The sequence below is a fragment of the Synechococcus sp. R60.1 genome, assembly GCF_047461835.1.
Classification (GTDB): Bacteria; Cyanobacteriota; Cyanobacteriia; order Thermostichales; family Thermostichaceae; genus Thermostichus.
In genome coordinates this window covers 1-41,919 of record NZ_JANSIA010000012.1, presented here as the reverse complement: position 1 = coordinate 41,919, position 41,919 = coordinate 1, and the positions used below count along the sequence as shown (strand labels likewise).

Here is a 41,919-nt window from a genome sequence, read left to right as displayed (position 1 = left end):
CCTGGCTCTCCGTTCTGCCATTCCTTGCCGGCAATACAGCGACCGGCCATTTTTCTGGAGTTGGCGAAACAGACAATCGTCTTGACGTAAGACATACAGGCTTCTGGGGCAAGGGCAAAGGCTCAATAGGAGTAATTTTCGGCTTCTTGAAAGTCCAGTAGTCAAATCCGTTCTTCAGGGCGAAAGGGGATCAAAAGGGCGCGGGGCGCTTTGGCATGGCGAGAGACCAAAATCAACGCCACAATACTGAGCAGATAGGGCAACATTAAGAAAAACTGATAGGGGATCCGGCTACCCCAAAGCTGCTGAAGGCGCAATTGCAAAGCATCAAACCCGGCAAACAGCAACGCTCCTCCTAAGGCTCGCCACGGATCCCAAGCGGCAAAAACCACCAGAGCAATGCAAATCCACCCCCGCCCATTGACGATATTGAAGAAAAACGCATCGAACGCAGAGAGGGTTAAAAAAGCACCGGCCACGGCCATAAGAGCGCTGCCCACCATCACCGCTCCGGTACGAACGGCATAGACCGGGATCCCCTGGGAAGCGGCAGCCTGGGGATTTTCTCCAACCATGCGCACGGCCAGGCCCAGCGGAGTTCGGTAGAGGATGTAGGCCATGAGGGGCACCAGGAGAAGGCTGAGGTAGGTGAGGGGCGGCTGGGTAAACAGGGTTTCTCCCAGAAAGGGCAGGCTGGAGAGACCCGGGATCGGCCAAGGACTGAAGGGGACGATTTTGGGGGGAGAGGTGACCTGGGGCAGGGCCATGCGATAAACAAAATAAGCAGCATTAATGGTCAAGAGGGTAATGCCGATGCCGGTGACGTGCTGGGAAACTCCAAGGCGGACGGTCAACAGGCTATGAATCAAGCCCACGCCGGCACCGAGGACGGCAGCAAAGGCTACGCCCCACCACAATCCGGATCCCTGATAGACCACCAGCCAACCGGTCATGGCCCCCAGGGTCATGATCCCTTCGATGCCCAAATTGAGAACGCCGGCCCGCTCACAGAGGACTTCGCCCAAAGTGCCCAAGAGTAAGGGAGTGGCAATGCGCAGGGTGGCCACCCAAAAGCTGGTGGTGCTGATTAAGCTGATTAAGCTCAGGAGTGCAGACATGGGTGCTCAGTCCCAGCGCAGACGATAACGGGCCAACCCCATGCAGACCAACATCCACAGCAGGGCAGCAGCAACAATGACATCGGCAAGATAGGTGGGAACGCCCAAGCTACGCCCCATGGTATCCGCCCCTACATAAACTCCGGCGATGAAGACCGCCGCCCCCACCACCCCCAAGGGATGCAGTTGGGCCAACAGGGCAACGACGATGCCGGTGTAGCCAAAGCCAGGGGATAAATCCAAGGTGAGATAGCCCTTGAGCCCGAGGAGTTCACAAGCTCCCGCCAAGCCTGCCAGCCCACCTCCCAACAATGAGGTATATAAAATAACTCTCCGGACTGGGATGCCGAGGAACCTGGCCGCTTCTGGGTTGGCGCCTACGGCTCGCATTTCTAAGCCCCAAACGGTGAACTGCTCCAGCCCCCACACCCCCAAGGCAGCAAGCAGGGCGATGATTAAACCAGCGTGGAGACGACTGCGGGGAATCAGCCGCGGCAGAAGAGCACTCTCCGCCAGGGCACGACCTTGGGGCCAACCCAGAGCCAGAGGATCTTTGAGGGGGCCTTCCAGGAGATAGCTGATCCCAAGAAGAATGACAAAATTGAGCAGCAAGGTGGTCACCACTTCGTCCACCTGGAACTGGGTTTTGAGCCAGGCCGGGATCCACAGCAACAGCCCTCCGGCAATCCAGCCCGCCAGCAGCAGCACCAGCACCAACCACGGGCGCGGCAGCGAAAGCCCAGCGGTGCCCAAGAGGCTGGCAGCCAGAGCCCCACCATAAAACTGGCCTTCTGCACCGATGTTCCACAACTTGGCCCGAAAACACACCGCCACCGCCAATCCCGTCAGGATCAGGGGAACGGCCCGAGTCAAGGTCTCGCTTAGGGCAAAGGGGGATCCCACCGCTCCCCGCAGCAAAGCTCCATAGGCTGCCAAAACTGGGGATCCCGTCCACAGGATCAGCAGGCTACAGGAGAGGAAAGCCAGGACAATGGCTGCCATCGGCGCACTCAGGATCAGCCAAAGGGGCACAGTGGAACGAGGTTCAACACGCATCGGCCACCTCCTGCCCGGCCATACGCAACCCCAAGGCGGTCACCGTTGTGGTTTGGGTCGGGACTGCCGAGGAAAGCCGACCGCGATAGAGCACCGCCACCCGATCGGCCAAACTCAGCAATTCATCCAAGTCTTCAGAAATGAGCAGGATCCCGGCTCCAGCCCGGGCTGCTGCCAGCAGTTGGGCATGCACGTAAGCCACAGCCCCCAGATCCAGTCCCCGCGTCGGTTGGTGAGCCACAATCACCTGGGGATCCCGACACAGCTCCCGCGAGAGGATCACTTTTTGCATGTTTCCGCCGGACAGCAGTTGCACCGGCATCTGGAGCGCCCGCCAGGGATCCCCCCTCTGGAGCCCCCGCACATCGTAGGTCTGTAGCCAGGTGTGGGCCTGCTGATAGATTTGGCGGTGACGCAGGATCCCCCACCGCGAGAATTCGGGATCCCGATAGCGCTCGATCACCCAATTCTCCCACAGGCTAAGGGAACCGATCAGTCCGGTCTTGTGGCGGTCTTCCGGGATCCGAGCCATGCCTTGCCGCACCATCTCAGCAGGAGAGATCAGCCGCAGGACTCGGCCATACAGATGCAGATGACCTTGGTGGGGCCGGATCACCCCGCAGATCAGATCTGCCAGGACGGATTGCCCATTGCCCGCCACCCCAGCAATACCCACGATTTCGTGACGCCGCACCGTCAAAGAAACCTGCTCCAGATGCTGCTGCCCCACCCGACAGGAGACCTGCTGCAACTCTAAGACCGTCTCCCCCGGAGACAAAGGGGCTTTGACCACCGCCGCCAACCGCTGCCCCACCATCGCTTCCGCCAGAGCTGTGGGATGGATCTCAGCCGTCTTGCCCGCCATCACCACCCGCCCTGAGCGCAGCACCATCACCCGGTCACTGATGCGCATCACCTCCTGGAGCTTGTGGGAAATCAGCAGGATCCCCAGTCCGCGACCGGCCATCTGCCGTAGGGTGTGAAAAAACGGCTCAATTTCCGGTGGGGTTAACACCGCCGTAGGCTCATCCAAAATCAGGATCTGCGCCCCTCGATACAGCACCTTGAGGATCTCCACCCGCTGCCGCTCCCCCAAGGTCAGGGATCCCACCAGGGCATCGGGATCCACGGCCAACCCCAATTCCTCAGCTAGCTTTTGGATGCGCTGCCGTCCCTCTCGCCGCCGAGACCATAGGTGCCACAGGGGCTGAGTGCCCAGCAGAATGTTGTCCAGCACCGACAGATTATCGGCCAAGACCACATGCTGATGCACCATGCCTATCCCCGCCGCCAGGGCAGCCGCCGGGGATCCCAGCTTGAGGGGCCGACCAAACACCCACACCTGACCCTGATCGGGAACATAGTGCCCAAACAGGATGTTCATCAGTGTCGTTTTGCCCGCCCCATTTTCCCCCAAGATGGCCAGAATCTCCCCGGCCCGCAGCTCAAGATCAATCTGGTCGTTGGCCAGCAGAGCGCCAAAGCGCTTGGTGATGCCCACCACCTTCAGAGCCAAAGGCGCGTCAGAGGGTGGACTTGGGTTCGCTGTCATCGATGGCTACAACAAAAGACCCTGCCAGAATCTCTGCCTGCCTCTGCATCACCTTAGCTTTCAGTTCAGCCGGAACCTTGTCGGCGAAGGTTCCCCAGTCGGAGAGGCTGGATCCCCCATATTTCATCATGCTGTAGATCCCGTAGTCCTCTGCCTTAAACTCTCCGGCCTTCACCGCGGCAATGGCTCTGTCGATGGTGGGTTCCATGTGCCACAGGGCGCTGACCACCACCGTTTCTGGGTAGTCCGGCTGGGTATCAATCACATTGCCAATGGCCAACATCTTCCGCTCCTTAGCAGCATCAGAGACCCCAAAGCGCTCCGCATAGAGAATATCCGCCCCGGCATCAATTTGGGCAAAAGCCGCCTCTTTGGCTTTGGGGGGATCAAACCAACTGCCGATAAAGGTGACCAAAAACTTCACCTCCGGCTGCAGTTCCCTCGCCCCTGCCATAAAAGCATTCATGAGGCGGTTCACCTCTGGAATGGGATAGCCCCCCACCATGCCGATAATTTTGGAGCGCGTCAGCCCCCCGGCCACCATTCCCGTCAGATAGGAAGGCTCGTGGATGTAGTTGTCAAACACGGCAAAATTGCTCAGGGCAGGATCCGGCTTGAGGCTGGATCCCATCAAAAAGCTGACCCTAGGATAGTCTTTGGCCACCTCCCGCGCTTCCCGCTCCACCCCAAAGACCTCACCCACCAGCAGTTGGACGCCGCTCTCGGCATACTGACGCAGCACCCGTGGGTAGTCGGTGTTGGAAACTGACTCTGACCAGGTATAGTCAATATCCCCCCGCTTCTGGGCGGTCATCAAGGCTTTATGGATCCGGCTCACCCACTGCTGCTCAATGGGAACCGTATAAACCCCGGCCACCTTCAGCTTGGTTCCTTGAGCCACCGCGGCATCGCGAACCAACCAGCGGCTCCCCATCAAGCCAGCCACGAAAGCCCCAGAACGCAGGCAGAAGTCCCGCCGGGAGAGTTCTAAACGTGCCATAGTCGCTTCTGTTGAAGTTACTTCGAGATCGGGTTACTGCTCGGCTTATCCTAAGGGGGGGATCCCTGAAAATATGTATCCTGAAATACAATTTTTTGAGAAGGAGCTTGTTTGTAATGGACAACGAAGTTTCGCTGACGGTTGGAATGGATGTAAGGGCCAAGTCCTCTCAAATCAGCTCTCGATAGATTATCCCTCTGACTACTTGGTTGATATCTTGCACAACCGGATGCTGTTGGGGACTACAGCCCTCTTTTATAAAGTGAGCAATAACCCAATCAACTGGTTTCCTAAATTCGGGCTTTGAGGTAATTTAAGACATCTTTATCTGATTTGGCCTATCATTCAGTCAACTGTAGTTGCTTCTTTCCATCCTAAGTTCAAACAAATAGCCACAACATATGGATCTCATTTTGCGCCGGGCCAATTTGCCGGATGGCCGCAAGGGAATCGATATCGGTATCCAGGGGGATCGCATTGTGGCTCTGGAAAGCAACTTACAAGCCACTGCCCCCCAAGAAATTGATGTCAGCAACCGCTTGGTGTCGCCCCCCTTCGTGGATGCCCACTTTCACATGGATGCCACCCTCACCTATGGGATCCCGCGCATCAACCAGTCGGGCACCTTGCTAGAAGGGATCGCCCTCTGGGGGGAGTTGAAGCCGCTGTTGACCCCCGAGGCGGTGATGGAGCGGGCCTTGACCTATTGCGACTGGGCGGTGGCGCGTGGGATCCTGGCCATCCGCACCCATGTGGATGTGTGCGATCCCAAGCTGTTGGCGGTGCGGGCGCTGCTGGAAGTCAAGCAAAAAGTGGCTCCCTACTTGGATTTGCAACTGGTGGCTTTTCCCCAGGATGGCTACTATCGCTCGCCAGGGGCGGTGCAGCTTCTGGAGAAGGCTCTGGATTTGGGGGTGGAGGTGGTGGGCGGGATCCCCCACTTCGAGCGGACGATGGCCGAGGGAGCAGCTTCGGTGCGGGCCCTGTGCGAGATTGCTGCGGCGCGCGGCCTGCGGGTGGATCTGCACTGCGACGAGACGGACGATCCGCTTTCGCGCCATGTGGAAACCTTGGCCTACGAAACGCTGCGGCTGGGCTTGCAGGGGCGGGTAGCCGGATCCCATCTAACTTCCATGCACTCGATGGACAACTACTACGTCAGCAAACTGATCCCCCTGATGGCCGAGGCAGAGCTGGGGGTGATCGCCAACCCGCTGGTAAACCTAGTGCTGCAGGGGCGCCACGACACCTACCCCAAGCGGCGGGGGCTGACCCGGGTGCCCGAGCTGATGGCCGCAGGCTTGACGGTAGCCTTTGGCCAGGATTGCGTGATGGATCCCTGGTACCCTTTGGGCAGCGGCAACATGCTGGAGGTGGCCCACATGGCCATCCACGCCGCCCACCTGACAGGCTATGAGCAGATGCGCCAGTGTTTCTTGGCGGTTACGGAGAATCCGGCCCGCATTCTGGGGTTGGAAGGCTACGGCCTAGAACCCGGTTGCTATGCCGATCTGGTGGTGCTCCAGGCTGCTGATGCCGTCGAAGCCATTCGCCTGAAACCGGCTTGCCTGTATGTCTTCCGCCGGGGCCGGCTGATCGCCCAAACCCCGCCTGTGGTTGCCCAGCTCCATTTGCCTGAGCGCCCCACCCAGGTGGAGTTCAGCCGCCAGCTTTGGACCTCATCGGCGCACGGTACCGCTGAAGCCGCTGGCCTTGAATTGCTCCAGGGTGAGGGGCAGGGGGCTGGTTATGGGCACCGAGATGCGAATTGAAAAAGGGCTCTCGCCGGGAGGAACTTCTGCAATGGCCCCCAGGCGGGTACGCTCCGGCAGAACCTCGTTGCCGTTGGCATCGTAAAGCCGACCGAAGACATCCGCGTTCAGCAGGGTATTTTTGGAGCGGTTGACCACTGTGCCTTCGACGAACAGGCACCTGGCCGGTATGGGGTTGCCGTTGCTGGTCACCAGGTTGGTGTATTCGGGGGTATCGGGACAGGGGGTGACGTGGAGATCCTTCAGTTGCAGGGGGATCGCCCCAAAGCCCATCAAGAGCACCGCCAATGCCACACAGCCAAAGCTCATGCAGACAAGACGCAGCTTTTGGGTTAGCCACTGCGCCGGCTTCCAAACTTGGCTCATCGTTTTTCCTCCAAGGCCCACCCTCTTTAGTCTAGGGGATCCCCGTCTCGTAGAACCTCTCCTCGGTTTGGATCCCATCCAGGCGCTGATCCCAAGGATCCTGAGGTAGAGGCTGCTCCAGTAGGCAGGCTTGGGGGACAATGCCCCACTTGGGCACACTGGGATCCGGCAAAGCGGCCAAAAAGCGGTCGTAATAGCCGCCGCCATAGCCCAAACGCCTTCCCCAACGATCGCAGGCCAGGGCAGGCACCAGGATCAAATCCGCCTTGCCAGGGTCGATAACTGTGCTGCCGGGAGAAGGCTCCAGCAAGCCCCAGCAGTTGGGGACAAGCTCAGCCGGCTGGTAGCGGTGCCACTGCATTTGCCGCCGCGGCAGACAACGGGGGATCCCCCACTGCTTCTCTGGAAAAATGGCAAACAGGGATCCCAAGTCCACCTCGGAGCCGAAGGCCACATAGGCCAGGATGGTTTTGGCGGCCAAAAGTTGGGGGCAAGAGGCCAAATGAGCCACGATCTTCTGGCTGATAAGGGATCTGTCCAACCTCTGCCGTAGCTGGCGAAAGTGCTGGCGCAGGCGAGCTTTTTCTAGGGCAGGATCTGCTGCCAGAGAACTGGGCCGCCAAGAAGAAGACAGTTCCGGGGAAGGGAGTTCCTGCACAAGCCCAATGCCGCTTGGATATTCGGTCTCTGCAAGATCTGAATCTACTGGATGGCCAGGAGCTCCACTTCAAAATCCAAGGTGGCGTTGGGGGGGATCACGCCGCCGGCGCCGCGGCTGCCATAGGCCAACTCCGGCGGAATGCGCAAGTAGCGCTTGCCCCCCACTCGCATGGTGGCCAGCCCTTCCTCCCAACCGCGGATGACTTGGCCTACTCCGTAGGTGAAGATAAAAGACTGATTGCGCCTGTAGGAGCTATCGAAGATGGTGCCATCCTGTAGTTTGCCCACGTAGTTCACCACCACCGTTTGCCCCGGCTGAGGCGAAGGCCCACTGCCTTGAGTGATGTCGTAGTATTGCAATCCCGACTCGGTGGTGATGAAGTCCTTGGCTGGGGATTGCACGCTCACCACCGGATTGTCTTTGGCCCGCGACAGAGCCACGGCCGGCTGGCCGCCCCACACCCCGAGCCACAGCAAACACAGCACCAACAGCAGCACCCGTTTCATCCGTTGGCGTCTCCCCACCGCCGACTTTTGGCTTTCCTTTAACAATCTTAGGGGATCCCGCTAGCCTTTCAGTTCGGCAAATTCGATGATCTGACCCTGGTGATCCCGCACCCAAAAGACAAAGGGTTTCTCGGAGCGAATGCTGTTGCGGATCCCTTGTTTGTTGATTCGCTTCAGAAGGGCCTTAAGGGACTCCCGCTCATAGCTGACATGGCGATAGCGAACGCCGCTGCTGCGGCCCGCTGCCGGTACAGTCCCGTAAGCAGAAGCAGATGAGGAGCTAGGCCTAGAGGCGTTGCCGTAGGAACCGGACCCCGCATAGGGATCTGTAGAGCCAGGGATCACGTGCAATTGAACATTGTCGGAGAGTTGGTACCAAAGTCCGGGGGTATCCAATTGGGTGGGCCCAGAGGTGGGACGGGCTTTGGCATCGAAGCGGGGACTGAGGCCAATATCCCCTGGAAAGTAAGCGGATCCTAGGCTGTAGCCGACCATGCTTTGCTCGTAGCCGTAGTAGTACTGCAGGGGCAGCTCCGCTTCCGGCAGTTTCAACACCTTCTCGTAAAACCCTCTGGCCTGCTCCAAGTCCGGCACGATGATGGTGTGGACACGGGGAGCGCCGCTTAAGAATGTCCACATGGCCCCCCCATAGGCCGATAGCAGCAAAAACATCAGCCCCTTCGTGGAGAGCAAAACCTCCAGGGGGATTAGGGGCAGCATCAGTCCAGGTGGGATGACCATCGGCACTTGTCCCTTCGCGGGTGGCTCTATGTCCAGTATAGGATCCGGGGAGAATCCTGGCCTTGGCCCACGCTCGATGAAGCTTGCTCTGTTTGCCCCCAGCCCGCGCGCCCGCTGGTTGGCCGACTCCCTGATCCCCCTCCTAGGCAAGGAGGTCATCTGCTGGAGCAAAGCTGAACCGCAGGGGCTGCCCTCCCCCTGGCAGGCTTACGGGGATCCCAAGGATCCCACAGCGCCAGGCTCCCTAGCAGAAGCCGTTGCCCAAACCTGGCCCCAGGTGCAGGGCTGTCTCTTCATCTTGGCCGCAGGGTCGGTGGTGCGGCTCATTGCCCCCCTCTTGCAGGACAAGCAGCGGGATCCGGCGGTGGTGGTGGTGGACGAAGCCGGTCGCTGGGCTATTAGCCTGTGCGGGGGACATGTGGGGGGGGCCGATGCCCTGGCGCGGCAGGTGGCCGCTACCTTGGGAGCCCAGCCGGTTCTCACCTCTGCTTCCGAGGGGCTGGGGATCCCGCCTTTGGATTTGCTGGGGGATCCCTACGGCTGGCGGCGGGGCGCTGGAGATTGGAACGGGGTGGCAGCCGCCTTGACGCGGGGAGAGCCGGTGGCCGTTCACCAGACCTGCGGCACGCGGCTTTGGCGACAAGCTTGGCCGGCAGATCATCCCCTAGTGGCCTCCTCTCCTCCCCATCCCGTTGCCCAGATCTGGATTGGGGAATACCTCTCCCCTCCCACGGGGATCCCAACAGTGCACTGGCATCCGCGGGTGCTGTGGGTGGGGGTGGGCTGCGAGCGGGGCACCACCCGCGCTTGGCTAGAGGGATCCCTGCGCCGCCTGCTGCAGGCCCAGGGGCTGGCGTTCGAGGCCATTGCCGGCCTGGCCACCCTAGAGCTCAAGCAAGACGAGCCGGGTCTTTTGGAGCTGGCTCAGGCCCACGGCTGGCCCATTGAGTTTTTCCCGGCAGAGGCTTTGGCTGGGATCCCAGTGCCCCACCCTTCGGAGGCCGTTCGGCAGGCGGTGGGCACTCCCTCGGTAGCGGAGGCGGCTGCCCTCTTGGCAGCTCAGACTTGTCAGACTTGGGGAAGAGGTGACAAGGTTCCTGAGAGGCCATCCTGTGTTGCGGAGAAGGTAGAGCCCTTTGGGGGAGCAACCCTCCTCTGCCCCAAGCAGGTCTTCACGTCAGAAACCGAAGGGGCCTGCACCCTGGCCATTGCCCGCGCGGCGCAGGAGTATTCCCCTCGCAGTGGCCATCTGTGGCTTATTGGCACCGGCCCCGGCGATCCCGCTCAATTGACCTTGGCCGCCCGCCTGGCTTTAGCCCAAGCTGAGGTGGTGATTGGCTACCAGCTTTATCTAGACTTGGTGGCCCCCCTTTTGCACCCCGGCCAAATTTGGGAGGCCTCTCCCATTACCCAAGAGCTGCAGCGAGCCGAACGGGCGATTGCTTGGGCGCAGCAGGGGCTGAAGGTGGCGGTGATTTCTTCGGGGGATGCCGGCATTTACGGCATGGCGGGCTTGGTGCTGGAGTGCTTGGTCCGCTCTGGCTGGGATGGGATCCGCCCTTCTCTGGAGGTGCTGCCGGGGATCTCTGCCTTCCAGGCGGCTGCTGCCCGGCTGGGGGCTCCGCTGATGCACGACTTCTGCGCCATTTCCCTCTCGGATCTGCTTACCCCCTGGCCAGTGATTGCAAAACGCCTGCAGGCGGCTGCAGCTGCCGATTTTGTGGTGGCCCTCTACAACCCCCGCTCGCGGCAGCGGCTGGATCCCTTCTTCAAGGCTCTACAGATCTTTCTGCAGGCCCGACCCGCCCATACCCCCGTGGCTTTGGCCCGCAACCTCTACCGCCCCGGCGAAACCCTCCACCTCACCACCCTAGGGGAGCTGGATCCAGAGCAGGTGGACATGCTCACCCTGGTCTTTATCGGCAACTCCCAGACCTTTCGCCATGGGGAGCGGCTGATTACCCCGCGGGGCTACCGCTTGGGCGAGCCCACCTGACTCCTGGGCTCCAGACTCAAAACACCCTCAGATGCCGGGGATCCAACTGCAGCCACCAGGGGGATCCCCAAGTCTCCACCTCGCGCCAGCGCTCCCGCCACACCTCAGCTTGCAGGTGATAGTCCTGGCGGTGGGCAGGAGGGCTGCCCAGCTTAAAGAAGAGGGTCAGCCGGTGGGGGGTCTCGCTCCACTTCACCAGCCAAGCGGGAAACGTGTTGGGCAGCTTCCCGTCGGGCCGGAAGGTGAGGTGGTGGGCGCGGATGGCGATGTATTCTCCCGCTGGGGATCCCTGTACCTGCAGCTCACAGCCCCAATCCAAGGCCAGCACCCGTTGAGGGCCCAGGAGCTTGGCCCGCGAGATGTTTTTGCAACCCGTCAGTTGCGCCACACTAAGGCAGGGGGGAGCCTCAAATAGCTGACGCTTGTCCCCCTGGGCAATGATTCGCCCCTGCTCCATTACAGCCAGATCCCCGCAGAGGCGGAAGGCTTCCTCGATGTTGTGGGTTACCAAAAGCGTGACTCCCTTGTAGTCGGCTAGGATCTCCCCCATCTCCTGCTCCAGATGGCTGCGCAGGTGGGCATCCAAAGCAGAAAAAGGCTCATCCAGCAGCAAGATCTCCGGCTCAGAAGCCAAGGCTCGCGCCAAGGCCACCCGCTGCTGCTGTCCTCCGGAGAGCTCCGTGGGATAGCGGTTTTCCCAGCCCTTCAGCTTAACCAACCGCAGCTGGGCCTGGATCCGCTCTTGTTTTTCCGCTTCGCTCAAGCCCGCAGGGATCCCAAAGGCAATGTTCTGGGCAACGGTGAGGTGGGGAAACAGAGCGTAGTTTTGGAAGATCACCCCCACCCGTCGCTGAGCGGGGGGCAGCCGGATCCCCTGTTCGGCGTCGAACAGGGCCCGCTCGTTGAGCAAAATGCGCCCCCCATCCGGGGTTTCAATTCCGGCAATGCAGCGCAAAAGCAGGCTTTTGCCGGATCCAGAGGCCCCCAGCAAGCCCAGGGGTCGCCCGTCGCAGCTCAGTTGCGCCTGCAGCTCAAATTGGGGCAGCTTCTTGTCAATGTCTACCCAGAGGCGAGGGGCCGGAGTTGAGAAATCCGGATCCCTTCTGGCCAGAACCCGCAGGGGGCGAGGGGGAAGCTGCTGCAGAGGCTGTCGCTGAAACCAAAGGTTAACTGCCGTCATCACCCCCAAGGACAACCCCAAGACCAGGGCCGAGCTGATGGCCGCCCCCCGCATATCCCCCGCCTGAACGGCAAAGAAGATGGCCATGGACAGGGTTTGCGTGCGGCCTGGGATGTTGCCTGCCAGCATCAAGGTGGCGCCAAACTCCCCCAGAGCGCGAGCAAAACTGAGGGTAACCCCCGCTAGGATCCCCGGCAAGGCCAGTGGGATCAGCACCCGCGTAAAAATCTTGGCCCTACTTGCCCCCAGCGTGCGGGCTGCCGCCACCAGCGTCGGGTCGATCTGCTGGAAAGCTCCCAGGGCCGTGCGGTACATCAGGGGCAGGGCCACCACCGCTGCCGTGATCACCCCGGCATACCAGGTGAAGATGACCGACAAGTTCAGCGAGGCCAAAAGTTGTCCCAGAAGGGTTCGCCGGCCAAACAGCAGCAGCAACAGGAAGCCCACCATGGTGGGCGGCAACACCAGCGGCGCCAATAAGATGGCCTCGAGGAGAGAGCGCCACCGACCTCGGTAGTGCAACATCCCATAAGCTGCCAGCGTCCCCACCCCAAAGGTGATAGCTGTGGCTAAGCTGGCAATCCGCAACGAGATCCACAGCGGAGACAGGTCGTAGTCGCTCATCTGGGCAATTGCAGAGGGATCCCTTACAGGCGGATAAAGCCGTACTTCACAAACACCTCTGCTGCTTCTTCTGAGGTTAAAAACTCCAAGTAAGACTGTCCGGCGGGAGTATCGCGCACCAATGCCACCGGGTAGATAATTGGCGTAATGGGATCCGCCGTAGCCACTACTCGCACCCGATTTGAAAGCTGAGCATCCGAGGTAAACAGGATCCCAGCGTCAGCATTGCCCTGCTCCACCGCCGTCAAAATTTCCCGCACCGTGCTGGCAAACACCATCTTGGGCCGCAGCGTCTCAAACACCCCCGCCTCGGTGAGAATTTCCTGGGCATAGCGTCCGGCGGGCATGGCCTGCAGATCCCCAATGGACAGAACCCGGATCTCTTCCGCCACCAAGTCGGCAAAATCCTGAACCTTGGTTCTGGCATTGGCAGGCACAATTAAAGCCATGCGGTTGCTGAGAAGATCTCGCCGGGATCCCTCCACCAGCAGGTTTTGCTTGGCAAGGGCGTCCATAAAAGAGGCGGCTGCGAAAAATACCACGTCCAAAGGAGCCCCCTGCTCCACCTGTTGCTGGAGAGAGCCGGAATTGGCGAAGTTGTACTCAACCTTGATGTCGGGATAGCGGGCGGTGAACAACCGGTCGATTTCCGTTAAAGCCGGTTGCAAGCTCACCGCAGCCCCCACCAAAATGGGCTGAGATTGCGCCAAGCCGGGAGCCGACCCCCACCTCAAAGCCAGAGCGGCCAGGATCCCCAGGAATAACATTGCAGTTCTTCGTTTCATAGCCATTCTTCTTTGACCCGTGACGACTTTCAGAACAGGAAAATCCACCAATCGCTCGGTACTTTGACCATTAGAGGTTGCAGTTTGTATCTTTAAGATACATAATCTAGACTATTGGCAGCCCTTCATCCCCAGAGGCAACGATAAGCATCTGATAGTATTGAAACCGGTGTTGAATGACCATCCGGCAAGCTCCTCTCTTGTTCAGTTCGGTCAACACCCCTGTTGCTCTGCTTGTTCAACAAAGGAGAAGTCATGCAAATCAGCACTCGCAACTTTTTTAAAGGAACTGTAAAAAGCTTCCAGGTGGGCATGGTCAATGCCGAAATTGTTCTGGAAGTTGCACCGGGCATAGAAATAACAGCCATTATTTCTAAGCACTCTGCCGAACGGTTGGGTATAGCAGTTGGAAAAGAAGCGTATGCTGCCATTAAAGCCTCAGATGTGGTCATCGCCGTGGATTAGTGGTGGATTAGCAAATTGAGTGACTGGCCTAGACTTGCTGTTGCCTGGGATCCAAATACAGGGCTTTGATAAGGCGCTGGCGATCGTTTAGGCTGATCTGAAGCCGCCCATTCTCTACATCCCGCACCCAGCTCTGGCTGCGCCCCAGCCTCTGGGCCAATTCCCGCTGGCTGATTCCCTTTTGCTGGCGTGCCGCCGAGATATCCGCTCCACGCAAAGCTTTGCTTGAGGGGAAGTCTTTTGGGTTTTCGGGAGGGCCAGGGAGATCCGAGTCTGTTGCAACAGGCGCAGACTTTGCCCTACGCTGCCGCCGAGATCCCGATTCTCGGGTTGGGGATCTGGCTTCTTGAACTACTCGACGATGCCAGTCGGAGGGCAGATGAAATCGTTGAATGCGAGCCTGCATCAAGAGTCCCCACTTGCCCCGCGGCCCGGCAGCCGTCAGCAAGCCACCGTTGTTGGCATCTTCAATCCAAAAGTTCAATGCCTCGTCCGCATCCTCGGGCACAGCTTCCAGGCGAGCCCACAGGGGTTGAATGGAAGAAGGATAGGTGAGGGGATCGAACTCCGGCTTGAGGCCGTAGTGGTTGAGAACCTCCAGATCGCTTTCAAAGGTGCGCACCAGCCGTTTGCGTTCTTGGAGATTGAGATAAGCTTCCTGCAGTCGCTCTTCCCCGTAGGCCACTCGCATCAGGGTGGGCACCGTCAGACGCTGTTGCCGCCCCATCCTCACTTTGAACAACAGCCACAGCAGCAGGCGCATGGCTCCTTCATGGTGTTGCCAATGGCTCATCACGGCCTGCAGCAGGGATAGGGGCAGGCTGCTGTACTGATAAAAGGCTTGCCCCTGGCGGCACCCTTGTCGATTGAGAAAGTACCGTGTCCATTCGCCGGGCTGAATCGCCCAAGTCAGGCCCACCAGATGGTTGCAGCCCTGCTCATCTTTTTGAAAGTGGCGATGCATCTTGAGCAGCCTCCACAGAGGGCCAGCCGGTACCGAAAACCCCTTCACCCGCCCCTGATCCGGCCAATCGATGGAGACTTGAATCCGACAGAGCTGCTCTATCCAGGTCATGAACAGGTGGAGACGGGTCATCTTGCTCAGATCTTTACGTTTATCCCAGCCCAAATAGGACTCCAATTGTGAGTCGGTGAAAACAAAGGATTCCTTCCAGGGGCTATCCAACCCGGCGGCATAGGCAGCAAAAATAAGATGCAAACAGGCAGTTCGCACATCGATCGGAGCACTTTGTGGGATCCCGTCCAAACATAGAGTTAGGGTCAGAGATCCCTGGTTGTGGCCAACAGATTTCTGATAGCAAACCTGGTTATCTCCCTGCTTTTGCAGATTGAGAGATTGAAATTGAGATAGGAAATTGCAAGCTTCCCAGACCACAATTGACGAAGCAAAAGCCTGGCTATGGCCGTTCAAAAATAGAGGTGGACTGCTGCGAATGCGGGCCGTGACCGTGCGGTTGCGCCCCTTCATGGCTTCATAAGGCTGCGGGGCAGAACCGGGACACAGGCTAACGCACTGAGGTTCTGGGAAGAAACCTTCGCAGTCATTGCACAACAGAGGATTAATCCAGTATTCCCCATCCTGAACAACAATAGCTTTCGTAGGACAGCTATCTACGCAAGCGTGGCAACCGATACAATCCCCTGAGATTTGATAAGCCATAGCCCTCGAACTCCATAGCGTTTCCCTGTAGCTCTCCTTTGTTCACGCCTGCTATCGCATCTGCGCAACCCTAAACCCGGCCATGGAGACCTTCCTCGCAAAGCCGTGGCAGCCCGGCGAGAGACCTTAGTTTAAGGTCTGTTTCCTAAGCTCAATTCGTGAACTGGATTGAACGATACCTCAAAAGATCCCCGGCAGGCCAGGGAGATTTGGTCTAGGGTGAACCTTCTGGAAAGCTTTGTTTTCTCTTAACTTCTAATGTTTGCAGTGAACTTTTGAGATGGCTTTGCAGGCTACTCCTCCCCCCTTGAGAGCCTTTTAGGGATCCGAACTGCAACAAGTGTCAGGCGAAACGCTCAATAACCAAGCCGACACAAGGTCGTCCGCCCACCCAATACGTCGATTCATCGGCAAGGTTGTGGCTTGGCTCTAGATGCCAACCCAAGGGATTGGGTTCTAGCTCCAGCGCCCGCACGATTTCTTCTGGGCTTAGTCCTGTGCAGAGTTGGATGTGTTGCAACTTGGGGAAAGGCTTTTCCACAAGGCTAAGCTCTTCAGCAGCTTTAAGGATGGAGCCCAGGTGCAACAAACAGGTGTTCATGGCTTTGCTCCCAAATCAAGATAGGTTATGAAGAGATGAGCTTCCCTTACTTTGAGTGTCCCTCATTACAGGTTAAAAATTGGGTAAATAGACTACATTTTAGAAGGCTCTTGGCAAATTTAAGATTGTTTTCTTATTCGGTTCTTGGGTAGACATCAAGGCGCAACGGGGATCCATGTAAACCCAGATGGGTTTAGCTAAATGAGCAGGAAGGGAAAGTTGGCCACTGGGTAGGAGTAGGATCCACTCAGGGTGACGTTGGATAACCTGGAGATAGGTACCTGGAGTGAGACCCATTTGCTGCAATTGGGCGCAAGCAGCTTCGGATCCGCGCAGTTGGTAGATGCGACCTTCTTCTCCAACCTTCATGAGTTGGAGAGGAGATATGGTTATTGAGATCTTAGGGACGGTGGGCGGTGCCAACATATAGGGATCCCTAATTCTAGAAAAAAATAGAAAAAAGGCTGCTTAAGCCTAGCGGCAAGCAGCTGGAGAGCGGCGGTCTATCAAACCAAGTAAGCTTCCTGGTGGGTACGAATTGTACAACTGGAGCGAGGTCTGGCCACACAGAGCAGCACAAATCCTTTGGCTATTTGCTCCTCATCCAGAAAGGTTTGCTCTGATTGATCGACTTCTCCTTCTACCACTTTGGCCACGCAAGAGGAACAACTACCGGAGCGGCAGGAAGAGGGCAAATCCACATCTTGATCCTCAGCCGCTTCTAGGATGGTCGAATCTTCATCTACTGAGATATAGGTGTCGAGCCGTCGTTTTGGGTTAACCAAGTGAACTGTGTAGGTAGCCATGATGAGATCTCCAGAGAGCTGACGAGGGGTAAACAAGGGAGCTTAGGCAGGGATCCCAGGGCTGCATTCGCCCCGCTCTCCCGAAGAGCTGCAGCCGGCACAGCCGCCAACGGGATCCGGACAACCATAGTCTTGAAAGACTCGGAAGAGCTTCTCCTGCTGCGGGGTAGAAGTGAGAAAGGTTTGATACGCTTTTTCCAGCGCTTGCCGAGCTTGCTCCAATCGCTCTTCTTCGCTGCCCTGGAAACACTCCAGAGGGCCTAGATACTGAGCGAATTTGCGTAAGATATGCAGGCGATTCACGTTGACCACCCGCGGATCGTAGGGGAGCTCGAAAAAAGCGAAATAATCCTCGGCATTGACTAGGGCTTGGAAGTCTTTCCAACGGCGGTTGTGGTTCCAACTCATCGGCAGGTCTCCAGGGTTTTCAAGCGTTGTCTGAGGGTGTGCAGCCGGGCAAACAGGGCATAGGTGCGGGCTGCCAAGTCGGGGAGTCGCTCGAACCCGTCGGGTAGCCCCTCGGCCAGATCGTGCAGATCCATTTTCAGTTGGCCTGCTTTGCTGTTTAGTCGTTTGATCTCGGTGCGGAGCTGGTCGGCAGACAGGTGTTCGAAGGGCTCGAAATCCAGGCCGTTCACAACATTCTCAACGTCACTCTCATTCAACATGGGCAAGGCACTCCTAATTGCTGAAGAAAAAGAAGAAAAAATGGCTGCCGGGACGGAGACAAGCGGCTACAGTCGGCCCACCTCGGGGTAGGTTCGGGCCAGTTGGATCCCTTTGTCGATAAGGGCAGTAGCTTTTTCAGTGAGCTGTTCGAGAGACTCGAAACCGAAGCGATGGGCGTCTCGCAGGGTGTTGACCACCAACAACAACCGCCCTGAGAAGACCAGCACCCAACCAAAGCCTTCGCTGTTGAGATCCAGCACCACCTGAGCTAGGAGGCCCGTTTCCTTTTCAATCAGGGCGGCAATGGCGCGGTAGTAGATGAGAATGCGGCTCCGCACCCCGGGATCCACCTCCCCTTCGAGGGATATCTGGCGTTTTTGGGCTTTGGTGACGACAAAGGGCTTGAGCAGCAACTCATCCCTCCAGGTGCGGTAGGTGCCGTAGGGATCCGCCGCCCGCATCTGGCGAACGATCTCCTGCAGGATGGGGCTGGTCGAGGGAGAGAGAGGGGTGACGGTCATGGCTGAGCCTCCACAACTGGAGTTGAGGACTCCGGTCTGCTGACGCGCTCGGCCAAGAGCACTTTGCGCAGCCAGGGGGGAGGATTGTGCAGGGTGGTTACCAGGCGCTGCAACAAGCTCTCGATGGATTCTTCTTCCGACTGCACTTTGATGGGGGTGATGCGGCGGTTGATCAGGCGGGCGGCGGCACTGCTGCCAATGGCAGCCACGTAGATGAGGGTGACATCGGCCAAAGCCTGCAGCTTGGGCACCAGCTTGTCCTCGTTGCCGTCTGCCTCCAAGTTGCCCCCAAAGGTAAGGGTTTTGCAGAAGCGGTAGCCTTCGGGGGTGACTTCGTAGATGTCGATCTGGTTGGCCCAACCAAAGTGGGCGTTGACGTGCTTGCCGTCGCGGGTTGTAAAGGCCACTTGCATGAGGGTTCTCCTTAGAAACGTGAACTTGAGGGTTTGGGGGAGCTAGGGGCACTTGGGCTGCCCTTCGAAGCTCTGGATCCCTTAGAATCCCTGCCTAGAAACCTGGGGTGGGCTGGGGTGACGGGCTTCCTCCTGCTCCATCAGCAGGTTGCCGACGGCAAACAGTTGGGATAGGGTGCCGCGATAGCCCACCTGACAGATGTGGTTGGCCCCCAGCCGGTCGAAGATAGGGATCCCCATTCGATGCACCGGGATCCCCAGCCGCTTGCCTAGGCGCGCCGCGTGGGAGTTGCCCACCAGCAGGTCGGCCCCGGGTGCCAGCTCCTCCAGATCCCCCAGATCCCCCACCCGCACCGCCTCAATGGGAAGGGTGCTCAAGTGGGGATCCGGTGTGGGGCTGATGGCCGCTTGGATCTGGCAGCCCATATCCAGCAGCCAGTCCACCCACCCCCAGAGCAGATCGGCTTCCAGGGCCAGGGCAATCCGCTGGTTGCCGAAGAAAAAGTGGCAGTCCAGGAGGGCATCCTGGACTTGGCTGCGCTGGCGGCGGTAGCGCAGGGGCACCGGCTGTTGGCTGTAGTCGGCCAAGGTTGCCAAAAAGGGATCCACAGCCTTGAGGCCGGTTAGGTGGGGAAAAGCCCGATAGGGGGTGCCGAAACGCTGGGCCAGGAGCTGGGCGACAGGGCGCATGCTCTCCCCAATGGCCAAGGTGAGGCCGGATCGCCCCAGCTGCCGCAGTTGCTCGAGGCTGGTGCCGCCGTCCGGGGTTGCCCTAAAGCCAGTGCCCAAGTGGCCATCTAGGGAGCCTGAGAGATCCGGCACCAAGATTGGCTCCAGGCCAAAAGCTTCCACCATTTCCTTGATCTCCTGGGCATCGGCGGGGGTGAGGGCAGGCCCGCACAGCACCGTTACCTGAGCAGGGTGGACGGATCCCGACGGCGGCTCTGGCAAGGTGCTGACCAAGCTGTGGACAGCGATGGCATAGCCGTCCTGCAGGGATCCTTTAAAGTCAGGCGTAGAGGCCAAGACGATGGGCAGATCCTGCAATTGCGGCTGGCGCCGGCGCAGCTCCCGCAGGATGCGCGGCATATCGTCCCCGCGGGTTTCCGTGAGGCCGGTGGTCAGAAGACCAATCAGCTCCGGCTGGGCCTTCTCCACCAAGGTGAGGATGGCAGCTTCGACATTCTCCTCCCCCCCCAAGATGGTGTCCACTTCGGACATGGCAGTGGTGGACATGGGAATGGCCTCGCGGAAATGACGTACCAGCAGCGCTTTGGCAAAGGCCGTACAGCCTTGGGAACCGTGGAAGAGCGGCAGACAGCCCTTGATCCCCAGAAAGGCCAGGGCCGCTCCCAGCGGAGCGCTGAGTTTGAGGGGGTTGACGCTGAGAGGCTTGCGTTCTTGGATGAGCTGGGCCATCATCCCACCTCCTCTTCGGCTGGAGTCTCCCAGGGGGCAGGCCGTCGCAACTGCTCCCAAATGGGACTGTGGAGGGCGGCATCGATCTCCCGCGCCAAGTTCACCAGGCCGCGATAGCCGGCATAAGCGTGGTGCCGCTCCTGGTTGATGTCCAGAAAGGGGATGCGGGCCTTGAGGGCGGTGTACTGGTTGCGTCCGCCGGCGATGAGCAAGTCCGCTTTCGTGCGCTCCACCACCTTGAGCAGCTCTTGAGGGCTGCCCTTGTCCAAGAGAATGCCATCCTGGCCGAGCAGCTCGCGGATGCGGGCTTTGTCTTCTTCGGTGCTTTTGCGGGTGCTGGTGGCCGTTACCTGCATCCCCAGATCTCGGGCAGCAGAGATGATCGACCAACTTTTCACGCCGCCGGTATAAAGGACAACTCGTTTGCCCGCCAGCCGCTGCCGGTAGGGGGCCAAAGCCGCCTCAGCGGCGCGAGTTTCTCGCTCGATGAGGGCCTCGGTACGCTCCTGCAGTTGCGGATCCTTCAGCCCTTGGGCAATGGCCCTTAGGCAGTGGTTCATCTCCTGCAGCCCGTAAAAGGAAGCCTCGATGTAGGGGATCCCGTAGCGCTCCTGCATCTTGCGGCCCACATTGAGCAAGGCTTTAGCGCAGATGAGAACGTTCAGCTTGGCCCGGTGGGCGGTACAGATCTCGTGGTAGCGGCCATCGCCGGTGATCTTGGCCAAGATGCGGATCCCCAGCTCGTCAAACAGAGGCAAGACATCCCACAGCTCGCCGGCAATGTTGTACTCGCCGATGAGGTTAATGTCGCGGGGAGTGGTGTACTCCGGGGAGGCGGTGCCGATAACATAGTCCAGCAGCGCTTCTCCGGCCAGACGGTTGCCTAGGTTTTTGCTGCCCACAAAGCCGGGCGCATTCACCGGAATGACCGGGATCCCAAGCTGGCGGCTGGCCCGCTGACACACGGCCTCCACATCGTCGCCAATGAGGGCAGTTACACAAGTGAGATAGACAAAAATGGCGGCAGGCTGGTATTTGGCCTGCAAGTCAAGGATGGCCTGGAACAGCTTTTCCTCCCCCCCGAAGATGATCTCGTTCTCGCTCAGATCGGTGGTGAAGCCCACCCGATAAAGCTGGGGGCCAGAAGAGAGGCTGCCCCGCGTCCCCCAAGAGTTGCCGCTGCAGGCGATTGGCCCATGTACTAGATGGGCGGCATCGGCGATCGGCACCAGGGCAATCGAAGCCCCGTCAAAGGCACAGCCTCCCTGCGCTCCTCCTGGCTTGGCTTGCTCGGCACAGACTTTGTTTTTGCCTTTGCCGTCTTTCTTGTGGTTGTGCTCGCAGGCGGTCTCGTTGAGCAGCTCCGCCACTTTAGTCCGGCTGATCAAGGGCATGATGGGATCTCCTGAGAAGAGGGGGGCTGGGGTTGAGCCGCAGCTTCGGCCAGATAAGCCGCCGCCCGTAGCCGCAGGGCGATGATCTCCTCGTAGAGGGGGTTGATGCGACAGAGGGCCGGAATGTGGACGGTGCGGGATCCCAGTCGGATATCCCGCTCAAAGGGACAGGAAGCCGGGATCAAACGACAAATCCAACGCGCCTGCCGGGATCCCCGAATTTCAATGCTGTTGAGCCAGCGGCGCGGCCACTTCAGGGCGGATCTGAAAATTGAGTTCAAAACCAGGCCGAGCCATCCCAAAGGGTTGCCGACTCTGGGAAAGGGAAGAGAAGGGTAGGGATAAGTCATGGCTTAAACCTCCGAATGGGTAGAATTGGTAACAAGAGGAGGGGGAGCACACCATTCAAAAATCTGCTCCAGTTGCTCCAAGGAAATCAGCCCGTAATGCCAAAGAATCATGGGCAAAGGGCCCTGTTCACACCCATGCCGTTTCAGGGCGAAGGTGAGGGCGGATTCCGGGATCCCAAGCTCAACTTGCAAAAACTGCAGCAGCGGCGCCCGATCGGGGGTAAGCATGGCAGAGTCTCCCAAAACGAGGGGTGGGCGTAGATGGGCAAGCTAGGATGGGGACAAGCCCAAAACCAAGCTGTCGGCAGCCAGAAAGTGGGCCAGGTGAAAGGCCCGTTCTTCCGTCCGCAGCAAAATCTGCTCGTAGAGGTGACGGGTGGCGCGATCCCCAACACTTTCCGCCAGAGCCGCCTGGCGACGCAGCAGATCGATCAGGCTTTGCTCGGCCCGCAAATCCGCTTCCAGCATGGGCCGCACGGCCAATGCATCGTCCCCTTCTGGGCTGAAGCAGCACAGCTCCGCCAGCTTGGCAAAGCTGGAGGCCGGGATCCCACCCAGGCCGTTCAGGCGCTCCCCCACCTCATGGGCGTGGTTCTGAACTTCCTGTAGACTTTCGTTGAAAAATTGATGAATTGAGTAGAACTCTGCTCCTTCCACAACCAGATGGTGCTTCAGATACTGCAAATACAGCCCCTGAAGACTGGCCCAAACTAGGTTGAGGCCCTCGCAGATGGGAACCGTGATCTCACGTCCCAGATGAACGGGGTTGTCTCGGACTTGTTGGAAGGAGTGAGTCGAGGGGGATGGAGTGCTCATTGGCGCTACCAAAACGAGGTGAACAGGAGAAGCAAGGAGGCAAACGGCAGAGGTTCAGGGGTGGTCATCCCCTCCTGCAGATCTCTCAGGGGGATCCCAGGTCTGGAGAGACCAGCAGCGATCCAACCAACTCAGCCAGCCAGAGCGGTTGAGGGTGAAAAGGCGGAGCACACTGTGGACGAGGAGGGCTTCGGTGGGGGTGCGAATCATCACCCACAGTTGGCCGGTCGGGGTACAGCCACAGGTCAAATCCAGCTCCTGCAGACGGTAGAGAATCCGCCAGCGATCGCAACGGGGCACCTGCAGCACTTCAGCCGTTTTCGGTGGGGGAGAAACAAGGGGGGACATAAGCTCACCGGTTGGGAAGCAGGGGGCGAGTCTCAACAGAGGGGCAGAACCGTTGGGTTTCTGTTCCCCCGCTTATAGCAAGCGGCTGCGGTGGCTCAGGCTTGGCAGCGGGCGATCAGGATTGATTGAGTTATTGCCGATGTACTCAAACCCTGGAAGCTTGGCCCAGAGGGCAAAAAAAGTTTTTCTGAGGGCAGGGGGTTGAGTCTTTTGCCCGCAGGGATCCGGTATTTTTGGGGAAGGGTATGGGTATTTGAGCGAGTACATCCCCCCTGTCACAACAAGAAAGTCCGACGGCCTGCCGCCGCAATAGTCTTCACTTCCTTGGCGAGGACTTTGCCCCAGGGGGATCTTTCCTCAAACTCAAACGGCTATTTTCAATACACTTTTGGGCTGATACGATATTAAATCGTAGCAATTGATGCAAAACGCAGCCGAGGCTGCGGCGTTTGAGTGCATCTGAGCAGATTTTTAGTATTTCTTAAGCATTGCCCCAAGCCCTTGTCGAATCAGGGATTCCGGGGATCCTCCCCACAGCCGGATCCCCCGCCCCTTTGGGTCAAAATACGGCATCCCCGGCCTTGAAAAACCAGACCCTTGACCCCTAAAAAAATTTGGATTTGGCCTGCCATCAGGCTTTGCAGGTCTTGAGTACAAAGCCAATAAACTCGATCAGTTCTACCGGGCTGAGTGCAACGGAGCGGGCAGAGGGCGGTTGATATAACCGCCAGTAACGTTCTATCCCCTGGTTGACCCCACTATGCCGCCCCTTTCAACTCCGCCCCGCCAGGGATCCCCCTTCCCATCGGCCTGCGCTTGCAGCAGCAGCCCCCGCCAGGCTCTCCCCCCTCATCTGCAGCAACGCATCGCCACCCATCCCTGCTACAGCGAAGCGGCTCACCATCACTACGCCCGCATGCACGTGGCGGTAGCCCCCGCCTGCAACATCCAGTGCAACTACTGCAACCGCAAGTTCGACTGTGCCAACGAGAGCCGGCCCGGTGTGGTCAGCGAGCTGCTTACCCCGGCGGAAGCCGCCCACAAAGTGCTGGTGATTGCCGGCAAGATCCCGCAACTGACGGTGGTGGGCATTGCTGGGCCTGGGGATCCCTTGGCCAACCCCAAGCAAACCTTCGAAACCTTTGCCCGCATTGCCGAGAAAGCTCCGGATCTCAAGCTTTGCCTTTCCACCAACGGCCTGATGTTGCCGGACTACATCGACGAGATCAAACGGCTGAACATCGACCACGTCACCCTGACCATCAACATGGTGGATCCAGAGATCGGAGCCAAGATCTACCCCTGGATCCGCTGGCGGCGCAAGCGCATTCGGGGGGTGGAGGCAGCCCGCATCCTGCACGAGCGGCAGATGGAAAGCCTGGATCTGTTGCGGGAGGCAGACATCCTCTGCAAAGTCAACTCCGTCCTGATTCCCGGCATCAACGACACCCACCTGCTGGAAGTGAACCGGGTGATTCAGGAGAAAGGGGCTTTCTTGCACAACATCATGCCCCTGATCTCGGCGCCCGAACACGGCACTTACTTCGGCCTCATCGGCCAGCGGGGCCCCACCCCTCAGGAGTTGAAAGCCCTGCAAGATCGGTGCTCCGGCAACATGCGGATGATGCGCCACTGTCGCCAGTGTCGGGCGGACGCGGTGGGCCTTCTGGGGGAAGACCGCAGCCAAGAGTTCACCAAGGAGCGCTTTATGCAGATGACCCCCGAGTACGACCCCGAAAAACGCCGCCAGGTCCAGGCAAGCATTGCCCAACTGCAAGCTCAGCAGCAGGCAGCCCCGACCCACTGGACAGCCGACCTGCCTCCCGACAGCCCCTCCATCCTGGTGGCCGTGGCCAGCAAAGGCGGTGGCTTGGTCAATCGCCACTTCGGCCATGCGCGGGAGTTTTTGATCTACGAGGTCAACGCCCGTGGGGCGCAGTTTGTCGGCCACCGCAAGATCCCGCAGTACTGCCACGGGGGATCCGGGGAGGACAACAACCTAGAGCAAATCCTGGATCTCATCAGGGATTGCCGAGCCGTGCTGGTCTCCAAGATCGGCGATTGCCCCATGAAGCGTATTCGCGAGGCCGGCATCGAAGTGGTGGAAGACTACGACCTCATCGAAACGGTGGCCCTCAAGTTTTACCGCACCTGGTTGGTCAACCAGACCTTGGACAGCAAATCTCCCCGATCCTAAAAATCTCGCTTTGGAGCTTGGCCATGGCTACTGTAACTGCTCTCACCAAAGGCGGACTGCCCTGGATCCCACAGTTTATCGAAAGCCTGGATATCAGCCGCTGCCTCGGCTGTAGCCGTTGCCTCAAAGTCTGTGGCCGGGGTGTGTTTGCCCTCAGAGCCCTCAACGAAGACGGCGAGTTTGTCGACAACGAAGAGGAAGAAGAAAGTGAGCGCAAAGTGATGACCATCCTCAATGCCGCCCTCTGCATCGGCTGTCAGGCTTGCGCCCGCATTTGCCCAAAGCAGTGCCATTCCCACGCTCCGCAAGCCGTTTAACGTTGCCCAACCCCTACCTTGTATCGATTCGGAGCCTGTATGAACCCTGTGATCTACCTGGACAACAACGCCACCACCGCTGTGGATCCCCTGGTTCTGGAGGCGATGCTGCCCTATTTGCAGACCTTCTACGGTAACCCCTCCTCGATGCACAGTTTTGGCGGCCAGGTGGGGCGTGCCCTCAACCAAGCCCGCGAACAGGTGGCAGCCCTTCTGGGAGCCGACCCGACGGAGATCGTCTTCACCAGTGGCGGCACCGAAGGCAACACCACGGCCATTTATGCAGCCTTGGCAGCCCAACCCCAGAAGCGCCACATCATCACCACGCAGGTAGAGCACGCCTCGGTGCTCAACGTCTGCAAGCACCTGGAAAAACAAGGCTACCGCGTCACCTACCTCTCGGTGGATGAGCAAGGCTGCCTGGACTTGCTGGAGTTGGAAGCAGCCCTGACCGGCGATACTGCCCTGGTGAGCTGCATGGCCGCCAACAACGAGACGGGCGTGCTTTTCCCCATCGAGGCGGTGGGATCCCTGGCTCGCAGCTATGGGGCTGTTGTCCATGTGGACGCAGTGCAGGCGGTGGGCAAAATCCCCCTCGATCTGCAGCGCCTGCCGGTGGATCTCCTCACCCTTTCCGGGCACAAGCTGCATGCCCCCAAGGGGATCGGCGCTCTCTATGTGCGGCGGGGCTTGCGCTTCCGTCCGTTGCTGCTGGGAGGGCATCAGGAGCGAGGCCGCCGCGCCGGGACGGAAAATGTGCCGGGCATCATCGCCCTGGGCAAAGCGGCTGAGCTGGCCCAAGCCCACCTCGGGGATCCCCATGAGCGGCTGCTGCGGGATCGCCTGGAGCAGGGCTTGCTGCAGCGGATCCCGGATATCCAGGTTAACGGCCACCCCACCCGGCGGCTGCCCAACACCACCAACCTGGGCTTCAAGTTCGTGGAAGGGGAGGCGATCCTCTTCTGGCTGAACAAATACGGCATCTGCGCCTCCTCCGGCTCCGCCTGCACCTCGGGATCCCTGGAACCCTCCCATGTGCTGCGGGCCATGGGCCTGCCCTACACCGTTTTGCACGGCTCGATCCGCTTCAGCCTCTCCCGCTTTACCCAGCCGGCAGAGGTGGAGCGGGTGCTGGAGGTTTTGCCGGGGATCATCGAGCATTTGCGGGCCATCTCCCCCTTCAGCCACGAGGCGGAAGACTGGCTGCAACAGCAGGAGCGGGAACTGGCTCACCGCTGACCGCCCGGCTCAAACTCATCTTCGCTCGACCGTTAGCATCCTCAACTCAGGATCCAGCCATGTGGGACTACAGCGAAAAAGTTTTGGAACTCTTCTACCACCCCAAAAACCAAGGGGCAATGGATCCCAGCTCCGAGCCTGGTGTTCGGGTGGTGGTGGGAGAAGTGGGCAGCATCACCTGTGGCGATGCCCTGCGGCTCTACTTAAAGGTGGACGAGGCTAGCGAGCGGATTTTAGCTGCCAGCTTCCAAACCTTCGGCTGCACCAGCGCCATTGCCTCTTCCTCGGCCCTGACGGAGCTGATCACCGGCCTCACTCTGGATGAAGCCCTGCGGATCGACAACCGCCAAATCGCTGACTACCTAGGCGGCCTGCCCCCCGCCAAGATGCACTGCTCGGTGATGGGGCAAGAGGCTCTGGAGGCAGCCATCTACAGCTATCGCGGCCTTCCTCTGCCTGACCACACGGATGATGACAGCGCTTTGGTCTGCTCCTGCTTTGGCGTCAGCGAGCAAAAGATCCGCCGCTTGATCCGGGAAAACCACCTCACCTCCGCTGAGGAAGTAACAGCCTACAGCAAAGCGGGTGGTGGCTGTGGTTCCTGCCTGGCCCAGATTGAAGACCTGATTGCCGCTGTTCTGGCCGAGACCGACACGATCCCTTCAGAAGATTCAAGAAATTCAAAAGGGAACTCCCAAAACCAGACAGAGCCCTCTCCCGCTGCTCCCTCTCCCCTCACCACCTTGCAAAAGATCGCCCGCATTCAGGCCGTCCTGGAGGAGGAAGTTCGCCCGCTGCTGTTGGCCGATGGCGGCGATGTGGAGCTTTACGACCTGGAAGGGGATCAGGTGTGGGTGCGCCTCAAGGGATCCTGCACCACCTGCCCCAGCCAGCAAAACACCCTGCGGTTGCTCATCGAAACCCGCCTGCAAGAACAGGTGTGGCCCACCTTAACCGTGCATGCCCTCTAGTTCCCCATTCTCGATAAGCCTGAGAGCCCTATGATCTGCCCCACTGTTACTCCCCGTCGCTTCCCCCATCTCCTGCATCAATTCGGGAGGGCCCCACCGTTCAACCGGTTTGCTTTTGGATTCCAAGGGATCCAAGGCTGCCTTCCCGCGAGCTGAAATCCTTTGCAGTAAGGATCCCGTCTCGCTAATGCGACCAGTTGCGCCCATTGGCAAGAGATTTCTAACCCTTAAGTCGCCCTCAAGTTTTTCCTCAAGTCTTCATTAGGAGAACTGAACCATGAGACAAATTGCATTCTACGGCAAAGGCGGTATCGGCAAATCCACCACCTGTCAGAATACCGTTGCCGGTATGGCCGAATTGGGACAGCGGATCATGATCGTCGGCTGCGACCCGAAGGCCGATTCCACCCGCCTCATGTTGCACTGCAAAGCCCAGACCACCGTCCTTCACCTGGCGGCTGAGCGGGGATCCGTAGAAGACGTGGAGCTGGAAGAAGTGGTGCTCACCGGCTACCGAGGGGTGCGCTGCGTGGAATCCGGTGGCCCCGAGCCTGGTGTTGGCTGTGCCGGACGAGGCATCATCACCGCCATCAATTTCTTGGAAGAAAACGGTGCCTACGAGGATCTGGACTTTGTCTGCTACGACGTGCTGGGGGACGTGGTCTGCGGCGGTTTTGCCATGCCCATTCGGGAGGGCAAGGCCCAAGAGATCTACATTGTTTGCTCCGGCGAAATGATGGCCATGTATGCGGCCAACAACATCGCCCGCGGCGTGCTGAAATACGCCTACTCTGGCGGCGTGCGCTTGGGTGGCTTGATCTGCAACAGCCGCAAAGTGGATCGCGAGATCGAGCTGATCGAGGCTCTGGCCGAAAAGCTGAACACCAAGATGCTGCATTTCATCCCCCGCGACAATGTGGTTCAGCACGCAGAATTGCGCCGCATGACGGTGATCGAGTACTCCCCCGACTGCAACCAAGCTGACGAGTATCGGGCCTTGGCCAAAAAGATCATCAACAACACGGATCTGAGGATCCCCACCCCCATCTCTATGGATGAGCTGGAGCAGTTGTTGATAGAGTTCGGCGTTTTGGACGACGACCAGAAAATCGCCCACCTCATCGGCAAAACCGAAAAAGAGTTGGCCCCAGTGTGAACTTAAAGATGGGCTGGGGGTGGATCCCTTCCTCCCTCGGCCCTCGGTTCCCCCTAGTTTCTTTCTCAAAAAAATCCAGTAGATGAGGCTCTTCCCATGACTACTCCAAAAAGCGCCCTCAAAGAGGAAAACCGAAAAGTTATTGCAGAAGTTCTGGAAACCTATCCGGAAAAGGCCAAGCAAAAGCGAGCCAAACACCTCAACGTCTACGACAAGGGCAAAACGGATTGCGGAGTAAAGTCCAACATCAAGTCGATCCCCGGCGTCATGACCACTCGCGGCTGTGCCTATGCCGGTTCCAAGGGGGTGGTGTGGGGGCCGGTCAAAGACATGATCCACCTCAGCCATGGCCCCGTGGGCTGCGGCTACTACTCCTGGTCGGGAAGGCGCAATTACTACGTCGGCACAACCGGGGTAGATACCTTCGTTACCATGCAGTTCACCTCCGATTTTCAGGAGCGAGATGTGGTGTTCGGGGGGGACAAAAAACTGGCCAAACTCTTGGTGGAAGCCAGCGAACTCTTCCCCTTGGCCAAAGGCATTACCATCCAGTCCGAATGCCCCGTCGGCTTGATCGGGGATGACATCGAGGCAGTGGCCAAGAGAGTTTCCAAAGAAATTGGCAAGCCGGTGGTACCGGTGCGCTGCGAAGGCTTTCGGGGGGTCTCCCAGTCCCTGGGCCACCACATCGCCAACGATACGGTGCGGGACTGGGTTTTGCCCATTGCTGACAAGAAAGCGAAGGAGGGATCCCTCAACTTTGAGCCCGGCCCTTATGATGTGGCCCTGATTGGGGACTACAACATCGGCGGCGACGCTTGGTCTTCCCGGATTTTGCTGGAGGAGATGGGCCTGCGGGTAGTGACCCAGTTTTCCGGCGATGGCACCTGGAACGAGATGCTGCTTGCCCCTCGGGTGAAGCTGAATCTCATCCACTGCTACCGCTCCATGAACTACATCTGCCGCCACATGGAGGAAGCCTACGGGATCCCCTGGCTGGAGTTCAACTTCTTTGGCCCCACCCAAATTGCCAAATCCCTGCGGGCCATCGCCCAGCGGTTTGACGAGACCATCCAGGCCAAGGCAGAGCAGGTGATCGCCAAGTACAAGCCCCAGAGCGAGGCCATCATTGCCAAGTACCGTCCCCGCCTGGAGGGCAAGCGGGTGATGCTGATGGTGGGCGGACTGCGGCCCCGCCACGTCATCCCGGCCTTCCGGGAGCTGGGCATGGAGGTGATTGCCACCGGCTACGAATTCGGCCACGGCGACGACTACAAGCGCACCACCCAGTACATCGACGATGGCACCCTCATCTACGATGACGTGTCCGGCTACGAGTTTGAAGAATTTGCCAAGAGGTTGAAGCCAGATCTCATCGCCTCCGGCATCAAGGAGAAGTACGTCTTTCAAAAGATGGCTTTGCCCTTCCGCCAGATGCACTCTTGGGACTACTCCGGCCCCTACCACGGCTACGACGGCTTTGCCGTGTTCGCTCGCGATATGGATTTGGCTTTGAATAGCCCCACCTGGGATCTGGTCAAAGCCCCCTGGAAATCCTAGCTTGCCGCCGGGATCCCAAACGCGAACGGCCCTTCCTTCCCCTGCCCCTCATTAGGAGACCGACCATGCCGCAAGATATCCAAGACATCAAAGATCACGCCCGCCTGTTTCAAGATCCGGAATATCAGGCGCTTCTGCAGTGCAAGCAAACCTTTGAAGATCTCCCTTCCCCGGAAGAAGTGGCCCGGGTGGCCGAATGGACAAAATCTTGGGAATACCGGGAGAAAAACTTTCAGCGGGAAGCTTTGACGATAAACCCTGCCAAGGCTTGCCAGCCCTTAGGGGCCATCTTCGCCGCTGTCGGCTTTGAGGGAACTCTGCCCTTTGTCCATGGATCCCAGGGGTGTGTGGCCTATTTTCGCACCCATCTCACCCGCCACTTTAAGGAGCCCTTTTCGGCGGTCTCCACCTCGATGACGGAAGATGCGGCGGTGTTTGGCGGCCTCAAAAACCTAATCGAGGGACTGGAAAATGCCTACGCCCTCTACAAGCCCAAGATGATCGCCGTGTGCACCACCTGCATGGCGGAGGTGATCGGGGATGACCTGGGAGCCTTCATCACCACGGCCAGAAATGAGGGAGTTATTCCCCACAACTTCCCGGTGCCCTATGCCCACACGCCAAGCTTTGTGGGATCCCACATCACCGGCTACGACAACATGCTCAAGGCCATTCTCAGCACCCTCACCGAGCCGGTGGGCCGCACAGGCAGCAATGGCCACATCAACGTCATCCCTGGCTTCGATACCTACGTGGGCAACTTGCGGGAGATCAAGCGCATCTTCGGCTTATTCGGGATCCCGCTGACTTTGCTGGCGGACAACTCCGACTATTTGGATTCGCCCAACGACGGCACTTTCCACATGTATCCCGGCGGAACCCCTCTGGAGGTGGCCGCCCAATGCTTGAACGCCGAGGCCACTTTTTCCTTCCAGCGCTACACCACACCCAAGACCCTGGAGTTTCTAGCAGAGGCCTCGGGTCGGCCCACCCTGACGGCGCGGCCAGTGGGCATTCGGGGCACGGATGAGTTTTTGATGCAGCTATCTCAGCTAACCGGCAAGCCCATTCCCCCCGAGCTGGAGATCGAACGGGGCCGGGCGGTGGATGCTTTCACGGACTCCCAAGCGTGGATCCACGGCAAGCGGGTAGCCCTGTACGGGGATCCGGATCTGGTGATGGGCTTGCTGAGCGTATTGCTGGAGCTGGGGGCCGAGCCGATCCATGTGGTGGTGACCAACAGCAACGAGGAGTTCGAAGCCGAGGCGCGGGCACTGCTGGCCTCCAGTCCCTATGGACAGGGGGCAACCGTCTGGGGGGGCAAGGATCTCTGGCATCTGCGCTCTCTGATGTTCACCGAGCCGGTGGATCTGCTGATCGGCAATTCCTACGGCAAATACCTATGGCGGGATACGGGCACGCCTTTGGTGCGCATCGGCTACCCCATCTTCGACCGCCACCATCTGCATCGCTATCCCACCTATGGCTATGTGGGGGCGCTCAACCTCCTTAACTGGATTGTCAACACCATTCTGGATGAGGCAGATCGGCGCAGCATCATCCCCGGCAAAACCGACATCTCCTTCGACTTAATTCGTTGATGGCCAGAGCAGCGGGATCCCAAAGGCCGGACTTTGTCGGACTTTGTCAAGGATCCCTTGCTCCAAAGACTCCACCCCGCTAAGAGGAACAGCCAAGCCTTACAGGAATCTGATGAATTCTGCGGCAACTTGGTTGAGCTTTCTACCCTGGACATGATTGCCCTGACGCAACCGGGGTCGCGCCAGCGGTGCGGAGCACCATCGACGGTTACCGATTGCCTAGGCGGGCCGTAGGTCTTGGAGGATGGATCCCATGAATTCCTCTATCACCATCAACGACACCACCCTGCGCGATGGGGAGCAAGCGGCAGGGGTAGCCTTCCAAATCCCCGAGAAAATCTCCATTGCTGCCCTCTTGGATGCCATTGGCGTGCCCGAGATCGAGGTGGGGATCCCGGCCATGGGCGCCGTGGAAACGGAAGCCATTCGCGCCATGCTCAGCCTGGGGCTGCGGGCCCACCTGCTGGGGTGGAACCGGGCTGTGCCCAGCGATATCCTCGCCTCTATTCGTTGCGGCCTCAAGCGGATCCACATCTCCGTGCCGGTCTCGGATCGGCAAATCGCTGCCAAGTTCCAAGGGGATCGCCCTCGGCTGCTGCGACAGTTGCGCCAATGCGTGGAGATGGCCTTGGAGCAAGGGCTGTGGGTCTCGGTGGGGGCAGAAGATGCCAGCCGCACCCCCCTGGAGCAGGTGATCGAGTTGGCCCAAATGGCCCAGAGCTGGGGCTGTCGGCGCTTCCGCTACTGCGATACGGTGGGCATTTTGGATCCCTTTAGCACCTACAAGCAGATTCGCCGTCTGGTGCAGGCCATCGATATCCCTGTGGAGATGCACACCCACGACGACCTGGGCATGGCCACTGCCAATGCCTTGGCCGGGATCCGCGCCGGCGCTCAGTCGGTGAACACCACCGTCAACGGCTTGGGGGAACGGGCCGGCAATGCCCCCTTGGAAGAGGTGGTGATGGCTTTGCGCTACACCTTGGGGATCGATGTTGGGGTGGATACCCGCCGTTTGCGGGAGCTGTCTCAACAGGTGGCGCGGGCCAGCGGTGCTCCCCTCCCTCCCTGGAAGGCCATCGTCGGTGACAACGCCTTTGCCCACGAGTCGGGCATTCATGCGGCGGGAGTGCTGCGGGATCCCCAGACCTATGAGCCTTTCCCACCAGAAGCCGTGGGCAGCCAGCGGCGGCTGGTGTTGGGCAAACACTCCGGCAGGCATTTGCTGCTCCAGATCCTCAAGGAACAGGGGATCCCTGTCGAGCAGATCCCACCTGGCCAACTGGAAAAGCTCCTGGAACAGGTGCGGCAGCACGTCACCCACTGCAAGCATCCGATCCCACCGGCGGAACTGGCCCGTTATTGCCGCGCAACGCTGACGCAATGGGCGCAACACACTCCAGAACCCATCCCAGAGGAAAGCCATCCCGATGTTGTCTAACCGCTTGTCCGGAAAGGAAACTTCCAAATCTCAGGCCATTTTGGCAGCCGTGTCTCGACGGGCACGCCAAGTAGGCCGCAGCCTAACCCGCCAAGAGCTTTGTCGAGTGTTGGCAGAAATCACAGGAGGTACCCCATGAGCGACGAACTGGAGCTGGATCGCCCTCCCCAATTTGAGCTGGGCGACAAAGTCCGCATCCGTAAGGTCATCCGCAACGATGGCACCTTCTTCGGCCAGCCGGTGGGAAAAATCTTAGCCGTTCCCGGCGACGAAGGTTACGTGATTTCCATTGGCACCTTTCTACAACGGTTTTACGTCTATGCCGTCCACTGCTTGGCCAAAGGCTTGGTGGTGGGGTGCCGTGCCCAAGAGCTGGAACTTGTGGAGAAAGGGCTATGAAAGTCATCCTGCACGAAAGTGCCTACGGGCATTTGATGGTCTACGTTCCCAAAAAAGATCTGGAAGAATCGGTTGTGGCCACCCGTTCAGAGGCCGGGGAAACCATTTTCACCCTGAGCAACGGTTGGGAATTGTCCATCCCGGAGCTGCCGGAGCCTTTGTCTCTGCCCAAGACAGTAGAGGCCAAACGCCTCTAGCCAACGGTTGGCTAAAAATTCTGTTGGCCTATCCCCGAAAGGGCTGAGAGAATGGGTTGAACTCAGCTCCAACAAGCTCTAGATACCCATGAAAAGGGTTGGATTCCCCGTTACTTTGTATGGACAACCGGCCCATATGGGGAGATGGCTTTTCATCCTCCTGGGGCTCCTGGTTCTTCTTTGCTTGGGAACCGTCTATTCCTGGAGCATTTTCCGCAAGCCTCTGGAAACAGAGCTGGGGATTGGGGCCAGTGAGAGCCTGCTGCCCTACACGGTTGCCCTCGTGTTCTACGCTACCCTCATGCCCATCACAGGGTTTGTCATCCCCCGCTGGGGATCCCGCCGAGTACTGGCTCTGGGGGGCAGCTTGGTGGGTTTGGGCTATGGGCTGGCTAGCTTCGCCCCCTCCATTGGGTGGATTGCCCTCTGCTATGGAGTCATTGCCGGCAGCGGTGTGGGAATAGCCTATGGAGTGCCGATGGCCGTGGCAGCCCGTTGGTTTCCCGATTGCAAGGGATTGGCGGTGGGATCCACCATTATCGGCTTTGGCCTATCCCCCCTGCTTACCGCTCCTCTAGCCAACCGCTTGATCGAGGCGCTGGGGGTTCGACCTACGCTGCTGATTTTGGGGATCCTCTTTGCAGCGGTGATCTTGGGGATCGCAACCCAACTGAGATTTCCTCCCCCCGATTGGATCCCTTCCCCATCTTTTCCAAGAAAATCCACGGACAGCCCAGATCACCCTCTACCGGCTTCTAGGCGCTCTCTCCCTCTGCTGAGAAACCCCTCCTTCTATGGCCTGTGGATCTGCTACGCCATCGGCACTCTGATCGGTTTAAGCGCCATTGGGATTTCCGGCCCCGTGGGGGAAGAGCTGATCGGCCTGGATCCCACTGCGGCTGCCAACAGCGTGGCTCTCTTCGCCATTTTCAACGGGATCAGCCGTCCTCTGTTTGGCTGGTTGGCCGATCGCTTACATCCCCATCAGGTCACTACGGGCTCCTATGGGCTGATCCTGCTGGCCTGTGGGCTAATGCTCCTGCCTCCCCAGGGATCCCTTCTGGGCTATTGGGTAGCCTTTTCCTTGCTTTGGTTTTGCCTGGGGGGGTGGCTGGCCATGGCTCCCGCCCTGACCCTGCGCTTGTTTGATCCCGAACGCTACGCCCAGAACTACGGCATTGTGTTTACCGCCTATGGAGTTGGGGCCTTGGTGGGAACGATGATCGCGGGGCAAATTCGCGATAGGCTGGGCAGCTATAGCTATACCTTTTATGGGATGGCCGCCTTGGCGGTGGTGGGGATCTGGGTGGCCAACGTTTTTTTGAAAGAGAAGTTGTAGGAGCTTCAAGCCAGCGGGCACAGCAGGGATCCCATCAGCAGGGGCAGCAATCCCCTACTTCATACCCTCCACTGCAGGGCTGGGTGAACCAACTTAAAGACTTGCCCCCCCAAGGCGAGCAGTTTGATAGAGTAGTACGGCTATTGCCGACAGATTGGGATCGTGGCGGAATGGTAGACGCTACGGACTTAAAATCCGTTGTTCCTCAAGAACGTGAGGGTTCGAGTCCCTCCGATCCCATCATCCCTTGATCCCTGTCTGTTCCAGCACATTCAGCAAGTCCGGGATCCGAACCCAGGCATCTTCTCGATCCAAATCGGGGCTGGAAAGAAGAGCCACCAAAGCCGGATCGCAAACAGGCGCCACCAAGGGGAAATACCTTAACCCTGCCACCTGGGCAATGATCCAAAAATAGGGGAGCACTGCATTGCTGGGCAAGATCTCGATGACAGTGGTGCCGGGTGGACAAAAGGCGAGGTTGGTTAGGCCCGCCCCGTGGATCCCGATCACCGCCTCTGCCCCCTGCATCAGGGCTATTTGCTCGGGAAGAGAAAGGGTTTCCATCTGCACCGGTACAAATCCCCAGGGGCGCAAGCAGGCCAGCACCTCCGCTTCGTTGATCACCCGCCGCCAGCGGGCAGAGCGACGGCTGATGTAAATTCGCCGCGGTTGTAAGGGGTCAATGGATAAACTCGGCTGGGCCAGTTGCCGCAGCACCTCCAATCCCCTAGGCGTCAAGCACCCCACCGGAGCGCCTGCCGAGGGCACGATCAGGTTCTGGGCTTGCAGATGGGATCCCCCCAACTGCTCAAAGCTGAGGATGCGCTCGGCTGGGATCCCCAAAGCAGCCAAGCTCTGCACCTGAAAGGGCTTTCTTTGATACCCGTGGATCAAGATGGGGATGTCCTTTTCCAGGGCGCCCGACCGCTGCAGGATATCGAGGGCCGGCAGAATATCCACCATCCAGTGAAAGTAATTAACTGCCCCTAAGGGCAAAAGGGCAACGGGGCCATCCAGTGGGATCGGTGGGGGGAGATGGGGCAAGCCCAGCAGGGGGTGGTGTCGCAGGTGATCTGGCCTGTAGTCCCAGTCGAGGAACTCCGGCGGCGGCAAGCTCAGGGATAGATCGGCGAGCAATTCTCCCCGGCGGGTGAGCACCCCGCTGGCAAAGCTGGCGTAGAGGTGGCGGGGATAGTGGCCCACGTGGACGGATCCTCGGGGGATCTGGGCGACAAAGGTCTCTGCCAAGGGGATGCGCTGCGGGCGCAACTTTTGCAAAATGTCGGGATCAGCGGCAGGGGGCGCTTTTAGACAGAGAACCCCCCCTGGATCCAGGGGTTGGTAGTCCCCTTCGCCCGTGGCCTGATGCCACTGCCGGGTGGTGAGGTAGCCTTGGGTTGGCACTGGCCAGAAGTCAGTTGTAGGGGGAGTGCTCTGGGAAAAGGAGTCTGCTGGAGGGGCAACGCCTTCTGGAGCCCAACGCTGCCGCCAAGCCGAGTACAGCAGGCAATCGGGGCCCTCCCCTCTGCATGCCTGCTCCAGTCCAGACCGCAGAGGGCTTTCTCTGCCACTGCCCTCGCACCACGCCTGCACCCAATTCCGTTCCGCTGCCACCGCTCGGCAAACCTTCTCCCAAGCGGCCTCAGGGTGATCCAGCCGCACTTCCGCTTCCGCCCAGTAGCTGTAGAGCTGCGCTGTCCCGGTGCCCCGCGCCTCAGCCGCCTGGAAACACCGCACAGCCTGAACTGGATCCCGCAGATCCAGCCACGCCAGGCCCATCTGTACCCAGGGATCCCCCCACTCAGGGCGCAGCCGCGCAGCCTCCTGCAGAGGGGAAATCGCCTCTCGCAAACGGCCCAGCTTCATCAGGGCCAAGCCCCAGCGCCAAAAACTCTCTGCCGCCGTCGGATCCTGCTGGCAAGCCCGCTCAAACCACTCCGCTGCCGCAGCCCACAGCCGGCTCCGCTCTTGGGTCAGGCCAATGCGGTGAGCAGCCAAAGCCTGGCCAGAAGACAGCTCCAGCTGTCCATCCCCCAACTCCAGAAGCTGCCGATACAGAGCTGCTGCCTGCGGCCAATGGCCCTTCTCCCACAGGCTTTCCGCCAAAGCCTGCAAGCTCCTCAGCAGGTGGTAGACGGCCTCGGATTCGGCCACCCCCCCCGCTTGCAGCATCGCCAAGCTCTCTTGCCACACCAGCTGCGCCTCCAGTTCCCGACCCAGCAGGAGATAGGCGGCTCCCAGCTCCCAATACAGCTCTGGAGAGGGGGATCCCTGCTCGAGCTGTTGCTGTAAAACCTGGGTAACGCGTTCGTAATGTCCCTGCTCCCAATCCTCAAGGAGAAAAGCAGAAGACAACAGATGGGAGGGTAGAGCTGGGTTGAGAGCCATGTCTTTGTGGATGAGAAACAGTGTTACAAACTGCAACAACCTCCCCACTCTGGGCCCGTGCCCCTAGTATTCTAGGCTTGGCTTCCCCCTCAGGGATCGGGCATCGATCCTTCTCAGCTCAGAGAGGGATGCTCCTCCAGTCGTGGGTCAGCCTCTTCACCCCCTTCGATGGCACTGTCCTCGGCCTTTGTCGGCAGTTTTTTCGATCAAAACGGAGTTTAAAAGATCGATGGGTATCAACGTATCCGCTGGCGCAGTCGTTTCCAACCCCCGTCTCTACCAAACCGTGCCTGTATCGACCATCTCCCAGGCGGAACAGCAGGATCGCTATCTGGGACGCACCGAGCTGGATCGCCTCGAGGACTTTTTCTCCAGCGGCCTGAAACGGCTAGAGATTGCCGAGGTCATTGCGGCCAATTCGGAAATCATCGTCAGCCGGGCAGCCAACCGCATCTTCACAGGGGGCTCGCCCATGGCCTATCTGGAGCGGCCAGAAGCGACCCAAGACGAGAAAGAAGCCTTCAAGCTGGGTACTGCCTTCTACGTGGAATCCACCGGCGGATTCATTGAGGCCATCCGCAACATCTTTAGCGCCAGCGGTGTGGAGATTCCCCCCAATTTCCGCCCCATCAACATCTCCCGCTACGGAGCTGCCAACATGCGCAAATCGCTGCGGGATCTGAGCTGGTTTTTGCGCTACGTTACCTACGCCCTGGTGGCCGGGGATCCCAGCATCATCGCCGTCAACACGCGCGGCCTGCGGGAGATCATCGAAAACGCCTGCTCCGCCGAGGCCACCATTGTCGCCATTCAAGAGATGAAACGGGCGGCGGCTGGCTACTTCCGCAAAGATGCCGAAGCGGTTGCCATCATCAACCAATACTTCGATGTTTTGCTGAGCGAGTTCATCGCTCCCGCCCCTTCCGACAAGCTGCGGCAGCGCAACGCCAGCACCGCCGACGGCCTGCCCCTGCAGGGGCTGCAGCTACCCCAGATCTACAACTTGGCTGCCGAGAAAGTTCCCGTTTTTGCCATGAAGCCGGGGCTGTCCAACGCCGAGAAAGAAGAAGTCATCAAGGCCGCCTATCGACAGGTGTTTGAGCGGGACATCCGCCGCGCCTACGGCCTCAAGCTTTCCGACCTGGAGTCGAAGGTGAAAAACGGCGAGATCTCCATGAAGGAGTTCATTCGCCGCCTGGGCAAATCGGAGCTCTACCGCAAGCAGTTCTACGAGCCTTACATTAACAGCCGCGTCGTGGAGCTGGCCTTCCGCCACTTCCTGGGCCGGGCCCCTGAAACCCGCGAGGAAGTGCAGACCTACTTCTCCATCGTCTCCAGCAAGGGTCTGGCCGGCCTGGTGGACGCGCTGGTGGATAGCCGCGAGTACGGGGACTACTTCGGCGAGGAGACGGTGCCCTACCTGCGCAAGCTGGGGGTAGAAGCGCAAACCAGCGCCAACTGGGGGGCCAAATTCGACCTCTACAACTACGCTGCCCCCCGCCGCAAGGTGCCCCAGTTCATTACCCTCTTTGCCCGCTACAACCGGCCCCTGCCGGATCAGCATGCCTATGGCTCCGGCAATGACCCGCTGGAGATCCAATTTGGGGCCATCTTCCCCAAGGAAACCCGTTCCCTCAGCGCCCGCCCTGCTCCCTTCAACAAAGATGTCAAGCGCATCCTCATCCGGCGCGGCTTTGCCCTGACCAACGAGCGCACCAATCCCAGAGCAGCAGGGGATCCCGGCAGCCTTGGCCCGAAGGTTTTCAAGCTCACCCAGACTCCGGGAGATCGCAGCCGACGGCTGGGGGTGCGGGCCGGCATTGTCGGCAGCGAGGGATCCACCCAGGCGGTGATCCGCGCCTGCTACCAACAGGTATACGGCTATGTGCCCTACGAAGGCCAACGGCTGACCCGCTGGGAGATCAAGCTGGAGTCGGGGGAAATTCCCGTCAAAGAGTTTGTGCGCCAACTGGCCAAGTCGGATCTCTTCCGCAACAAGTACTGGTCCAGCTTGTATGTCTGCAAAGCCATCGAGTTCATCCACCGCAAGCTACTGGGCCGACCCACCTACGGACGGCAAGAGATGAACCGCCTGTTTGACATTGCCTCCAAGCAGGGGTTCTACGCGGTGGTGGATGCCATCTTGGACGGCGAGGAGTACCAGCGGGTCTTCGGGGAAGATATCGTGCCCTACGAGCGCTACCTCACCCCTGGCGGCCTGGCGCTGCGGCGGATGCGCCCCGGCTCCACCGACATGGCAGTGACCAAGCCCATTCGCACCGACGACGACATCCCTCTCTTTGTCAAGTTGGGTCAGCCTCGGGATATGCCTTCCGGCGAGCTGGAAATCCAGCGGCGGGCCCAGCAGGGGGTGCCCAAGGTACGCCAAGAGATCCCTGTCTTCAAGCTCACCAGCCTGGCCAACAAAGCGGAAGTCAACAACCTCATCCGCGCCGCCTACCGGCAGGTCTTCGAGCGGGATATGGACATCTACAACATCAGCGCCGAGCTCAGCTCTGCCGAGTCCAAGCTGCGCAACGGCGAGATCACCGTCAAGGAGTTCATCGAGGCCCTGGGGTGTTCCGAGCTGTACCGCTCCGAGTTCTATGCCCCCTATCCCAACACCAAGGTGATCGAGCTGGGCACCAAGCACTTCCTGGGCCGTGCTCCTCTCAACCAGCAGGAGATCCGCAAGTACAACCAGATCTTGGCCACCCAGGGGGTGAAAGCCTTTGTGCGCGCCCTGCTGAACACCCAGGAGTATCGGGATCTCTTCGGCGAGGACACGGTGCCCTATCGCCGCTTCCCCACCTTGCCGGCGGCCAACTTCCCCAACACGCAGGAGCTGTACGGTCGCCTTACCAAGCAAAACCGCGAGCTGGTGGTGCCCAGCTTCAGCCCTGTGGGCAATGACCGTAGCTAGATGGGGCTCTCAACTGCTCTCTTTCTTGTGAGAGAGGGGTCGGGGGTGAGGGGAGAGACGAGTTAGCTCCACAAAGGCAGGGGGGATTGGGCTTCATAGCCCAGATGCCGTAGCGCAGCAGGGGTAACCACTCGACCCCGGGGCGTGCGCTGCAGGTAGCCGATCTGCAGCAGATAAGGCTCATACACTTCTTCAATGGTTTGGGGATCCTCACCCGTCACCGCGGCCATCGTCTCCAAGCCCACTGGCCCTCCACCGAACTGCTCCACCAGCACCGTCAGCAGCTTGCGATCGAGCCAATCCAAACCCATGGGATCCACCTGGAACAGCTCCAGAGCGGCTGCTGCCACTTCTTGGCTAATGTGGCCATCCCCTCGCACCTGGGCGTAATCTCGCACCCGCTTGAACAGGCGGTTGGCAATGCGGGGCGTGCCCCGAGAACGGCGGGCGATCTCTGCAGCCCCTTCAGGATCGGTGGAGACATTTAAGAGGCGAGCCGTGCGCAGCACGATCTGCACCAGCTCGTGAGGCTCGTAAAAGCGCAGCCGTTGCACGTGGCCAAAGCGATCCCGCAGCGGAGAAGTGAGGGCGCCAATGCGGGTTGTGGCCCCGATGAGGGTAAAGCGTTCCAAGGGCAGAGAGGTGATGCGAGCAGAGCGACCTTTGCCAATGGTGATATCAAGACGAAAATCCTCCATCGCCGGATAGAGCAATTCTTCTGTAACCTTGGGCAGGCGGTGGATCTCGTCAATAAACAACACATCCCCCCGCTTCAAGCGCACCAAATACCCGGCAATGTCGCGGGGGCTCTCCAAAGCCGGCGCGGTGGTCATGTAGAACTGGGATCCCATTTCTGCCGCCAGCACTGCTGCCACCGTGGTTTTGCCTAGACCAGGCGGGCCGTAGAACAGCAGGTGATCCAGAGGCTCTTGGCGAGCGCGGGCCGCCGCAATGGCAATGGAGAGCACTTCTTTAAGTTCCGTCTGGCCAATATATTCCGCTAGGGTGCGCGGGCGCAGGGATTCTTCTTGGGCTTCGCCAGGGTGGGCTTGCGGCTGCAACAGGGCAGAGGGATCCGCTCCCCTTTCCCCAGCAAAGCTCAACTCTCTGCCTTCTTTTCTCCAGGCTGAAGACTTTTGCTGCCGCCGCTTGGGGCCCTCAGCGTTCTGGCCTGTATCCCGAGAAGAAATGATTGCCATATCCCTAAGTCACAGAGGCAATGGCCCCAATTTAACTCTAGAAAAGCTCTGGGAAAGATCACCCCAGCAAAGAGAACAAAAAAATCCCCCAGACCAAGCTGGGGGATCCACCAATGCTGTTGAAGCGTCAGGTCAGGCCATCAGCCACGCAC

The 41,919-nt window shown here is 59.3% G+C and carries 42 protein-coding genes and 1 tRNA gene; 16 read left to right on the top strand and 27 right to left on the bottom strand.

Features of this window, described 5'->3' with window-relative positions:
• From NW834_RS03345 to NW834_RS03325, 5 genes are all read right to left on the bottom strand, one after another.
• Positions 1-95: dual OB domain-containing protein (locus NW834_RS03345; RefSeq protein WP_414407202.1), on the bottom strand; the 95-nt coding region annotated here is incomplete at its 3' end.
• A 66-nt stretch (positions 96-161) separates the two neighbouring features.
• Positions 162-1,118: an ABC transporter permease gene (locus tag NW834_RS03340; RefSeq protein ID WP_414419374.1), complete on the bottom strand. Its 957-nt coding sequence runs from the start codon at positions 1,116-1,118 to the stop codon at positions 162-164.
• A gap of 6 nt (positions 1,119-1,124) precedes the next feature.
• The gene (locus tag NW834_RS03335) at positions 1,125-2,174 is read right to left on the bottom strand and encodes an ABC transporter permease (RefSeq protein ID WP_414419373.1); all 1,050 of its coding nucleotides are present in this window, start codon (positions 2,172-2,174) and stop codon (positions 1,125-1,127) included.
• A complete protein-coding gene (locus NW834_RS03330) occupies positions 2,164-3,726 on the bottom strand; it encodes an ABC transporter ATP-binding protein (protein WP_414419372.1) in 1,563 nt (520 codons plus the stop codon). The genes NW834_RS03335 and NW834_RS03330 overlap by 11 nt, the downstream gene beginning before the upstream one ends.
• Positions 3,698-4,726: a BMP family protein gene (locus NW834_RS03325; RefSeq protein ID WP_414373920.1), complete on the bottom strand. Its 1,029-nt coding sequence runs from the start codon at positions 4,724-4,726 to the stop codon at positions 3,698-3,700. The genes NW834_RS03330 and NW834_RS03325 overlap by 29 nt, the downstream gene beginning before the upstream one ends.
• A gap of 401 nt (positions 4,727-5,127) precedes the next feature.
• On the opposite strand from NW834_RS03325, the gene NW834_RS03320 reads away from it, so the two are divergent.
• Positions 5,128-6,498, top strand: coding sequence for an amidohydrolase family protein (locus NW834_RS03320; protein WP_414419371.1), 1,371 nt, complete (start codon positions 5,128-5,130; stop codon positions 6,496-6,498).
• Here the strand turns inward: NW834_RS03320 and NW834_RS03315 are convergent.
• Genes NW834_RS03315 through NW834_RS03300 form a run of 4 tightly spaced genes read right to left on the bottom strand, consistent with a single transcriptional unit; the run spans position 6,406 to position 8,751 of the window.
• On the bottom strand, positions 6,406-6,864 hold the full coding sequence (locus tag NW834_RS03315) for an FxLYD domain-containing protein (protein WP_414332474.1): 459 nt from the start codon (positions 6,862-6,864) through the stop codon (positions 6,406-6,408). The two genes, NW834_RS03320 and NW834_RS03315, sit on opposite strands and share 93 nt — an antisense overlap.
• Positions 6,865-6,895: 31 nt before the next feature.
• The gene (locus NW834_RS03310) at positions 6,896-7,522 is read right to left on the bottom strand and encodes a 5-formyltetrahydrofolate cyclo-ligase (protein WP_414419370.1); all 627 of its coding nucleotides are present in this window, start codon (positions 7,520-7,522) and stop codon (positions 6,896-6,898) included.
• A 44-nt stretch (positions 7,523-7,566) separates the two neighbouring features.
• Entirely contained in the window at positions 7,567-8,031 is a 465-nt protein-coding gene (locus tag NW834_RS03305) for an FKBP-type peptidyl-prolyl cis-trans isomerase (RefSeq protein WP_414413000.1), read from the bottom strand.
• 60 nt (positions 8,032-8,091) lie between these two features.
• Complete coding sequence (locus NW834_RS03300; RefSeq protein ID WP_238376855.1) at positions 8,092-8,751, bottom strand: hypothetical protein; 660 nt, start codon at positions 8,749-8,751, stop codon at positions 8,092-8,094.
• 97 nt (positions 8,752-8,848) lie between these two features.
• On the opposite strand from NW834_RS03300, the gene cobJ reads away from it, so the two are divergent.
• Complete coding sequence (cobJ, locus tag NW834_RS03295) at positions 8,849-10,768, top strand: precorrin-3B C(17)-methyltransferase (protein ID WP_414419369.1); 1,920 nt, start codon at positions 8,849-8,851, stop codon at positions 10,766-10,768.
• A gap of 16 nt (positions 10,769-10,784) precedes the next feature.
• On the opposite strand, the gene modB is transcribed toward cobJ, so the two are convergent.
• Together modB and modA are read right to left on the bottom strand one after the other, a co-directional pair.
• Positions 10,785-12,572 carry a molybdate ABC transporter permease subunit gene (gene modB / locus NW834_RS03290; RefSeq protein ID WP_414419368.1) on the bottom strand — a complete coding sequence of 596 codons (1,788 nt, stop codon included), beginning with the start codon at positions 12,570-12,572 and terminating at the stop codon, positions 10,785-10,787.
• A gap of 23 nt (positions 12,573-12,595) precedes the next feature.
• Positions 12,596-13,357 (bottom strand): molybdate ABC transporter substrate-binding protein, encoded by a 762-nt coding sequence (gene modA, locus NW834_RS03285; RefSeq protein ID WP_414416378.1) that lies wholly within the window; start codon positions 13,355-13,357, stop codon positions 12,596-12,598.
• A gap of 255 nt (positions 13,358-13,612) precedes the next feature.
• Between modA and NW834_RS03280 the strand changes: the two genes are divergently transcribed.
• Positions 13,613-13,822 carry a TOBE domain-containing protein gene (locus tag NW834_RS03280; protein ID WP_011430671.1) on the top strand — a complete coding sequence of 70 codons (210 nt, stop codon included), beginning with the start codon at positions 13,613-13,615 and terminating at the stop codon, positions 13,820-13,822.
• A 28-nt stretch (positions 13,823-13,850) separates the two neighbouring features.
• Here the strand turns inward: NW834_RS03280 and NW834_RS03275 are convergent, their stop codons facing one another.
• From NW834_RS03275 to NW834_RS03210, 14 genes are all read right to left on the bottom strand, one after another.
• The gene (locus NW834_RS03275; RefSeq protein ID WP_414419367.1) at positions 13,851-15,503 is read right to left on the bottom strand and encodes a helix-turn-helix domain-containing protein; all 1,653 of its coding nucleotides are present in this window, start codon (positions 15,501-15,503) and stop codon (positions 13,851-13,853) included.
• A 343-nt stretch (positions 15,504-15,846) separates the two neighbouring features.
• Positions 15,847-16,104 (bottom strand): hypothetical protein, encoded by a 258-nt coding sequence (locus NW834_RS03270; protein WP_011432066.1) that lies wholly within the window; start codon positions 16,102-16,104, stop codon positions 15,847-15,849.
• Positions 16,105-16,203: 99 nt separating this feature from the next.
• Positions 16,204-16,473, bottom strand: coding sequence for a ferrous iron transport protein A (locus NW834_RS03265; protein ID WP_238376962.1), 270 nt, complete (start codon positions 16,471-16,473; stop codon positions 16,204-16,206).
• A 137-nt stretch (positions 16,474-16,610) separates the two neighbouring features.
• A complete protein-coding gene (locus NW834_RS03260) occupies positions 16,611-16,910 on the bottom strand; it encodes a 2Fe-2S iron-sulfur cluster-binding protein (protein WP_414342063.1) in 300 nt (99 codons plus the stop codon).
• Between the two features lie 42 nt (positions 16,911-16,952).
• Entirely contained in the window at positions 16,953-17,318 is a 366-nt protein-coding gene (nifW, locus tag NW834_RS03255) for a nitrogenase-stabilizing/protective protein NifW (RefSeq protein WP_414419366.1), read from the bottom strand.
• Complete coding sequence (locus NW834_RS03250) at positions 17,315-17,578, bottom strand: CCE_0567 family metalloprotein (RefSeq protein ID WP_011432070.1); 264 nt, start codon at positions 17,576-17,578, stop codon at positions 17,315-17,317. Before NW834_RS03250 ends, nifW begins: the two co-directional genes overlap by 4 nt.
• A gap of 66 nt (positions 17,579-17,644) precedes the next feature.
• Entirely contained in the window at positions 17,645-18,100 is a 456-nt protein-coding gene (locus NW834_RS03245; protein WP_414419365.1) for a NifX-associated nitrogen fixation protein, read from the bottom strand.
• The gene (nifX, locus tag NW834_RS03240; protein WP_414419364.1) at positions 18,097-18,513 is read right to left on the bottom strand and encodes a nitrogen fixation protein NifX; all 417 of its coding nucleotides are present in this window, start codon (positions 18,511-18,513) and stop codon (positions 18,097-18,099) included. The genes NW834_RS03245 and nifX overlap by 4 nt, the downstream gene beginning before the upstream one ends.
• 81 nt (positions 18,514-18,594) lie before the next feature.
• Positions 18,595-19,932: a nitrogenase iron-molybdenum cofactor biosynthesis protein NifN gene (nifN, locus tag NW834_RS03235; RefSeq protein WP_414419363.1), complete on the bottom strand. Its 1,338-nt coding sequence runs from the start codon at positions 19,930-19,932 to the stop codon at positions 18,595-18,597.
• Positions 19,932-21,326 (bottom strand): nitrogenase iron-molybdenum cofactor biosynthesis protein NifE, encoded by a 1,395-nt coding sequence (gene nifE, locus NW834_RS03230; RefSeq protein WP_414419362.1) that lies wholly within the window; start codon positions 21,324-21,326, stop codon positions 19,932-19,934. Before nifE ends, nifN begins: the two co-directional genes overlap by 1 nt.
• The gene (locus NW834_RS03225) at positions 21,317-21,676 is read right to left on the bottom strand and encodes a Mo-dependent nitrogenase C-terminal domain-containing protein (protein WP_011430660.1); all 360 of its coding nucleotides are present in this window, start codon (positions 21,674-21,676) and stop codon (positions 21,317-21,319) included. The genes nifE and NW834_RS03225 overlap by 10 nt, the downstream gene beginning before the upstream one ends.
• Before the next feature lie 3 nt (positions 21,677-21,679).
• A complete protein-coding gene (locus tag NW834_RS03220; protein WP_011430659.1) occupies positions 21,680-21,904 on the bottom strand; it encodes a DUF2949 domain-containing protein in 225 nt (74 codons plus the stop codon).
• 42 nt (positions 21,905-21,946) lie between these two features.
• On the bottom strand, positions 21,947-22,492 hold the full coding sequence (locus NW834_RS03215; RefSeq protein ID WP_414330307.1) for a ferritin-like domain-containing protein: 546 nt from the start codon (positions 22,490-22,492) through the stop codon (positions 21,947-21,949).
• Positions 22,493-22,546: 54 nt separating this feature from the next.
• Positions 22,547-22,840, bottom strand: coding sequence for an Asr1405/Asl0597 family protein (locus tag NW834_RS03210; protein ID WP_099813101.1), 294 nt, complete (start codon positions 22,838-22,840; stop codon positions 22,547-22,549).
• A gap of 760 nt (positions 22,841-23,600) precedes the next feature.
• On the opposite strand from NW834_RS03210, the gene nifB reads away from it, so the two are divergent.
• From nifB to NW834_RS03150, 12 genes are all read left to right on the top strand, one after another.
• A complete protein-coding gene (gene nifB / locus NW834_RS03205) occupies positions 23,601-25,037 on the top strand; it encodes a nitrogenase cofactor biosynthesis protein NifB (RefSeq protein WP_414373899.1) in 1,437 nt (478 codons plus the stop codon).
• A gap of 23 nt (positions 25,038-25,060) precedes the next feature.
• Positions 25,061-25,354, top strand: a complete 294-nt coding sequence (gene fdxB / locus NW834_RS03200; protein ID WP_011432079.1) for a ferredoxin III, nif-specific — start codon at positions 25,061-25,063, stop codon at positions 25,352-25,354.
• Positions 25,355-25,393: 39 nt separating this feature from the next.
• Positions 25,394-26,593: a cysteine desulfurase NifS gene (gene nifS, locus NW834_RS03195; RefSeq protein ID WP_414419361.1), complete on the top strand. Its 1,200-nt coding sequence runs from the start codon at positions 25,394-25,396 to the stop codon at positions 26,591-26,593.
• Positions 26,594-26,652: 59 nt separating this feature from the next.
• Positions 26,653-27,564, top strand: a complete 912-nt coding sequence (nifU, locus tag NW834_RS03190; RefSeq protein WP_414342042.1) for a Fe-S cluster assembly protein NifU — start codon at positions 26,653-26,655, stop codon at positions 27,562-27,564.
• Positions 27,565-27,841: 277 nt separating this feature from the next.
• Positions 27,842-28,720, top strand: coding sequence for a nitrogenase iron protein (gene nifH, locus NW834_RS03185; RefSeq protein ID WP_011430651.1), 879 nt, complete (start codon positions 27,842-27,844; stop codon positions 28,718-28,720).
• A gap of 96 nt (positions 28,721-28,816) precedes the next feature.
• Positions 28,817-30,280: a nitrogenase molybdenum-iron protein alpha chain gene (nifD, locus tag NW834_RS03180; protein WP_099813105.1), complete on the top strand. Its 1,464-nt coding sequence runs from the start codon at positions 28,817-28,819 to the stop codon at positions 30,278-30,280.
• 65 nt (positions 30,281-30,345) lie between these two features.
• Positions 30,346-31,881, top strand: a complete 1,536-nt coding sequence (gene nifK / locus NW834_RS03175; RefSeq protein WP_414419360.1) for a nitrogenase molybdenum-iron protein subunit beta — start codon at positions 30,346-30,348, stop codon at positions 31,879-31,881.
• 253 nt (positions 31,882-32,134) lie between these two features.
• Positions 32,135-33,322: a homocitrate synthase gene (gene nifV / locus NW834_RS03170; protein WP_414419359.1), complete on the top strand. Its 1,188-nt coding sequence runs from the start codon at positions 32,135-32,137 to the stop codon at positions 33,320-33,322.
• A 135-nt stretch (positions 33,323-33,457) separates the two neighbouring features.
• Positions 33,458-33,721 carry a nitrogen fixation protein NifZ gene (locus tag NW834_RS03165; protein WP_011430646.1) on the top strand — a complete coding sequence of 88 codons (264 nt, stop codon included), beginning with the start codon at positions 33,458-33,460 and terminating at the stop codon, positions 33,719-33,721.
• Positions 33,718-33,918: a putative nitrogen fixation protein NifT gene (gene nifT / locus NW834_RS03160; RefSeq protein ID WP_011430645.1), complete on the top strand. Its 201-nt coding sequence runs from the start codon at positions 33,718-33,720 to the stop codon at positions 33,916-33,918. Before NW834_RS03165 ends, nifT begins: the two co-directional genes overlap by 4 nt.
• Positions 33,919-34,102: 184 nt before the next feature.
• Positions 34,103-35,257, top strand: coding sequence for an OFA family MFS transporter (locus NW834_RS03155; RefSeq protein ID WP_414419358.1), 1,155 nt, complete (start codon positions 34,103-34,105; stop codon positions 35,255-35,257).
• Between the two features lie 156 nt (positions 35,258-35,413).
• A tRNA-Leu gene (locus tag NW834_RS03150) sits at positions 35,414-35,497 on the top strand.
• On the opposite strand, the gene NW834_RS03145 is transcribed toward NW834_RS03150, so the two are convergent.
• Positions 35,498-37,681, bottom strand: coding sequence for a glycosyltransferase 61 family protein (locus NW834_RS03145; protein WP_414419357.1), 2,184 nt, complete (start codon positions 37,679-37,681; stop codon positions 35,498-35,500).
• A 193-nt stretch (positions 37,682-37,874) separates the two neighbouring features.
• On the opposite strand from NW834_RS03145, the gene NW834_RS03140 reads away from it, so the two are divergent.
• Positions 37,875-40,568, top strand: coding sequence for a phycobilisome rod-core linker polypeptide (locus NW834_RS03140; protein ID WP_414419356.1), 2,694 nt, complete (start codon positions 37,875-37,877; stop codon positions 40,566-40,568).
• A 62-nt stretch (positions 40,569-40,630) separates the two neighbouring features.
• On the opposite strand, the gene ruvB is transcribed toward NW834_RS03140, so the two are convergent.
• On the bottom strand, positions 40,631-41,767 hold the full coding sequence (gene ruvB, locus NW834_RS03135; protein WP_414419355.1) for a Holliday junction branch migration DNA helicase RuvB: 1,137 nt from the start codon (positions 41,765-41,767) through the stop codon (positions 40,631-40,633).
• Positions 41,768-41,919 lie beyond the last annotated feature (152 nt).

Bases quoted from the DNA above. Each gene is read 5' to 3' on its own strand.
- NW834_RS03165 (WP_011430646.1), top strand. From the start codon at position 33,458: ATGAGCGACGAACTGGAGCTGGATCGCCCTCCCCAATTTGAGCTGGGC.
- modB (WP_414419368.1), bottom strand. From the start codon at position 12,572: ATGAGCGACTACGACCTGTCTCCGCTGTGGATCTCGTTGCGGATTGCC.
- NW834_RS03245 (WP_414419365.1), bottom strand. From the start codon at position 18,100: ATGACCGTCACCCCTCTCTCTCCCTCGACCAGCCCCATCCTGCAGGAG.
- NW834_RS03270 (WP_011432066.1), bottom strand. From the start codon at position 16,104: ATGAACACCTGTTTGTTGCACCTGGGCTCCATCCTTAAAGCTGCTGAA.
- NW834_RS03315 (WP_414332474.1), bottom strand. From the start codon at position 6,864: ATGAGCCAAGTTTGGAAGCCGGCGCAGTGGCTAACCCAAAAGCTGCGT.
- nifN (WP_414419363.1), bottom strand. From the start codon at position 19,932: ATGGCCCAGCTCATCCAAGAACGCAAGCCTCTCAGCGTCAACCCCCTC.
- NW834_RS03335 (WP_414419373.1), bottom strand. From the start codon at position 2,174: ATGCGTGTTGAACCTCGTTCCACTGTGCCCCTTTGGCTGATCCTGAGT.
- nifT (WP_011430645.1), top strand. From the start codon at position 33,718: ATGAAAGTCATCCTGCACGAAAGTGCCTACGGGCATTTGATGGTCTAC.
- nifS (WP_414419361.1), top strand. From the start codon at position 25,394: ATGAACCCTGTGATCTACCTGGACAACAACGCCACCACCGCTGTGGAT.
- NW834_RS03280 (WP_011430671.1), top strand. From the start codon at position 13,613: ATGCAAATCAGCACTCGCAACTTTTTTAAAGGAACTGTAAAAAGCTTC.
- nifH (WP_011430651.1), top strand. From the start codon at position 27,842: ATGAGACAAATTGCATTCTACGGCAAAGGCGGTATCGGCAAATCCACC.
- nifK (WP_414419360.1), top strand. From the start codon at position 30,346: ATGCCGCAAGATATCCAAGACATCAAAGATCACGCCCGCCTGTTTCAA.
- nifB (WP_414373899.1), top strand. From the start codon at position 23,601: ATGCCGCCCCTTTCAACTCCGCCCCGCCAGGGATCCCCCTTCCCATCG.
- NW834_RS03300 (WP_238376855.1), bottom strand. From the start codon at position 8,751: ATGCTGCCCCTAATCCCCCTGGAGGTTTTGCTCTCCACGAAGGGGCTG.
- nifX (WP_414419364.1), bottom strand. From the start codon at position 18,513: ATGCAAGTGGCCTTTACAACCCGCGACGGCAAGCACGTCAACGCCCAC.
- NW834_RS03325 (WP_414373920.1), bottom strand. From the start codon at position 4,726: ATGGCACGTTTAGAACTCTCCCGGCGGGACTTCTGCCTGCGTTCTGGG.
- NW834_RS03250 (WP_011432070.1), bottom strand. From the start codon at position 17,578: ATGTTGAATGAGAGTGACGTTGAGAATGTTGTGAACGGCCTGGATTTC.
- ruvB (WP_414419355.1), bottom strand. From the start codon at position 41,767: ATGGCAATCATTTCTTCTCGGGATACAGGCCAGAACGCTGAGGGCCCC.
- NW834_RS03340 (WP_414419374.1), bottom strand. From the start codon at position 1,118: ATGTCTGCACTCCTGAGCTTAATCAGCTTAATCAGCACCACCAGCTTT.
- NW834_RS03220 (WP_011430659.1), bottom strand. From the start codon at position 21,904: ATGCTTACCCCCGATCGGGCGCCGCTGCTGCAGTTTTTGCAAGTTGAG.
- NW834_RS03320 (WP_414419371.1), top strand. From the start codon at position 5,128: ATGGATCTCATTTTGCGCCGGGCCAATTTGCCGGATGGCCGCAAGGGA.
- NW834_RS03275 (WP_414419367.1), bottom strand. From the start codon at position 15,503: ATGGCTTATCAAATCTCAGGGGATTGTATCGGTTGCCACGCTTGCGTA.
- nifD (WP_099813105.1), top strand. From the start codon at position 28,817: ATGACTACTCCAAAAAGCGCCCTCAAAGAGGAAAACCGAAAAGTTATT.
- NW834_RS03330 (WP_414419372.1), bottom strand. From the start codon at position 3,726: ATGACAGCGAACCCAAGTCCACCCTCTGACGCGCCTTTGGCTCTGAAG.
- fdxB (WP_011432079.1), top strand. From the start codon at position 25,061: ATGGCTACTGTAACTGCTCTCACCAAAGGCGGACTGCCCTGGATCCCA.
- modA (WP_414416378.1), bottom strand. From the start codon at position 13,357: ATGAAACGAAGAACTGCAATGTTATTCCTGGGGATCCTGGCCGCTCTG.
- NW834_RS03260 (WP_414342063.1), bottom strand. From the start codon at position 16,910: ATGGCTACCTACACAGTTCACTTGGTTAACCCAAAACGACGGCTCGAC.
- NW834_RS03265 (WP_238376962.1), bottom strand. From the start codon at position 16,473: ATGAAGGTTGGAGAAGAAGGTCGCATCTACCAACTGCGCGGATCCGAA.
- nifV (WP_414419359.1), top strand. From the start codon at position 32,135: ATGAATTCCTCTATCACCATCAACGACACCACCCTGCGCGATGGGGAG.
- NW834_RS03210 (WP_099813101.1), bottom strand. From the start codon at position 22,840: ATGTCCCCCCTTGTTTCTCCCCCACCGAAAACGGCTGAAGTGCTGCAG.
- nifW (WP_414419366.1), bottom strand. From the start codon at position 17,318: ATGAGTTGGAACCACAACCGCCGTTGGAAAGACTTCCAAGCCCTAGTC.
- NW834_RS03225 (WP_011430660.1), bottom strand. From the start codon at position 21,676: ATGACTTATCCCTACCCTTCTCTTCCCTTTCCCAGAGTCGGCAACCCT.
- NW834_RS03215 (WP_414330307.1), bottom strand. From the start codon at position 22,492: ATGAGCACTCCATCCCCCTCGACTCACTCCTTCCAACAAGTCCGAGAC.
- cobJ (WP_414419369.1), top strand. From the start codon at position 8,849: ATGAAGCTTGCTCTGTTTGCCCCCAGCCCGCGCGCCCGCTGGTTGGCC.
- NW834_RS03140 (WP_414419356.1), top strand. From the start codon at position 37,875: ATGGGTATCAACGTATCCGCTGGCGCAGTCGTTTCCAACCCCCGTCTC.
- nifU (WP_414342042.1), top strand. From the start codon at position 26,653: ATGTGGGACTACAGCGAAAAAGTTTTGGAACTCTTCTACCACCCCAAA.
- nifE (WP_414419362.1), bottom strand. From the start codon at position 21,326: ATGCCCTTGATCAGCCGGACTAAAGTGGCGGAGCTGCTCAACGAGACC.
- NW834_RS03305 (WP_414413000.1), bottom strand. From the start codon at position 8,031: ATGAAACGGGTGCTGCTGTTGGTGCTGTGTTTGCTGTGGCTCGGGGTG.